Annotated in this window: 57 protein-coding genes, 3 tRNA genes and 1 riboswitch (2 of these 61 only partly in view); of the genes, 37 read left to right on the forward strand and 23 right to left on the reverse strand. The window is 39.0% G+C overall.

Annotation, left to right across the window (positions count from 1 at the left end):
- From B3C94_RS19410 to purH, 6 genes are all read left to right on the forward strand, one after another.
- Nucleotides 1-604: the 3' portion of a hypothetical protein gene (locus tag B3C94_RS19410; RefSeq protein WP_293906776.1), read on the forward strand. Its footprint begins 587 nt before the window's first position; only the last 604 of its 1,191 coding nucleotides appear in the window; its start codon lies beyond the left edge, outside the window; it ends in the stop codon at nt 602-604.
- Nucleotides 605-674: 70 nt separating this feature from the next.
- Nucleotides 675-2,267, forward strand: a complete 1,593-nt coding sequence (locus B3C94_RS19415; RefSeq protein WP_293906778.1) for a hypothetical protein — start codon at nt 675-677, stop codon at nt 2,265-2,267.
- A gap of 150 nt (nt 2,268-2,417) precedes the next feature.
- Nucleotides 2,418-3,173 (forward strand): hypothetical protein, encoded by a 756-nt coding sequence (locus tag B3C94_RS19420; RefSeq protein WP_293906780.1) that lies wholly within the window; start codon nt 2,418-2,420, stop codon nt 3,171-3,173.
- Nucleotides 3,174-3,184: 11 nt separating this feature from the next.
- The gene (locus B3C94_RS19425) at nt 3,185-4,108 is read left to right on the forward strand and encodes a LysM peptidoglycan-binding domain-containing protein (RefSeq protein ID WP_293906782.1); all 924 of its coding nucleotides are present in this window, start codon (nt 3,185-3,187) and stop codon (nt 4,106-4,108) included.
- Between the two features lie 32 nt (nt 4,109-4,140).
- Nucleotides 4,141-4,779: a uridine kinase family protein gene (locus tag B3C94_RS19430; RefSeq protein ID WP_293906784.1), complete on the forward strand. Its 639-nt coding sequence runs from the start codon at nt 4,141-4,143 to the stop codon at nt 4,777-4,779.
- Nucleotides 4,780-4,901: 122 nt separating this feature from the next.
- On the forward strand, nt 4,902-6,428 hold the full coding sequence (gene purH / locus B3C94_RS19435; RefSeq protein ID WP_293906786.1) for a bifunctional phosphoribosylaminoimidazolecarboxamide formyltransferase/IMP cyclohydrolase: 1,527 nt from the start codon (nt 4,902-4,904) through the stop codon (nt 6,426-6,428).
- Nucleotides 6,429-6,486: 58 nt separating this feature from the next.
- On the opposite strand, the gene B3C94_RS19440 is transcribed toward purH, so the two are convergent.
- Entirely contained in the window at nt 6,487-6,852 is a 366-nt protein-coding gene (locus tag B3C94_RS19440) for a YkvA family protein (RefSeq protein WP_293906788.1), read from the reverse strand.
- 313 nt (nt 6,853-7,165) lie between these two features.
- On the opposite strand from B3C94_RS19440, the gene B3C94_RS19445 reads away from it, so the two are divergent.
- Nucleotides 7,166-7,876, forward strand: coding sequence for a DUF4397 domain-containing protein (locus B3C94_RS19445; protein ID WP_293906790.1), 711 nt, complete (start codon nt 7,166-7,168; stop codon nt 7,874-7,876).
- Nucleotides 7,877-7,962: 86 nt separating this feature from the next.
- Here B3C94_RS19445 and B3C94_RS19450 read toward each other — a convergent pair whose 3' ends face one another.
- Nucleotides 7,963-8,268 (reverse strand): FtsB family cell division protein, encoded by a 306-nt coding sequence (locus B3C94_RS19450; protein WP_286801294.1) that lies wholly within the window; start codon nt 8,266-8,268, stop codon nt 7,963-7,965.
- A gap of 232 nt (nt 8,269-8,500) precedes the next feature.
- Here B3C94_RS19450 and lpxB point away from each other — a divergent pair, with 232 nt between their 5' ends.
- Nucleotides 8,501-9,616, forward strand: a complete 1,116-nt coding sequence (gene lpxB, locus B3C94_RS19455; RefSeq protein ID WP_293906793.1) for a lipid-A-disaccharide synthase — start codon at nt 8,501-8,503, stop codon at nt 9,614-9,616.
- Between the two features lie 54 nt (nt 9,617-9,670).
- A complete protein-coding gene (locus B3C94_RS19460) occupies nt 9,671-10,306 on the forward strand; it encodes a hypothetical protein (RefSeq protein ID WP_293906795.1) in 636 nt (211 codons plus the stop codon).
- Between the two features lie 71 nt (nt 10,307-10,377).
- Here B3C94_RS19460 and B3C94_RS19465 read toward each other — a convergent pair whose 3' ends face one another.
- The 3 genes from B3C94_RS19465 to B3C94_RS19475 are packed head-to-tail and all read right to left on the reverse strand — an operon-like array spanning nt 10,378 to nt 13,471.
- Nucleotides 10,378-11,457, reverse strand: a complete 1,080-nt coding sequence (locus B3C94_RS19465) for a DUF3810 domain-containing protein (RefSeq protein ID WP_293906797.1) — start codon at nt 11,455-11,457, stop codon at nt 10,378-10,380.
- Between the two features lie 19 nt (nt 11,458-11,476).
- The gene (locus tag B3C94_RS19470; protein WP_293906799.1) at nt 11,477-12,535 is read right to left on the reverse strand and encodes a nucleoid-associated protein; all 1,059 of its coding nucleotides are present in this window, start codon (nt 12,533-12,535) and stop codon (nt 11,477-11,479) included.
- 9 nt (nt 12,536-12,544) lie between these two features.
- Nucleotides 12,545-13,471, reverse strand: coding sequence for a histone deacetylase family protein (locus B3C94_RS19475; RefSeq protein WP_286767144.1), 927 nt, complete (start codon nt 13,469-13,471; stop codon nt 12,545-12,547).
- Between the two features lie 137 nt (nt 13,472-13,608).
- Here B3C94_RS19475 and B3C94_RS19480 point away from each other — a divergent pair, with 137 nt between their 5' ends.
- From B3C94_RS19480 to B3C94_RS19490, 3 genes are read left to right on the forward strand one after another with little or no spacing between them, the layout of a single operon-like run.
- Nucleotides 13,609-14,250 (forward strand): YceH family protein, encoded by a 642-nt coding sequence (locus B3C94_RS19480; protein ID WP_293906803.1) that lies wholly within the window; start codon nt 13,609-13,611, stop codon nt 14,248-14,250.
- A 6-nt stretch (nt 14,251-14,256) separates the two neighbouring features.
- Nucleotides 14,257-15,447: an MFS transporter gene (locus B3C94_RS19485; protein WP_293906805.1), complete on the forward strand. Its 1,191-nt coding sequence runs from the start codon at nt 14,257-14,259 to the stop codon at nt 15,445-15,447.
- A gap of 1 nt (nt 15,448) precedes the next feature.
- On the forward strand, nt 15,449-16,336 hold the full coding sequence (locus B3C94_RS19490; RefSeq protein WP_293906807.1) for a DUF72 domain-containing protein: 888 nt from the start codon (nt 15,449-15,451) through the stop codon (nt 16,334-16,336).
- 121 nt (nt 16,337-16,457) lie between these two features.
- Here the strand turns inward: B3C94_RS19490 and eno are convergent, their stop codons facing one another.
- From eno to B3C94_RS19535, 9 genes are all read right to left on the reverse strand, one after another.
- Entirely contained in the window at nt 16,458-17,753 is a 1,296-nt protein-coding gene (gene eno / locus B3C94_RS19495) for a phosphopyruvate hydratase (protein WP_046675452.1), read from the reverse strand.
- A gap of 211 nt (nt 17,754-17,964) precedes the next feature.
- Nucleotides 17,965-19,065 carry a glutamine-hydrolyzing carbamoyl-phosphate synthase small subunit gene (gene carA, locus B3C94_RS19500; RefSeq protein WP_293906810.1) on the reverse strand — a complete coding sequence of 367 codons (1,101 nt, stop codon included), beginning with the start codon at nt 19,063-19,065 and terminating at the stop codon, nt 17,965-17,967.
- A 226-nt stretch (nt 19,066-19,291) separates the two neighbouring features.
- On the reverse strand, nt 19,292-19,603 hold the full coding sequence (locus B3C94_RS19505) for a DUF2752 domain-containing protein (protein WP_293906812.1): 312 nt from the start codon (nt 19,601-19,603) through the stop codon (nt 19,292-19,294).
- Nucleotides 19,603-19,959: an NINE protein gene (locus B3C94_RS19510; RefSeq protein WP_293906814.1), complete on the reverse strand. Its 357-nt coding sequence runs from the start codon at nt 19,957-19,959 to the stop codon at nt 19,603-19,605. The genes B3C94_RS19505 and B3C94_RS19510 overlap by 1 nt, the downstream gene beginning before the upstream one ends.
- Before the next feature lie 177 nt (nt 19,960-20,136).
- Nucleotides 20,137-21,135, reverse strand: coding sequence for a GTPase ObgE (gene obgE / locus B3C94_RS19515; protein ID WP_293906816.1), 999 nt, complete (start codon nt 21,133-21,135; stop codon nt 20,137-20,139).
- A gap of 35 nt (nt 21,136-21,170) precedes the next feature.
- The gene (locus tag B3C94_RS19520; RefSeq protein ID WP_293906818.1) at nt 21,171-21,740 is read right to left on the reverse strand and encodes an adenylate kinase; all 570 of its coding nucleotides are present in this window, start codon (nt 21,738-21,740) and stop codon (nt 21,171-21,173) included.
- 74 nt (nt 21,741-21,814) lie between these two features.
- Nucleotides 21,815-21,888, reverse strand: a tRNA-Arg gene (locus B3C94_RS19525).
- Between the two features lie 172 nt (nt 21,889-22,060).
- Nucleotides 22,061-22,134 (reverse strand) — tRNA-Arg (locus B3C94_RS19530).
- Nucleotides 22,135-22,161: 27 nt separating this feature from the next.
- Nucleotides 22,162-22,235, reverse strand: a tRNA-Arg gene (locus B3C94_RS19535).
- A 187-nt stretch (nt 22,236-22,422) separates the two neighbouring features.
- Between B3C94_RS19535 and B3C94_RS19540 the strand changes: the two genes are divergently transcribed.
- Nucleotides 22,423-23,250: an alpha/beta fold hydrolase gene (locus B3C94_RS19540; RefSeq protein ID WP_293906820.1), complete on the forward strand. Its 828-nt coding sequence runs from the start codon at nt 22,423-22,425 to the stop codon at nt 23,248-23,250.
- 123 nt (nt 23,251-23,373) lie between these two features.
- Here B3C94_RS19540 and B3C94_RS19545 read toward each other — a convergent pair whose 3' ends face one another.
- Nucleotides 23,374-23,709: a DUF3276 family protein gene (locus B3C94_RS19545; protein ID WP_209574768.1), complete on the reverse strand. Its 336-nt coding sequence runs from the start codon at nt 23,707-23,709 to the stop codon at nt 23,374-23,376.
- Between the two features lie 266 nt (nt 23,710-23,975).
- Between B3C94_RS19545 and B3C94_RS19550 the strand changes: the two genes are divergently transcribed.
- The 5 genes from B3C94_RS19550 to B3C94_RS19570 all read left to right on the forward strand — a co-directional run bounded on the left by B3C94_RS19550 (nt 23,976) and on the right by B3C94_RS19570 (nt 29,231).
- The gene (locus B3C94_RS19550; RefSeq protein ID WP_293906822.1) at nt 23,976-24,857 is read left to right on the forward strand and encodes a LiaF transmembrane domain-containing protein; all 882 of its coding nucleotides are present in this window, start codon (nt 23,976-23,978) and stop codon (nt 24,855-24,857) included.
- 3 nt (nt 24,858-24,860) lie between these two features.
- Nucleotides 24,861-25,907 carry a sensor histidine kinase gene (locus B3C94_RS19555; protein ID WP_293906824.1) on the forward strand — a complete coding sequence of 349 codons (1,047 nt, stop codon included), beginning with the start codon at nt 24,861-24,863 and terminating at the stop codon, nt 25,905-25,907.
- Nucleotides 25,900-26,640: a LytR/AlgR family response regulator transcription factor gene (locus B3C94_RS19560; protein WP_293906826.1), complete on the forward strand. Its 741-nt coding sequence runs from the start codon at nt 25,900-25,902 to the stop codon at nt 26,638-26,640. The genes B3C94_RS19555 and B3C94_RS19560 overlap by 8 nt, the downstream gene beginning before the upstream one ends.
- Before the next feature lie 31 nt (nt 26,641-26,671).
- Entirely contained in the window at nt 26,672-28,102 is a 1,431-nt protein-coding gene (locus B3C94_RS19565) for a serine hydrolase domain-containing protein (protein WP_293906828.1), read from the forward strand.
- A 154-nt stretch (nt 28,103-28,256) separates the two neighbouring features.
- A complete protein-coding gene (locus tag B3C94_RS19570) occupies nt 28,257-29,231 on the forward strand; it encodes a 2-hydroxyacid dehydrogenase (RefSeq protein ID WP_293906830.1) in 975 nt (324 codons plus the stop codon).
- A 145-nt stretch (nt 29,232-29,376) separates the two neighbouring features.
- Here the strand turns inward: B3C94_RS19570 and B3C94_RS19575 are convergent, their stop codons facing one another.
- Nucleotides 29,377-30,240, reverse strand: coding sequence for a mechanosensitive ion channel family protein (locus B3C94_RS19575; RefSeq protein ID WP_293906831.1), 864 nt, complete (start codon nt 30,238-30,240; stop codon nt 29,377-29,379).
- 145 nt (nt 30,241-30,385) lie between these two features.
- Between B3C94_RS19575 and B3C94_RS19580 the strand changes: the two genes are divergently transcribed.
- The 6 genes from B3C94_RS19580 to B3C94_RS19605 all read left to right on the forward strand — a co-directional run bounded on the left by B3C94_RS19580 (nt 30,386) and on the right by B3C94_RS19605 (nt 36,085).
- Complete coding sequence (locus B3C94_RS19580) at nt 30,386-31,252, forward strand: helix-turn-helix domain-containing protein (RefSeq protein WP_293906833.1); 867 nt, start codon at nt 30,386-30,388, stop codon at nt 31,250-31,252.
- Between the two features lie 2 nt (nt 31,253-31,254).
- Nucleotides 31,255-31,680 carry a DUF983 domain-containing protein gene (locus B3C94_RS19585; protein WP_293906835.1) on the forward strand — a complete coding sequence of 142 codons (426 nt, stop codon included), beginning with the start codon at nt 31,255-31,257 and terminating at the stop codon, nt 31,678-31,680.
- A 26-nt stretch (nt 31,681-31,706) separates the two neighbouring features.
- Nucleotides 31,707-32,885, forward strand: a complete 1,179-nt coding sequence (locus B3C94_RS19590; RefSeq protein ID WP_293906837.1) for a cysteine desulfurase family protein — start codon at nt 31,707-31,709, stop codon at nt 32,883-32,885.
- An 81-nt stretch (nt 32,886-32,966) separates the two neighbouring features.
- Complete coding sequence (locus tag B3C94_RS19595) at nt 32,967-33,293, forward strand: HesB/IscA family protein (RefSeq protein ID WP_046675441.1); 327 nt, start codon at nt 32,967-32,969, stop codon at nt 33,291-33,293.
- 293 nt (nt 33,294-33,586) lie between these two features.
- Nucleotides 33,587-34,594: an aspartate--ammonia ligase gene (asnA, locus tag B3C94_RS19600; protein ID WP_293906840.1), complete on the forward strand. Its 1,008-nt coding sequence runs from the start codon at nt 33,587-33,589 to the stop codon at nt 34,592-34,594.
- A 237-nt stretch (nt 34,595-34,831) separates the two neighbouring features.
- Nucleotides 34,832-36,085, forward strand: coding sequence for a DEAD/DEAH box helicase (locus B3C94_RS19605; protein WP_293906842.1), 1,254 nt, complete (start codon nt 34,832-34,834; stop codon nt 36,083-36,085).
- A 491-nt stretch (nt 36,086-36,576) separates the two neighbouring features.
- On the opposite strand, the gene B3C94_RS19610 is transcribed toward B3C94_RS19605, so the two are convergent.
- The 4 genes from B3C94_RS19610 to B3C94_RS19625 form a co-directional block, all read right to left on the reverse strand.
- Nucleotides 36,577-37,305, reverse strand: a complete 729-nt coding sequence (locus B3C94_RS19610; RefSeq protein ID WP_293906844.1) for a menaquinone biosynthetic enzyme MqnA/MqnD family protein — start codon at nt 37,303-37,305, stop codon at nt 36,577-36,579.
- Nucleotides 37,298-37,924 (reverse strand): histidine phosphatase family protein, encoded by a 627-nt coding sequence (locus tag B3C94_RS19615; RefSeq protein WP_293906846.1) that lies wholly within the window; start codon nt 37,922-37,924, stop codon nt 37,298-37,300. Before B3C94_RS19615 ends, B3C94_RS19610 begins: the two co-directional genes overlap by 8 nt.
- A gap of 13 nt (nt 37,925-37,937) precedes the next feature.
- Nucleotides 37,938-39,137: an aminofutalosine synthase MqnE gene (gene mqnE / locus B3C94_RS19620; protein ID WP_293906848.1), complete on the reverse strand. Its 1,200-nt coding sequence runs from the start codon at nt 39,135-39,137 to the stop codon at nt 37,938-37,940.
- Nucleotides 39,138-39,240: 103 nt separating this feature from the next.
- The gene (locus B3C94_RS19625) at nt 39,241-41,064 is read right to left on the reverse strand and encodes an ABC transporter ATP-binding protein (protein ID WP_293906851.1); all 1,824 of its coding nucleotides are present in this window, start codon (nt 41,062-41,064) and stop codon (nt 39,241-39,243) included.
- 266 nt (nt 41,065-41,330) lie between these two features.
- Between B3C94_RS19625 and B3C94_RS19630 the strand changes: the two genes are divergently transcribed.
- Entirely contained in the window at nt 41,331-42,491 is a 1,161-nt protein-coding gene (locus B3C94_RS19630; RefSeq protein ID WP_293906853.1) for a pyridoxal phosphate-dependent aminotransferase, read from the forward strand.
- A gap of 23 nt (nt 42,492-42,514) precedes the next feature.
- Nucleotides 42,515-43,354 carry a prephenate dehydrogenase gene (locus B3C94_RS19635; RefSeq protein WP_293906855.1) on the forward strand — a complete coding sequence of 280 codons (840 nt, stop codon included), beginning with the start codon at nt 42,515-42,517 and terminating at the stop codon, nt 43,352-43,354.
- Between the two features lie 56 nt (nt 43,355-43,410).
- On the opposite strand, the gene B3C94_RS19640 is transcribed toward B3C94_RS19635, so the two are convergent.
- The 3 genes from B3C94_RS19640 to B3C94_RS19650 all read right to left on the reverse strand — a co-directional run bounded on the left by B3C94_RS19640 (nt 43,411) and on the right by B3C94_RS19650 (nt 47,779).
- The gene (locus tag B3C94_RS19640; RefSeq protein WP_293906857.1) at nt 43,411-44,631 is read right to left on the reverse strand and encodes a tetratricopeptide repeat protein; all 1,221 of its coding nucleotides are present in this window, start codon (nt 44,629-44,631) and stop codon (nt 43,411-43,413) included.
- A 49-nt stretch (nt 44,632-44,680) separates the two neighbouring features.
- On the reverse strand, nt 44,681-45,064 hold the full coding sequence (locus tag B3C94_RS19645; RefSeq protein ID WP_088162243.1) for a hypothetical protein: 384 nt from the start codon (nt 45,062-45,064) through the stop codon (nt 44,681-44,683).
- Between the two features lie 102 nt (nt 45,065-45,166).
- On the reverse strand, nt 45,167-47,779 hold the full coding sequence (locus B3C94_RS19650) for a TonB-dependent receptor (RefSeq protein WP_293906862.1): 2,613 nt from the start codon (nt 47,777-47,779) through the stop codon (nt 45,167-45,169).
- A 429-nt stretch (nt 47,780-48,208) separates the two neighbouring features.
- Between B3C94_RS19650 and B3C94_RS19655 the strand changes: the two genes are divergently transcribed.
- The 11 genes from B3C94_RS19655 to B3C94_RS19705 all read left to right on the forward strand — a co-directional run.
- The gene (locus B3C94_RS19655; protein WP_075993423.1) at nt 48,209-48,838 is read left to right on the forward strand and encodes a Crp/Fnr family transcriptional regulator; all 630 of its coding nucleotides are present in this window, start codon (nt 48,209-48,211) and stop codon (nt 48,836-48,838) included.
- A gap of 60 nt (nt 48,839-48,898) precedes the next feature.
- On the forward strand, nt 48,899-49,744 hold the full coding sequence (locus B3C94_RS19660; protein ID WP_293906865.1) for an NAD(P)-dependent oxidoreductase: 846 nt from the start codon (nt 48,899-48,901) through the stop codon (nt 49,742-49,744).
- A 118-nt stretch (nt 49,745-49,862) separates the two neighbouring features.
- Nucleotides 49,863-50,606 carry a dienelactone hydrolase family protein gene (locus B3C94_RS19665; protein WP_293906867.1) on the forward strand — a complete coding sequence of 248 codons (744 nt, stop codon included), beginning with the start codon at nt 49,863-49,865 and terminating at the stop codon, nt 50,604-50,606.
- A 33-nt stretch (nt 50,607-50,639) separates the two neighbouring features.
- Nucleotides 50,640-51,890 (forward strand): hypothetical protein, encoded by a 1,251-nt coding sequence (locus tag B3C94_RS19670; protein WP_293906869.1) that lies wholly within the window; start codon nt 50,640-50,642, stop codon nt 51,888-51,890.
- A 125-nt stretch (nt 51,891-52,015) separates the two neighbouring features.
- The gene (locus B3C94_RS19675) at nt 52,016-52,858 is read left to right on the forward strand and encodes a VanW family protein (RefSeq protein WP_293906871.1); all 843 of its coding nucleotides are present in this window, start codon (nt 52,016-52,018) and stop codon (nt 52,856-52,858) included.
- A gap of 63 nt (nt 52,859-52,921) precedes the next feature.
- Nucleotides 52,922-53,014, forward strand: a riboswitch (TPP riboswitch).
- An 82-nt stretch (nt 53,015-53,096) separates the two neighbouring features.
- Entirely contained in the window at nt 53,097-53,900 is an 804-nt protein-coding gene (gene thiM, locus B3C94_RS19680) for a hydroxyethylthiazole kinase (protein ID WP_120332591.1), read from the forward strand.
- Complete coding sequence (gene thiE / locus B3C94_RS19685) at nt 53,890-54,522, forward strand: thiamine phosphate synthase (RefSeq protein WP_293906874.1); 633 nt, start codon at nt 53,890-53,892, stop codon at nt 54,520-54,522. The genes thiM and thiE overlap by 11 nt, the downstream gene beginning before the upstream one ends.
- Nucleotides 54,519-55,358, forward strand: a complete 840-nt coding sequence (thiD, locus tag B3C94_RS19690) for a bifunctional hydroxymethylpyrimidine kinase/phosphomethylpyrimidine kinase (RefSeq protein WP_293906876.1) — start codon at nt 54,519-54,521, stop codon at nt 55,356-55,358. Before thiE ends, thiD begins: the two co-directional genes overlap by 4 nt.
- Nucleotides 55,345-56,001 carry a thiaminase II gene (gene tenA, locus B3C94_RS19695; protein WP_293906878.1) on the forward strand — a complete coding sequence of 219 codons (657 nt, stop codon included), beginning with the start codon at nt 55,345-55,347 and terminating at the stop codon, nt 55,999-56,001. Before thiD ends, tenA begins: the two co-directional genes overlap by 14 nt.
- Before the next feature lie 252 nt (nt 56,002-56,253).
- On the forward strand, nt 56,254-56,997 hold the full coding sequence (locus tag B3C94_RS19700; RefSeq protein WP_293906880.1) for a GIN domain-containing protein: 744 nt from the start codon (nt 56,254-56,256) through the stop codon (nt 56,995-56,997).
- A 238-nt stretch (nt 56,998-57,235) separates the two neighbouring features.
- Nucleotides 57,236-57,671 carry the 5' portion of a DUF1572 family protein gene (locus tag B3C94_RS19705; RefSeq protein ID WP_293906882.1) on the forward strand. The gene runs 89 nt beyond the window's last position, so the window shows 436 of its 525 coding nt (coding positions 1-436); its start codon is at nt 57,236-57,238; its stop codon lies beyond the right edge, outside the window.

Raw genomic sequence — 57,671 nt, forward strand, 5'->3', positions numbered from 1 at the left:
TTACGCTTCAAGTAGATCTGTATACAGAGATAACTATAATACGCGCAGTTCATCATCAAGAACCCGGACTTCAGGCGGGTATAACCGTAACGGCGTTGCCCGAAATTCCGGCGGATATGATCGCACTGGCGTAGCGCGTGATTCGAGAGGAAGAATCACATCTGTAGCTGGCAGATCGAGAAATACGGATGGTTCAGTTTCATCGCGTAGTTCTTCATACGATAGAACAGGAGGAAGAACAAGAACTTCCGATGGCATATCAAACAGGGGTTATTCAGACGGTACGCGTTCAAGAACATCCGAGCGAGTAAACGGTTCCTACCCGAATAGCACACGTAGTACGGGTGGCTACTATAATAATGGCACGCGGTCACGCACAAGCTCTGGCGAGGTATCTCGTCCGATGAGCCGTTCGATGGAAACACGTTCTAGCAACCCAAGCTCGACGTCAAGACCAACCTATACGCCTCCAACAAGAAGCTATGATAGTGGTTCATCCCGCTCTTCTAGTGGTGGTTTCTCTGGCGGTGGTAGCTCGAGATCTTCGGGTGGAGGTTTCTCCGGAGGCGGTAGCTCAAGATCAAGTGGAGGACGTACTCGATAGTTAAAAGCATTTGAACAGTAGCATACAATATTTTGTATGCTACTGATTATTATTGACGACATTTCAGCATATGACAATCAAAAAATTACTTTTTGGAACTGCATTCGTTTTAGGTGCAGCAGGGACTACTCAAGCGCAATATACGAAAGATGTACTTTTATTTTCCCAAGGGGACAATGGTGGAACAGCTCGTTTTAAAGCCATGGGAAACGCTTCTACCGCATTAGGTGGAGATATTAGTTCGATTACGAGTAACCCCGCCGGCTTGGGCTACTTCAATCAGTCTGACGTATCGGTAACAGCCAGATACCTTAACAATAAAAATAAAACCGACTATTTTGGCCAAAATTCAAATAGCAGTAAGAATAATTTCAACTTGGATAATGCTGGAATTGTTTTTCACTTGCCAACTTACCGCAACGGAGGCAACTTAGATAAAGGCTGGTTAAATTTCAATGTCGGTATTGCTTATAATCGCAATTATGTCTATAATAATCTGCTAGAATATCGAGGAGTAAATAACACAAGTTCGATCTCTGACGCTTACTCCGACCGCCTTTCAGACGTTGGAGGAATACAGGGCTGGGGCCAGGAAGTCTATAATAACTCTTTATTATTCGACGTAGATCCTAAAAATGCTGGAGCGTATATCCCGATTACTGTTGGTGGGACTTTCGACGGCAAGAATGGCTTTAATCAAGTAAATTCCATCTTAGAAAAAGGCAGTAAATCCGAATCCGTATTGTCGTTTGGAGCTAATTATAGTAACAAATTATATCTAGGAGCTTCTTTGGGTTTCACTGCATTTAGTTACGACAATTCCAGCTGGTTTACAGAATATGGTCAAACAATGACGGCAGACCAATTAAAAGCGATCAACAAAGATTCAGAATTTTTAAAACCAACCAATGCTCAAAAGTATGCCATGTTGGATAAAGATTATGAATTATATGATGATTATGCGCAAGCTACGGATGGTACTGGTGTAGATTTTAAACTTGGGGTCATCTACAAGTTTACGCCAACTTTTAGCATGGGATTCACGGCTAAGTCACCAACATTTATGAGCATCAGAGATGAATCATATAGTAATTCCGAATTCCGCTACTTCAGACCGAATGAAGACAAGTCATTTAAGGAATACAGAACCAGTGATGACGCAGGACACAGTTACTTGGAATACAATATGAATACACCCTATAAATTGTCTGTAGGTGCTAGTCAAGTTTTTTCAAAGGGATTAATAACCGCCGATGTTGAGTGGGTAGATTATGCCGCCATGCGTTTTAAAGATGTTGGCAATTACAGTAAAACTTTGGAAAAGAACATGAATCAAAATATCAAAGATACTTACCAAGGTGCATTTAATGCGCGAATTGGTGGTGAAGTATTATTTGATAATGTATTCAGCGGAAGGGCTGGTTTTAATTACAGCGGCAACCCTTATAAAAATGCAGACTATACAAATTATACAGCATCTTTGGGTATTGGTGCTAAACTTGGACGCGGTATGTATATTGACTTGACAGGAGCTTATAATGCGGTCAATTACAAAGAAAGTCCATATTTGATTAACGAGAACTACTGGGGCAATGCTAGTCCGGCAGCAGACATTAAAAATCAACGGACTAATGTTTTACTAACAATAGGTTCAAAATTTTAGAATATATTTTAGTTTGAAAAAAGTCCAGCTCTGTCTGGATTTTTTTTTGAACTCAAGCAGCATTGAACAGGATAAAATTAGTTTACCAGTAATTATACTTGTATATAAAAGCAACTTTATCTAAGTTTGTCCCCTCGGATGGAAAATTACATGGCGAATCACACAATTTCAAAAGCATTCAATTTCATTTTTACATACCCGATTTGGCGGATTGAGATCGATGCGAAGAATAAATTGATTGCTGTGGAGACAAGAAATCCAGATGATACCCTTCCCTATTTTAATGTGATTACTTTTGAAGGAACTTACGTTTTAAGGAACTTCAAAGCAATTGCCAAAGAATGGGTATTAGGCGGGATCCAATGTGAAAAATTAATACTAAAGAAGATTGCACATAATTCGCCAATTGATGCAGGCATACAAGTAATCGACTGTTACGATCCTCAGCAGCAAGAAACCTGGTTCAACTACACTTTTATCAATATGGTTGACCAAGGACTACTCATTAGACCCAAAATAATAGCAGAAGGCTTCCAATTATTTTTGAATCTCCAATCAATGTCGATTGAAAGCAAAAGTGAAACTCTCTTTAAACCTTCAGCCAGCGCGCTCGTCTATCCTATTATCTACAATGGTGAAATACCCCTCTTTTTGAAGGACTTTCCAATTGATGGCGAAATCTGGATAAATCGGGTGAATGACCACTTTATTTGGGTTTTCTATGAAAAAGACAAAGATAATTGTTATCAAATCAGGTTAGTGCAATCCACAAAAGAAAGAATGACAGCAACTACTCTTGCGGTTTCCAAACTGAAACTAAAGTTCTTCAACATCTATTTTCTTATTCACGAACAAATATTCCTTTTGACAGATAATAAACGGGAGTTTGTTTCGTATTTAGTATAATTGCAAAATATATGAAAGTTTTATTCGAATTAAAGACATATAAAAAGATAGCTATTCTATCCATCGCGATATTAGCTATTCAACAAGTTGAAGCAAAAAGTTCAGCTTCTTTACGGACCAATTTTATCCCTGATTCAGTTGGAACTGAAGCCGTCAATGGGGAAGAATATGTTCTCTTCAAAATTGAAAAAGGAGATAATTATTACCAGTTAAGTAAAAAATATAAAACAACGGTAGGCCAGTTGACCCAAATAAACGGCAATGGAACATTAAATCTTGGTCAAATTGTTAAGATTCCGACAGGTCGAAAAGCGAAATCTGCCATTACCAATGACCACGTCAATAAAGCAATGCCGAATTCTCGTAATCCACAACAGCAGGAGGGTTTCACTGAATATATTGTTGGTGAGAAAGAGACGCTTTATGCCATATCGAAAAGATTTAGTATTTCTGTTGAAGATATCAAAAAAGCGAACAATTTAAAAAATAACATTATTAGTGGCGGAATGAAGCTTATGATTCCAAATCAGCCCCTTCCTCCAGAAAGACCAAAATTGGTTGAACCTAAAGGAATCGAGATTGTAACGCCAGATTCTACCGACGATGATGATAAAGAAGAAAATCAAATTTCAACAAATCGCTACGGAATACGCGAAAAATCCGAACGAGGAATCGGTGTGTGGATAGATGGACTTTCATCTCAGGGTACTAGCAACCTTGCACTCCATAAGAGTGCTCCTGTAGGCACTATTCTAAAAATTACCAACCCAATGACAAAAAGTGTTACTTATGCAAAAGTGGTCGGTAAATTCAATGATAATGCTGAAAACCAAAATGCAATTGTGGTGTTATCAAAATCTGCTGCAGCAAGTATTGGAGCGCTTGACAAACGCTTTCAAGTTGAAATTGCGTATGGATTACCTCTAGAAAATTAACAGAATAAAATAGCTTTTATAGCATAGTAAGAATGAATAACAAACCGTATGTCATAGGAATTGCCGGAAGTAGTGGCTCTGGAAAGACTTTTTTTTTAAATAGTTTTTTAAAACATTTTAAGCCCAACGAGGTAACCTTAATTTCCCAAGATGATTATTACATCCCTGCCAATACCAAAACTCAGGAGGAAAATAGGCTCTATAACTTCGATATTCCGACATCAATCGACAGAGATGCTTTTTATAAAGATATCAAGGCCCTCTTTAACGGTGAGACAATATATAAAGAAGAGTATACATTTAACAACCCTTCATTAACACCCAAAATACTAGAGATTAAACCGGCACCCATTTTAATTATTGAGGGCCTATTCATTTTCTATTATACGGAAATTAATAATTTAATCAATCATAAGATATTTTTAAGCGCTGATCAGGATATCGCATTAAGAAGACGTCTACACCGCGATCTAGTTGAACGGGGCTACTTTGAAGATGATGTCATGTACAAATGGATAAACCATGTACTACCATCCTACAACGAATTCCTACTTCCCTATCAAGATACTTGTGATCAGGTCATATTTAACAATACCGATGAACCAGAACCAATCTGGGATATCACCAACCAAATTTCTGAAGAGCTCAAATTAAAGCTCAATTTGGTATAAAATTAAAACAATTTAAAAAGGAGAATCTCATAAACAGATTCTCCTTTCTATTTAAAGTACTTGATTTATTGGTATCAAGATTTTAAATACCTATCTTTGCGCCACGAAACAAATCCATCATAATGAACCATCCTGTAAAGATTAAAAATGCATTGGTTTCAGTCTATTATAAAGACGGCCTCGCTCCTTTAGTTGAATTATTAAACAAATACGGTGTTACTTTCTATTCCACTGGTGGAACAGAAACATTTATCAAAGATTTAGGTATAGATGTTGTTCCAGTTGAAGACCTCACCAGCTACCCTTCTATTTTAGGAGGTCGTGTAAAAACCTTGCATCCAAAGGTATTTGGAGGAATTCTGGCGCGCCGCCCACTAGAATCTGATCAACAGCAGCTAGCCCAGTATGAAATACCCGAGATCGATTTGGTTATTGTGGATTTGTACCCATTTGAAGAAACTGTTGCTTCCGGTGCAGCCGAGCAAGATATAATCGAAAAAATAGATATCGGTGGAATTTCATTGATACGCGCAGCCGCTAAAAACTTTAACGATGTCGTTATTATCTCTTCCAAAAATGATTACAAAGCGTTGGAAGAAATATTAGCAAACCAGGAAGGTAACACTTCATTGGAGCAACGAAAAGAATTTGCTAAACGTGCATTCAATACGTCTTCACACTACGATACAGCAATCTTTAACTATTTCAATCAAGAAAATCCACTTCAGGTATTTAAACAATCTGAGCAAAAAGCACAAGCGTTACGTTATGGTGAAAATCCGCATCAAAAAGGAGTTTTCTTCGGCGATTTGGACAAAATGTTTGACAAATTAAACGGTAAAGAACTATCATACAACAACTTGGTTGATGTTGATGCTGCCGTTGCTTTGATTGATGAGTTCACAGAACCTACATTCGCGATTTTAAAGCACACAAATGCTTGTGGAGTTGCCTCTCGAACAACAATCAAACAAGCTTGGTTAGATGCTTTAGCATGTGATCCTGTTTCAGCTTTCGGTGGAGTTTTGATTACGAACGGTCAAGTTGATGCTGCAACAGCTGAAGAAATTAATAAATTATTCTTCGAGGTATTAATTGCCCCTTCTTATTCAGAAGAAGCGATCGCTATCCTTACGGCAAAGAAAAATAGAATTATTTTGGTTCGTAAAGACGTTACATTACCGGGACAACAGTTCAAAACTTTATTGAACGGCGTTATACTTCAAGACAAAGACAATACGATTGAAGGCCCTGAGCAAATGGTTACTGTAACGACAGTAGAGCCTACTGCGGAGCAGCTGCGGGATCTTTATTTTGCAAATAAAATTGTAAAACACACCAAGTCAAATACAATTGTATTTGCTAAAAATGGCACTTTATTAGCATCAGGAGTTGGCCAGACTTCCCGTGTCGACGCATTAAAACAAGCTATTGAAAAAGCGGTCTCTTTTGGTTTCGACCTAAAAGGCGGTGCAATGGCATCAGATGCCTTCTTCCCATTCCCTGATTGTGTGGAGATCGCTTCGGAAGCTGGAATAGCAACCGTGTTACAACCTGGTGGTTCAATTAAAGATCAGCTATCAATAGACATGGCTAACGAAAAAGGAATTTCCATGGTGACGACAGGTGTTAGACACTTTAAACATTAAGCAGATTCCAACAATTTATAAAAAAAGCTACCTTTAAAAAGTAGCTTTTTCTATTTATCTAGTTTTCACAGACATATTTGGAGCGCTTATACTGTTCCATCTCAGTACTGAGTTTGCGAATTGCATATCCAACAATAGCCACATCATCAATCCATCCACCTACCAGAATAAAATCAGGAATTGCATCGATCGGAGAAACAACATATACAATCGTTCCGATAATAATCGATAGGTTCCATTTATCCATTTTATACTTTCCTGTAATTGTATCCTTGCACATCGCAATCAATACATTGAAATCATCCATGTAGCCCCCTAGATTCCTAGCTTTTGCCTCTGCTTGCACAAACTCGGACTCCGTAATCTTACGGTGTCTGAACTGCTCAAACATACCTTTCGCAATTCTTTTGATTCTATTGTTCATATTTCAAAATTAGTATTACTAATTTAACAATCCAAATCCCTAGATTCAAGCAGCGCTATACTAAAATTTACGTCGCCCGCTAAAGGGGCATTTCTAAGCGGTCAATTGATCAATATGTACAGCCATTCAGGTAGCACCTATTTGCATTTATAATTGAATTATTAGAATTTGACCGGAAGAAACAACAAAGACCAAACATAATTTTTATTATTTTTACAGATCGCTGTAGCAAAGTGTATCTTATCTCCGTATAATAGACAACACAAGCGCAATGTGTTTCACACAAAAAAATAGATTTTAATATTACACGGTTATGAAAAACTATAGATTTTTTAATTTTATTGCTATTGCATTAGCTGCTTTCTTTCTAACAAGCTGCCTAAAAGATAATGATGATCAACCAATTCCTGGTGCATTATTTACGATGGTTAACGGCTATAGCGATGCTAATGCAGTTATTTATTACGCAGACGGAGGAGCACTTCAAAACCCCAATTATCCATTGGGATTCAAAAGTTATGCACAAGTAGGCTTATTTACGGGAGCACGTAAAATAGCAATTTCTGCCGAATATAACAGCGTCTTAACAGATACAACGGTTACAATCAAAGATAGCACCATATATACATCCTTTTTATTTGGAACTAAAACCAAACCCATACAAGTAATCACTACGGATAGAATTAATAAGGATATTAAAAATACGGAGACCGGTTTACGCTTCTTTAATTTTGCTGAAGGTACAGATATGGTTAGCTTAAAAATAGGCGATCAGACTTCTCCTTCAGAATGGACAAATAGAGCAAAGGAAACTCAGAATTCGGCAAGTGCTCACGAGGGATTTATCGCTCAAAAGAGTGGTACATTCACTGTCACAGCTCGTGATAAAGCAGGCAAGACCATTGCAACACGTAGCGATATTAAATTGGCAGAAGGTTATTATTATTCGTTGATACTCATCGGGAAAGCAAATGATGAGAAGAAGCCGTTATACATTGGTTTAGTCGCTCAAGCTGCAAATTAAAATACCCATATCTATATACTTTTTATAACAGCGGCCGTCATGTAAACATGATGGCCGCTGTTTTATTTTTAGTCTATACCGTAATATTAAGGATTTTCTTTAGGTGCCACTTTAGAAATAACATAAATATCCTCATTATCCTTTTTCATCTTATACTTCTCACGCGCAATACGCTGTACTTCCTGCGGATTTGATCGAATATCATTAATTGTTTTGATGATCGCCGCATTTTCCTTCAGATAGAAAGATCGCTCACTCTCTAAATTTGCTTTTTGCTTTTGATAGCTATACTGCGTGGCAAAGTCATTTCGATCAAAAAATAACATCCACACGAGAAAAGCCAAAGCGGCTAACAAATACTTATTTCTTATTAAAGACCACAATCGTTGCATAAGACAAAAATACTATTTAGCTTTTATACTTAGGATATTTTCTTCAAAAGTTGAACTTCTTTAATTAAAGATATGGAATAATATGTTCAAAGTCATCATATACATAGAATAATCTTATCTTTAACAGTTCAAAAACGATCATTTCAATGAAATATCCGTTCGTGAGACTAAACGGAGTTTTAACGATAAAAAGGATATTCCATATGATCATTAAAGAATAAATCATTGACATATGAAATACTATCTTATTGCAGGTGAAACTTCAGGGGACCTACACGGTGCCAATCTTATTAAAGCGTTAAAAATTGAAGACCCTCATGCGACTTTCCAAATCGTTGGAGGAAATCTTATGCAAGCAGAGACTGGGAAAAAAGCGCTGATACACACTTCAGAAATGGCTTTTATGGGCTTTATCGAAGTTTTGAAAAACCTGCATAAGATATCAAAGAATCTCAAACTTGTCAAAAATGATCTGCTAAAAGAAAAACCGGACGCTGTTATTCTGATAGATTTCCCTGGTTTTAATCTGAAAATTGCTGATTTTGCAAAAAAGCATGGAATCAAAACATGCTATTATATTTCCCCTAAAGTGTGGGCTTGGAACCAGGGACGTGTAAAGAAAATCAAACGTATCGTCGACCATATGTTTTGTATTCTTCCTTTTGAGGTCGACTTTTACAAAAAGTGGCGCATGCCGGTTGATTACGTGGGCAACCCACTATTAGATGCAATTTCAAACTATAATTTCAATCCAAAATTTAGAGAGCAGCACGGCTTTTCAGAAAAACCGCTTATCGCACTTTTACCAGGGAGCCGGGAGATGGAAATTGCAAGCCTCCTTCCAATCATGGCAGAACTCCCCTTTTTCTTTCCCGTCCATCAATTTGTAATTGCAGGCGCCCCAAATTTTGAAGAAACCTATTACAAGCAGTTCTTTAAAGGTATTGATATTCCAGTAATCTTTGATCAAACCTACGATATTCTCAATAACGCAGATGCAGCTGTCGTTACAAGTGGAACGGCCACACTTGAAACAGGCATACTCAAAGTACCTCAGGTTGTTGTCTATAAAGCCAATCCAATATCGGTATGGATAGCAAAAATAGTCATCAAGGTCAAATTTATCTCATTAGTGAATCTAATTAATAATTTCCTCTCAGTGAGGGAATTGATTCAGGAGGATTGTACTGCATACGATATTTCCTATGAAGTAGGAGAACTGATTAATAATAAAGAGCATAGAGCAAGTGTGATGGAAAACTATGATATTCTGGCAGAAAAGCTAGGTTCTCCTGGTGCTTCGGAAAAAACGGCCAAATTGATCGTAAAATATCTCGCTAAAATTTAAACTCTTTTGCCTTTAATTTGTCAAACACTAGTAGTCACAATTAATTAAAGCTTTATGAAATCTAAAATTATTCTAGGCTTTTTTCTTTGCTTTGCAATGGCCTTAACAGGAAAAGCACAAGAAACACAACATATTTCTAAACTGGAAATTGGCAAAAAGGCAAAAAAAAATATCGATAGCAGGGACTCTACGGTTGTTATGCATATTGATACCTTGATCATGAAAGATAATTCTGCCCTATCTTTCTACGGCAAGAAAAATGTAAAACTAACCATTGGTTATGCTGAAATTGGAAATAAAGCAACGATTTATGGGACCGATGGAAAGAATAATGGTGCCAACTTTGACATCAATGCTAATTTCCAAAAATTGGGTTCCCTTTATATCATTGCAAAAGGAGATGACGCTTTCAATGGGACCAAAACCTTTCCGAATGGAAATGGGGGAAAAGTCAAAGTCAATTTAATTGACGGAAGTATAAAACCGCAAACAACAAATAAGAAAGCTACTAATTATATTTATGGTGATGTAGCAGCAGGCGGTCGAGCCGTCAATGCAAACACAGACTTGAGAAACATCTATGATCGGATTAAAACCGCTCCCACCGGATTGAGAGGCTTGCCTCAGGGACAGATTTATTCTGGAAGCCCTGGAACTGAAGGAACATTTGAACTTATTTCAACGCAATAAGAATATTGTTAAATCATAAAAAGCCGTATTATTCTTCTATAGTACGGCTTTTTTATCATTTCTATATTTTATTACCTACATCCTCTTCTTTTAAGTTCGTAGGCCAATACTAATCGAGTCATCCGATCATATCGCGCGATGCCTTCCTGTTGATTGTTGTGTTTCAGGTACTGATTATAAAATATTCCCATCACATCGTCAACCCAACCCGTATACTGACTCCAGAAATACCTTTCTTTTTCCATATCGTTCAATACTTTCACACTTAATCTTCTCTTATAATCTTTTCCTAAATCAGGATACATGTTCTGAAGTTCACGTAGCATATAAAGCGTCGTCTGTAGATAAGCTGAGTATCGATAAAAAGCTTGGGGATGTTGCTCTAAGCGCACAAAAGCAATAAAATTTGCCTCATCTTCAAAACCAATCCCTTGCTGGTGTGCAAGTTCGTGTACCGTTGTAAAGGGGATAAAGGTTACAGGCATTACAGTATTAACCTGTGATTCGTGTGTAAATGGATTAAAATAGCCTGAAACCCCAAAAAGAGAAACTATTCTACTATTTAGCGGAGATTTTGCTCCGATGTGCCCGCTTGACAGGAAATCTCCGAAAGTCGTATCCTGTCCTACCCATTTATTCAAGTCCTCTTGAATTGAATCTTTATGCTCTTCCCACTGCGATGGATCCACAGTTTCCCGTAAACTATTTGTACTATCCAGAAATCTATTCAATACGACAAGATAGTCGGCCAGCTTTAAGCTATCAACTTGCAATTGTACATTTGTACTAATTGGTTTACGGTAATAATTCAAACCCCATGAGAGGTAAAAGAAAAAATAGAGCCCTAATATCAGATTGATGATAAACAAAAGCGAGCGAAAGGAATTTTTCCATCTTCCTTTCAATAAATTTCCGATCAACTTGACAGCCAAATAGAATAAAAATATAACAACTGCCGCATAAAATAGATCACCTATACTAAAAGGAATATAACCAAAAACAATTCTTGGCACATATCCATAAAGGCGATAAAAACCGCGCGCGTAAAATGCCTCAATCCACTGGCTATTTTTCTCGATCAAAGAAATAAGAAAAATCCCAATTAGAAGTAATACAGCAGTGAAAACAGCTATTTTATCGCGCTTTTCCATTCAATAAAATATAAAACGGTTAACTTTCGTTCTCAAAATAAAGCTTATAGTAGTTCATACCCTTATCCTCATCATAACCTTTCTCAAGATATTCACGTTTACCATGAACATAGATATGAAAATTCTTATCCAGCTTTAAAACAGACTTGTAAGAAGATTCCATTTTTTTTACCGCTTTATCTGCTATTTCAAAACTTGCCTGAAATGGAGAGTCAAATTCATCTTCAAAACCAGCTTTAAAGTCCTGAAATAAAGCAATCGCCTGCGGGTTGCCCAATACTTCCTCCTCAAACTCTTCCTGGACAAAAGTTTCCTTTTCCTTAAAGTAATTCATGGATTTGTTCATCAGATCAATCTTGTCCGCTTTCTCCAATTCAAATGTTTCGTCTAATTTTTCCTGAACAAAGTTTTTATACACTTTTAGATAATTACCTGTCTGGTTGAAATTGTCATTCCGGACGCGTAGTTGTAAAAATTCATCCTTCCAATACACCGCCTCCTGTTGACGATTTGTCTGATCGAGAACCAGCACCTTATAACCTTCTTCTTCTTCTACATTGATAATAATACAGCCTTTGTCCAGTTTATTGATATTGATCGCCTCCTGCTCATATTCCAGCATAAAAGCTCCTTGTTCCGGATACACTTTCAGATAGGTCTCCTTATTTTCGGATTTGAATATACCAATGGCATCATGTTCCTCTCCTTCTATCTGAACATTCTTTAAGGCAACAATATACACCTCGCCCCCCTTTATTTTTGGATGGCTAGATACTTCATAAAGGTGTTTTGAAATCTGTTGTGAGAAATCGTGAAATGGAAGCTGCTCTCTAAAATATTGTCTTACAAAATAAAAAACTTCATTGAGCTCCAACTCTTCATTAGGATGATATAGGCGGTATACCTCATTCACCTTCGCAAAAGGACTCATAAAATACTGCATCAACAATCCAGGTAACACTTCATCTCCTTCAAGAGAAACAGGTGCATCTGACAAAATATAAAATTCATCTTGTGCCTTATTGCCCACACGATGAACAGACAATGCTTCGAACGTCGCATCTTGGTGAAAAAACATATTCTTATCTTATAAATTATATAAATCTATTGCTATTTTAAAAGTCTGACAATGTGCATTGACAATATCTTTAATTTCGGGAGAATACCCTCCCCCCATACTCACCTGAACCGGAATATTGTATCCATGGCACATCTGAAAGACCAATTCATCCCGTCGGCTGCAGGTCTCGGGACTTAAACCTAATTTCCCCAGTTTATCTGTTTTCAATATATCCACACCGGCCTGGTAAAAAACAAAATCTGGTTCAATCCGCCTAAACAAATCGGATAAACTATCTTCCAATAATACCAGATATTCCTGATCCCGAATGTTATCTGCTAAGCCAATATCCAGATAAGAACGCTGTTTTACAAATGGATAATTTTTCTCGCCATGCATAGAAAAAGTAAATACCTGTTTATGCCCCTCAAAAATATGGGCAGTACCATTTCCTTGATGCACATCAAGGTCTATGATGAGGATGCGGCTAGCGTATCTGTGCTTCAGCAAATAGCCCGCTGCAGTAGCTTGATCATTCATCAAACAGAAGCCTTCGCCAAAATCATAACCTGCATGATGCGTCCCCCCGGCGATGCTAAAAGCAACACCATACTCAAGGGCATATTTAGCACTTTGAATTGCTCCTTCCAAAATATAACGTTCCCGATCAACAAGACTTTGGCTCAACGGAAAACCTATTCTTCGGATCATTTTAGTATCTAGGGTCAAATCAAATAGCTGTTTGACATAGACTGGATCATGCACCAGGCAACATGATTCAAAGCTCGCAAGTTCAGGACTGAAAAAATTAGACTCGTCCGCCATCCCCTCATGTTTTAACTGTAAAGGAATCAACTCGTATTTCAGCATCGGAAAACGATGCCCCTCTTTGACAGGGTGAACAAATTCTGAACGAAAAGCTATCTTAAGCACCTTAAATCTAATATTACTCATGCGAAGATAAGAAAAAGATCTTTTGGAGTTATAGGAGAAAAAGGGCATCTTTGAGAAGGAACAATCCGGCAAGCCAATGTTATGTTGCCATAACAGCATACTTGCATTCGATCATAAATTTATATTCTTGAAAATAAATGGAAACAACTAATTTGCCCCAATTGTCTGCCATGGAACAACGTGTGCTAGGCTCACTAATCGAAAAATCAAAAGTAACCCCAGAATATTATCCGATGACGATCAACAGCTTACAAGCTGCTTGCAACCAAAAAACTTCCCGCAAACCGGTTGTACAATATAACGAAGAAGATATTGTCTCTACTTTAGACTTATTGAAGAAAAAGGGATTAATATCGACAGTTGTTGGTGGTGGATCTCGTGTGACCAAGTATAAACACAATTTTGCTATCCAATTTCCACTCATCCCGTCTGAATTAGCCATTATCTGTTTATTGCTTCTCAGAGGACCAATGACTGCGGGCGAAATCAATTCGAATTCGGGTCGGCTTTATGAATTTGAGTCATTGAGGGAAATAAATGAACAATTGGAAAAATTGGCACAAGAAGGCTATCTTAAGTCCTTACCTAAACAAATGGGCCATAAAGAAGTCCGCTACATCCATTTATTAGGAGAAATCAATCTGGAGGCCTATGAAAATAGTGGTCCAGTGAGCAGCTCCTCGAACGACCAGATCTTACTCGATCGAATTGGACAATTGGAACAGGAAGTTACAACTTTGAAACAGCAATTTCAGGATCTCTGGGATGAATTACATTAATTGCTCATGTCGCAAACAATAGATTCCAAAAACGAAATACCCAAAGCAACCCTATGGCTGATGACCATCGCCACAGGCTTAGTTGTCGCCAATAATTATTACAATCAACCACTATTGGGCTTGATTGCCAAAGACCTACATATTGACGAGGCTATGGTCAGTAATTCGGCCATGTTAACGCAGATCGGATATGCCTTTGGCCTGTTACTAATCGTTCCTTTAGGGGATATGTTTAAAAGAAAGAAAATGATCTTGATCGATTTCTTTTTCATTATTTTTTCTTTGGTAGGCATGGCCATGTCCACTTCTATCCTATCCATATTGCTATTCAGCTTTCTGATAGGTTTCACATCTGTTATTCCACAGGTTTTTGTGCCCATGGCAGCCGAACTTGCAAGCAAAGAAAAGCAGGCTTCAGCGATAGGTATGGTTATGTCGGGTCTGCTGATCGGTATATTACTCTCTAGAGTTGTAAGCGGGTTTATTGGCTCCTACTTCGGATGGCGCGAAATGTATTGGATAGCGTCAGCAATTATGGTCATTACAGCCATCACCATCGCATTCAAGCTACCAGAGGTACTGCCTAATTTCAAAGGTTCTTATCGCGAATTGATGCGATCAGTCTGGAACTTTGCCAGGAAACAACCTGTATTACAGTTGGCAGCATTTCGTGGTGCCATGGGATTTGGGGCTTTCTCTGCTTTTTTTACGACACTTGTATTCCACCTGGAAGGCCCTCCTTTCTTCGATGGGCCAGCAACCGCCGGAGCATTTGGACTTGTGGGGGCCTGCGGTGCGCTTGCAGCCGCTTTTGTAAACAGATTGACCATATATATCGGTAAAGCCAGAATTATCTTATACGCTATTCTATTGATGCTGCTTAGCTGGCTATTATTCGCCCTCTTCGGCAATTACTATTGGGGCCTGATCCTTGGTGTTATTCTCATCGATCTTGGCCTACAGTCGATGCATATCCTGAATCAAAGCGATTTCTATGCGCTAAACCTCGGGGCCAACAACCGACTAAATACCGTATATATGGTCAGCTATTTTATTGGTGGATCAACAGGCACTTTTTTTGCTGCACAAGCATGGCAACACTTCCAATGGCCCGGTGTTATTTTCGTAGGCACATGTTATACGCTGTTGGCCTTGTTGGCTCATCTATTATTTGATTATAAATTAAGAAAAAACTGATATGAAATTCGGCCAAGTAGAACATCCCGAGGAAATCGATTTTACCCTTCCTCCTACTACACCAGAAACCTTAACCTTATTACAGCACTTCAAAATAGACAAACCTTTTGAGGTATATGTAGGCTGTGCAAAATGGAATAAACAAGATTTAAAAGGCTTTTATCCCAGAGGTACAAAAGACGAACTTGCTTATTACTCCACACAGTTTAACAGCGTTGAACTCAATGCTACATTCTACAATTCACCTGGCATAGACCAGGTAGAGACCTGGAAAAAGAAAACACCTGCTAACTTCAAGTTCTTCCCTAAAATACCACAATCCATCAGCCATTTCAGCAGACTACTGAATACCGGTGATAAAGTAAAATTATTTACGGACTCCATTGTTCATTTCGATGAAAAACTGGGAATGGCTTTTCTTCAGATGCACGACAATTATAATCCAAAGGACATGGCCCGTTTAAAACTATTTCTTCATGACTGGCCAAAAGAGGTCCCGCTAGCGTTGGAAGTCCGAAATAAAGATTGGTTTTCCAAACTCGAAGTAACAAAAGAACTCTATGCACTGTTGGAGGAAACCAATGTGACCAATGTACTGGTCGATACTGCAGGCCGGAGAGATATGCTCCATATGCGCTTGACCACGCCGATTGCTTTCGTACGGTATGTAGGTGCAAATCATGCATCAGACTATGATCGACTGGATCAATGGATCGATGTGCTGAAACTATGGCGGGAAAACGGGTTGCAAAAATTGTATTTCTTTATCCACCAGAACATTGAGATAGAATCACCATTACTGGCGACGCATTTTATCAAAAAACTGAATACAACATTCGACTTGGATCTAACCTATCCCAACAAAAACACAGGAAATACTTTATTCTAAGACAGGATATCAGATCTGGTGCTAGAGGCAACGATAGAAAAGATCATTGAGGATATTTTGCACAAAAAAAAGCCGAAGTAGAAGATACTTCGGCTTTTTATATTAAAAATCAAACTTTAGCTTATTTTTTAGCGTATTTAAAGTTTTTACCGATGAAACGGGCATTACCACCCAATTCCTCTTCGATACGCAACAATTGATTGTATTTAGCCATACGGTCAGAACGTGAAGCAGAACCAGTTTTGATCTGTCCACAGTTCAATGCTACAGCTAAGTCAGCGATAGTCGCATCTTCAGTCTCGCCCGAACGGTGTGACATCACAGAAGTATAACCAGAATTTTGAGCTAAAGTAACCGCATTGATTGTTTCAGTCAATGAACCGATTTGATTTACTTTCACTAAAATTGAATTTGCTGTATGGGTATCAATTCCTTGTTGAAGACGTTTTGTATTTGTAACAAAAAGATCATCACCTACTAATTGAACATGGTCACCGATTTTGTCAGTCAATGTTTTCCATCCAGCCCAATCATCTTCAGCCATACCATCTTCGATAGAAATAATAGGATATTTAGCTGTTAATTCAGCCAAATAGCTTGCTTGTTCTTCACTAGAACGTACAGCACCTTTATCACCTTCAAATTTCGTATAATCGTATTTACCGTCTTTGTAGAACTCAGAAGAAGCACAATCCAACGCTAAACAAACATCTTGGCCTGGTTTGTAACCAGCGATTTCAATCGCTTTCAAAACTGTTTCGATAGCATCTTCAGTACCTTCAAAAGTTGGCGCGAAACCACCTTCATCACCTACTGCAGTTGAAAGACCTCTGTCATGTAAAATCTTTTTCAAGGTATGGAAAACCTCAGTACCCCAACGCAAAGCCTCAGAGAATGAAGGCGCACCCACAGGCATGATCATAAATTCTTGGAATGCGATAGGTGCATCAGAGTGTGAACCACCATTGATGATATTCATCATAGGAATAGGTAACGTGTTCGCATTTACACCACCGATATAACGGTATAATGGTTGACGTGACTCTTGTGCAGCAGCTTTAGCAACAGCTAAAGAAACACCTAAAATAGCATTTGCACCTAAATTTCCTTTATTCTCGCTACCGTCTAAATCAATCATGATTTTATCGATGGCATTTTGCTCGAAAACATCTACACCTTCTAGTGCTTTTGCAATTTTAGTGTTTACATTCTCAACAGCTTTCAAAACACCTTTTCCTAGATATTTTGACTTGTCGCCATCACGCAATTCTACTGCTTCGTGAATACCAGTTGAAGCACCTGAAGGAACAGCTGCACGACCAACAAAACCATTTTGTGTAGTAACATCTACCTCAATTGTAGGGTTACCGCGCGAATCCAAAATTTGACGCGCATGAACATCGATAATTAAACTCATCTCTTTATTAGACTATAATTTATTTTCATTACTTAGTGTAAATAAGACACACTCTTATCTACAGACATTTTTCACAATCAAATATAATAAAAAATGTATTTATTCCCCTATTTATTATGAATAAAATATGCCCCATCGGCATAACTGTTCAAATAAATACAATAAAAAACCCTTCAAGATCTGAAGGGTTTTTTATATAATATTGTACAATTTAGTTTTTGATCATCGCTACAAAATCATCAAACAAATAGCGCGAGTCATGAGGGCCCGGTGATGATTCTGGGTGATATTGCACCGAAAATGCTTTCTGTCCTTTGATACAGATACCTTCAATAGACTGATCGTTCAAATTAACGTGTGTAATTTCGACGTTCTCAGAATTTTGGATATCTTCAGCCACAACTCCGAAACCGTGGTTCTGCGAAGTAATTTCACAACGATTAGCAATAATGTTTTTCACTGGGTGATTGATACCGCGGTGTCCATTATGCAATTTGCTTGTGCGGATACCATTTGCCAATGCCAAGATCTGGTGACCTAAACAAATACCAAACATAGGTTTATTTGCATTCAAAATAGCTTTTACCGTGTCGATTGCATAATCCATCGGCGCAGGATCGCCAGGGCCATTGGAAATGAAATAACCATCGGGATTCCATTTTTCCATTTCCTCGAATGTTGTTTTCGCAGGAAAAACCTTTGTATATACATCGCGAGCCTCAAAATTGCGCAAGATATTTTTCTTGATTCCTAAGTCCAAAACTGCAACACGCAACGAAGCATTTTCATTGCCGAAGAAATAAGGTTCAGCTGTTGTCACTTTTGAAGACAACTCAAGTCCATCCATTGAAGGGACTTCAGCTAATTGACGTTTTAATTCCTCAACATCCAATGTTTCTGAAGAAATAATCGCATTCATCGCACCTTTATCGCGGATATGTCGCACCAATGAACGGGTATCTACATCAGAAATACCAACTAAATTACCCTCTTCAAAGTAGTTTTGTATAGATTCATCAGCCATTTTACGGCTGTAGTTAATGTTGTAGTTCTTACAAACTAGTCCCGCAATCTGAATTTGATTTGATTCGGTATCGTCCTCATCAATACCATAGTTACCAATATGGGCATTGGTCGTTACCATGATTTGTCCAAAATAAGATGGATCTGTAAAAATCTCTTGATAACCAGTTGTTCCTGTATTGAAACAGATTTCCCCAGTAGTCGTACCAATTTTACCAGCGGCTTTACCGTGATAAACTGTACCATCTTCTAAAACTAAAATTGCAGGCAATTTGCTGTAGTTGGTCATTATCGATGTAATATTATAAAATGTGTATCCTTACTTTTATGAATTTTAAAGCGTTCTTCATTGGATATAAAAAAAGCCCTCAAATGGGCTAAATATCAATTAACAATGCATCATAACGATTGACAAACCGTTTCCTAAGGCACCCACCAATAAAGACTCTACTTTAATTTTCACGGGAGACAAAGTTACGACATATCACTTAAAAGTGAAAACATTTTTTGTTTTTTTATTGTTCAACTAATTTCTTCCTCCAAAACGCTGCAAAGTCTCTCAAAATCAAAACGATCAATAAGGGAACAAGCATATAAATCAGTGGATTCGTTAGCCAGGCTTCCCGCCACTCCAAGCGCAGCAAGGCAATCAACGCGGTCGTAAGACCGCATCCCGGACAATCATACCCACTCACAGCCTTCCAAAGGCAAGGAACAAGAATATGGATATCCATGAAAAGATATAAGCTTATAGCAATTCCGAAATACCCCAATACCAACGAATAGATCCAATGATACTTAAGGTATTTCAGTAAGATATAAATCATTAATTATTGTTTATCGGACTTTTAATGTAATTACCATCTGCATCCTTATATTTACCAACAATAATCATAATCAAATCGATCAGATACCAAATTCCGCATCCTCCCAAAGTCAGCAACTGAATCACTGCGGTACCTATTTGGCCCAAGTAGAAACGATGTGCGCCAAATGGCCCAAGAAAAAAGCAAAACAACAGCGCCGGCAGCCATCTGTCATCCTGAAACGTGTTATTTTGTTGCTGAAAGGGTTGGTTAGCGTAAAATATAGGCTGCCTTACTCCGCAATAAGGACAAACCTCGGCCTTGATATTGATCAACTTGCCACATTCTACGCAATACTTTTCGTCTTCTGTTTTCATTTAGATTTAATTTGGTGATGGAACTAAAAAACAGTCGTCCATCCAGGATAAAATAATAGCATGAAATTAACAAAAAAACTTATAAAATGTTCTTTTTTTAGCAACATATAGAATTTAATAGAAACAGAAAAGGCGCTTCACGGTGTGGAGCGCCTTTTCTGTTTATGTATTCAACTTTTAAGAGTTGATTGCTTTCCAGATCATATCTTTCAATGGCAAGATATTTTTGCCTGTCACCGAAGAAATGAAGATATAAGGCACATCTTCCGGTAGCTCCTGCTCCATTTCCTTCTCCAGCTCCTCATCGAGCATATCAGACTTCGTAATAGCAAGCAATTTGGGCTTATCTGCCAACTCAGGATTATATGCAGTCAATTCATTTAATAAAATGGCATATTCTTCGCGAATTGTCCGGTCCGTATCAGCTGGCACCATAAACAGCAAAACAGAATTTCGTTCAATATGCCGCAAGAAACGATACCCCAATCCTTTTCCTTCTGAAGCCCCTTCGATAATACCCGGAATGTCTGCCATAACAAAGGAACGGTTATCCCGGTAGCTCACCATCCCCAAATTAGGGACAAGCGTTGTAAAGGGGTAATTTGCGATTTCGGGCTTCGCAGCAGAGACCACAGACAGCAATGTTGATTTTCCGGCGTTAGGGAATCCTACCAGCCCAACATCAGCAAGAACTTTCAATTCCAGAATAATCCACTGCTCTTTGCCAGGAAGGCCGGGTTGCGAAAACCGCGGTGTTTGCTGCGTAGGCGATTTAAAATGCCAGTTACCCAAACCACCTTTTCCACCAGGAACCAATACCCTTGTTTCACCATCTTCTGTAATATCAAACAAGACCTCTCCCGTCTCCGCATCCTTTGCAATTGTTCCCAGAGGGACCTCCAATACTTCATCACGACCTGTAGCGCCAGTGCGCAATGAACTGCCCCCCGACTCTCCGTTTGAAGCGATAATATGCTTACGGTATTTCAAATGAAGTAAGGTCCAGAGATTAGTCGTTCCTTTCAGTATAATATGCCCACCACGACCGCCGTCACCACCATCGGGACCACCGGTAGCTGTGTGCTTGTCACGATGCAAATGAGCTGAACCTGCCCCACCATGTCCAGAACGACAACACACTTTCACATAATCAACAAAATTCGAGCCTTGCGCCATTACAATTTATTACAGTCTAAAAGTATTTATTTCAATTAATAATTATCGATGATATCGGTTAAGCTCTTAAAGATAGTCTCGATCTCACCGATGCCATTTACTTTAGAAAGCTTACCCTGCGCCTCATAATAAGGCAATACATGAATCGTCTTCGTGAAATATTCATCGATACGCTTCACTAATTTATCCGCATCATCATCCGCACGGCCAGAAATCTCTCTCCGTTTGGCAATACGTTCTTTCAATTCATCCTCATTCACATCCAGTGCGATTACGACCGAGATTGAGGTGTTGATACCTTCTAAAAAAGCATCCAAAGCCTCAGCTTGAGCAACAGTACGAGGAAATCCGTCAAAAATAAATCCTTTTGCATCCGGATTTTTCTTTACTTCCTCTTCCAGCATTGCTATCGTAATCGAATCTGGCACTAAATTTCCCTCAGCAATAATCTGGCTCACTTGTTGACCAAGTGGCGTTTGACCTTTAATATGTGCTCTAAAAATATCACCAGTTGAAACATGAACCAATTGATATTTTTCAATAAGCTTTGCAGATTGGGTTCCCTTACCTGCACCCGGAGGGCCAAATATTACAAGGTTTAGCATAGTTTTATTTAAGAAATTAAAACGAGTTAAAAAATAAAAGCCTAATCACAGATGATGACTAGGCTTTTCAGTTGTGCGCTCCAAGGGAGTCGAACCCCTAACCTTCTGATCCGTAGTCAGATGCTCTATCCAATTGAGCTAGGAGCGCAATAAACCATTACGTTTAGAACTCTGTCCCATGTGTTTTGGTGACGCAAATATAGTCAGAATTCGTTTTTTTACAAATTTTTTTTCAAAAAGAAGTTCCCTCCTTCCACCGACTGCCTTGCAATAATGCTTCTAAAATCAAAAAGCCAATCAAATTGACTGGCTTTTCTTTGTGCACTCCAAGGGAGTCGAACCCCTAACCTTCTGATCCGTAGTCAGACGCTCTATCCAATTGAGCTAGGAATGCCTTTTTAACATACAGAACCTGTATTTGTGCGCACCAAGGGAGTCGAACCCCTAACCTTCTGATTCGTAGTCAGATGCTCTATCCAATTGAGCTAGGAGCGCTAGGCAACCAAAACAAATCCGATATCCTTTTCCGTTTTGGTGATGCAAATATCGGTATATTTATCGATTTAACAAACATTTTTTCTCTTTTTTAAACTTTATACAACAACATTTCTTTTATCTCGTTGATAATATTATATTTAAAATATAAACTTTTTTTTTCAGACACGGACAAATGTTAGCATTCATGAGCAAAAGAGAATTAAAACTCAGTAAAATTCGCATCGGAGACATTAGTATCTCCTATTATATCCGCCCCAGCAAATTATACCCTTCTCCAAAAACGATCATCTTTATCCATGGATTTCCATTTAATAAAAATACCTGGAAACAGCAGCTCCTGCAACTCGACGAAGATTATACCGGAATTGCCATAGATGTCCGGGGACATGGCTTAAGTACCAATGGCCATGGATTTTTCTCTGTGGATGTTTTTGCCAAAGATCTCGTTGAATTTATTCGTAAACTTGATCTCAACCATGTCATCCTTTGCGGAATCTCCATGGGAGGCTACATTGCACTACGCACCTATGAACTCATCGGGCAGCAGCTCAAAGGACTTATTCTTTGTGACACCAATTCACTTGCCGACGATAACAAAGGCAAACAGAAACGTTTTGATTCCATTCAGGCATTACTGAAATACGGCAGAAGACCATTTGCTATTGGTTTTATCACGAACGTATTTCACGATAAAACAATTCGCGAAAATCCCGAGGCAGTTGAACTTATCAAAAGCTGCATCCGCAGAAATGAGGTCGCCAGCATCTGCGCTACCCAACTCGGTCTCGCGTCGAGAACGGATACAACCCATTCGCTAAAAACAATTATTATTCCAACATTAGTGATAAAAGGTAAACACGATAAACTGATGAGCGAAGAACAGACAAATATACTCATCGACAATATACCAGATGTACGCTATATGGAGTTTGAAGAGTCCGGACACCTGCCAAATCTCGAGGAACCCGAAAAATTCAATGCCGTGCTGAATGATTTTCTGCGAAGTATATAAAGACCTATTCAAAGTTTACTGTAACTGGGGTCTCGGAAGCTGAGGCCATCACTAAAGACAATAAAAAAAGCCACTCATGTGGCTTTTATTTCTTTTTTTCATTAAGATTTCGCTCTGTTTATGCTAGAACGAAAAATCGTCTTTTGAACGAGCACCTGCTTCTTCGGCATATGCATCATCAAAATTAGGCTCATAACGTTTCTCGATTACTTCCTGATTTGACTTGATATAATTAACCACATCTGTCAAACCCTCAGCGAACTTTTCAAAATCTTCTTTATATAAGAAAATCTTATGCTTAATAAACTGGCCATCCTCAAAGCGCTTCTTGCTTTCTGTGATAGTAATGTAGTAATCGTTCGATCGAGTTGCTTTTACATCAAAAAAATAAGTACGCTTACCTGCTCTCACCTTTTTTGAAAAAACTTCTTCACGTTCTTTGTTTTCAAAATCTCCCATTGGTTGTTATTTAAGTTTAAAGTAATCTTAATCTTTGATAAATATATAATAATTCATTTTAATACACCAAATAATATTAAAAAAAAAGACAATTAAGCATAAAAATGGTAGTTCCATTCTTTTTATACGCAGGATAAAAATTAAACAACAAGATTTTTTACCGACGAAATCATTACATTTACCGAAAATATAAGTTGTATTACCTAAAGCAAATATGTATAATAAATTTGTGCCTCTATCTTTGAGTCATAAATAGTAAAAACATTATGGAAAAAGAACCCATCATACCAAACAGCAATAATAGCCGCAATATTGTAGGAGCGATTGTAATTATCGTAGGTATATTCTTATTATTGAATAATCTAAATTTAGGAAGCTGGTTTCCGGATTGGTTATTTAGCTGGCCAACCATACTAATTATCATCGGATTGGTCATTGGAGTGAATTCCCAATTCCAGAAAAAATCGGCAATTATCCTATTGATTATAGGTGGAGCGAGTCTTATCTCAAGAATGATGCGTACAGATTTTGGGTCTGTAACTGTACCGATCATCATTATTTCTCTTGGGATTTACTTTATCATGAGCAAAAGGAAACCTCCAATGGTTCCTCCAGCTTACCCCAATCCGCCGCAAGGCCCTTATGACTGGGACAAGCGAGTCAATATTCCTGCAGAAGGCTCGATAGACAGTAGCCCCGCTGCCCAGGAATCAAAACCATTTAACGAACAATACGGTTCAAGCCAACAAGCCTCGCCTAATCAGCAGGCTTTTGGCGACAAAGAGAAAGATTCCTTTCACCATTCATTTGAGGACAACCTCAATTTGAACACTATCTTTGCGGGCCAAAAGAAAGTAATCTATTCTAAACATTTTAGAGGTGGCAATTTGACCAACGTATTTGGGAGCATTGAACTCGATCTGACGAAAGCAGACATTCAACAGCCGATTGTTATCGACACCTTCCAGTTATTCGGCAGTGCGCGTATTATTATACCTCCACATTGGACGGTATTTAGCAATGTTGCCTCGATCTTGGGTTCTGTCGATGACCGCAGATTCCAAACGATCTATAACCCCGATACAGATAAAAAAATCTATATAACAGGCACCTGTATTTTAGGTAATTTAACCATAAAAAATGCTTAATAGATGAAAAACAAGCTGTTCCTCAGTGTTAAAAGTCGATTAATAGGCATTATCTGCATATCCGTATTTATCGGATATCTTGCGTTACAATATCTATTGATGCTTCGTTCTGGTTTTGACCAGCAGCTCGCATTTAAAGATTCTTTTATAAATAGTCTTGTGATGATGTTCTGCTGTTATGGCATGTCATCAGCACTCAATTTCTACACCCCGCAACCGCGGGAAATCTGGAAAGTACTCATCATCGGCTTGATCATGGGCGGAATAAGCATTGCATTAAGCCGGTTCTTGATGAGTTACTTTATTCAATCTACCTTTACCCCACTTTTGGATTTGACATTACCTTATCGCGGCATTGTTAATTTCCTTATCTTGACATCAGTTGCCATTATCAATATTGTCTGGAATATCCAAGAAGACAATATCAACAATATCAAACGGAAACAGGAATCCGAAAACCTGCTTAGGGAGGCCGAACTTTATAATCTAAGACAACAGTTACAGCCCCATTTTCTATTCAATAGCCTGAACTCAATTATAGCGCTTATTGGTGCTAATCCCGACGAAGCCCGAAATATGACATTCCAGCTTTCTGATTTTTTGAGAGGGACATTAAGAAAAGAAAATAATCAGATCATCACGCTCGAAGAAGAACTTGACCACCTCCAGCTTTATCTCGATATCGAGAAAGTACGTTTTGGCCACAGACTACATACCTCCATTTCTTCTTCAGAAGAAATTTTTAACAACAGATTACCAGCAATGATCATCCAACCTCTTGTAGAGAACGCCATTAAGCACGGACTTTACAATGTAACGGATCAGGTCGAAATAAAAATAAAATGCCAGTCGAATGACGGTCAATTACTGATTCAAATCACCAACCCTTTCGACACCGAAGAACAATCTAAACCGAAAAAAGGTACTGGGTTTGGGCTTTCGAGCATTCAACGTCGCTTATACCTGCTCTATGGAAGAAATGACCTGCTGGAAACTCAAATTCAAGACAATATATTTATCAGTTCCCTAAAAATACCTCAATATGATTAAAGTCGTTATTATCGATGATGAACCCCTAGCACGCTCCATTATTGCGGGTTACCTAAAAAATGAAGCCGATATATCCATCATGGCTGAATGTGGCGATGGCTTTGAAGGTGTAAAGGCCATCCATACACACGAGCCCGATTTGATTTTCCTTGACGTACAAATGCCCAAATTGACGGGATTTGAAATGCTTGAACTTGTAGACGACCCGCCCGCAGTCATTTTTACAACAGCTTTTGATGAATATGCTTTAAAAGCTTTCGAAAAGAATGCACTGGATTACCTCTTAAAACCCGTTTCGCCGACGCGGTTCAAAAAAGCCCTGGAGAAATTCAGAACAAGCTACTCTGCGCCCGAGAAAAAGGTACAGCCCAACTATGAAGTGCTGACAGCACAAGACGAAACAAAGATCGACCGTATTGTTGTAAAAACAGGTACTCAAATCAAGATTATTCCGATTGATACAGTCAAATATCTGGAGTCTTACGATGACTATGTTAAAATTCATACCAAAGATGGCATGTATCTAAAGAATAAAACTATGGCATTTTTTGAGAAATCGCTGGATCCAAATCAGTTTGTTCGCATTCACCGCTCTTTTATCATTAAAGTGGATCAGCTGGCCAAATTAGAGCCCTATGAGAAGGACTCTTATATTGCAGCGCTTGTATCAGGTGAAAAGCTCAATATCAGTAAATCAGGCTATGCGCGATTAAAACAATTGATTGGAATTTAAACATTCCGTAGATTTGTGCCCATCAATAGTTATGAAAAATTTTATTACAATAGTATTGCTGGGCATCACATCTTACTCCTTTGCCCAAACGAACCCTGAGGAACAGATCAACAGAGGAGTTTACAATAGACTGGAGTTTTTCATCAACTCCCAGATGACAGACTCAGCCTATAACTTGGCAAGTGATGCCTTCAAACAGCAAATTAGTCTACCCAGATTTGCACAAGTACTACAGGAACTCTATCCATTAGGAAGAGTCAAAAGTTCCACAATAAAAGAATTTGAAAAAGGAACGGCAACTTATCAGATGGACTTTGACAGTGAATCCTATGAAGTCCTTTTCGCAACAGATTCTACCTTAAAATTCAACACATTAAAACTTACCCCTTTGGCAATAAAGCCCCAGGTGGAAAAAACTATTGTGGTACCTGTCACGCAAAAATCAGCCGATAACGATGACCTTTTTGTAGACTCTGTTGCCAATGCTTATTTAAAACAGCAAAACACACAATCACTTGCCATAGGCATCCTAAAAAATGGACAAACTAAAACATATTTTTATGGGGAGACAGTCAAAGGCAACCAGACCCCGCCTACAAATACCTCAATTTATGAAATCGGTTCGCTGAGCAAAATCTTTACCGCCATACTTTTGTCAAACCTAGTGGAAGAGGGAACGATCACCTTAGATCAGCCCATATCGCTCTTTCTCCCCGATACACTCAAAAAGAATGAAGAGCTTTCAAAAATAACGTTTCAGATGTTGGCCAATCATACCTCTGGCCTACCTAGACTTCCGGACAATTTAGACAAAGTCAAAGGATTTAATGAAAATGACCCCTACAAAACATACGACAAAAAGGCACTTTATAATTACTTATCAAGTTTTAAAAACAAAAAGAACCCTGGGGAAGAATATGAATATAGCAACCTTGGCTATGCTGTACTGGGCGATATTATATGCGGCATTTATAAGAAAAGCTACGAGCAGCTTGTCAAAGATATTATCTGCAAGCCACTTGATATGAACAATACTTTTCAGGTATTAGATCCTAAGAGAAAAGATACCTTTAAAGTATACAACAAAGATGGTCAAGAAGTAATTCCTTGGTCATTTGACGCTTTTGGTTCCGCTGGTGGATTAAAATCGACTCTCGAGGATCTGCTTAAATTTGCGAATGCACAATTCAAGATGCCGCAGACTCCCTTGGAAAATGCAATGGCAAACACCCGATTATTTACTTTTTTTCTACCTCCAGATACAGACCTGGGACTTGCATGGCACATGAATCTGATTGATGACCTAACGGTCTATTGGCACAATGGCGGAACCGCCGGAAGCAGTTCCTATCTAGCCTTATCCCCAGATAAAAAAAGTGGGGTAATCGTCCTGTCCAACTCAGCCATCTCTGCAGATGACAAGGGTAAAGCGATTTTGGACTATTTGCTCCGTAAAAAATAAAGATCAAAAAATATAGAATAATGAGCCATATTGAAACAACAATATGGCTTTTTTTGTTGTAATAGCAATGATTGATAATTAACTTTGACTATAAGGTAATACAAATTGATTCACAAGGATCAATCACAAACAAGCTAAAAAAGCAGCTATTTACATGAAGATATTTATCACAAAAAGAATTCCGCAAAAAGGGATAGATCTATTAAAATCAGCCGGTCACGATATAACCATACACGACTCCCCAAATCCCCTATCGGAAATGGAACTTATCAAAGCCAGCCAGCAAGCCGACTATGTCCTTAATGGCGGGATGCAGAAATTTGATGCTAATTTTTTCCAAAACTGCCCAAATCTTAAAGCCCTATCCCTCATGAGTGTCGGCTATGACAACGTGGATATCTCTGCCGCTACAAAGCATGGGATACCTGTAAGCAATACGCCAGGCATACTTTCGGGAGCAACAGCTGATGTCGCATTCCTTTTAATGCTTTCGGTATCAAGAAAGGCATTTTTTAACCACAAGAGAATTTTGCAGGGCGAATGGAAAGGGTTTGACCCTACTGCAAACTTAGGCATCGAGCTCAACAACAAAACACTGGGTATTTATGGACTGGGGCGGATCGGCTTTGAATTCGCAAGAAAAGCCAAAGCAGCGTATAACATGGAAATTATCTATTACAACCGAAGCCGTAATGAAGAAGCGGAACAAATTCTTGGCGCACGATATGTTAATTTCGACGATCTGCTCACGCGGAGCGATGTCCTTTCACTACATGCAGCTCTGACACCGGAGACTAAAAACCGTTTTGACAAGAATACATTCGCACGCATGAAAAACTCCGCTATATTGATTAATACCGCTAGAGGCGGATTGGTCAATGAAATAGATCTAACAGAAGCCTTAAAGACCGGTCAACTATGGGGAGCTGGACTTGATGTGACAAATCCCGAACCGATGGATCCGAAAAATCCGCTGTTAAATATGGAAAATGTTTGTATACTGCCACACATTGGCTCTGCTACAGAAGAAACGCGGGATAATATGGCTGTTATGGCTGCCAGTAACTTGCTTATAGCAATTGACGGAAAAAAAATGCCTCAGATTATCAATAACGAAGTTTATCCATGAAAAGACGATTCTTCCAATTTTTAAACAGCATCAATAAAGCTATCCTGCCAAAGTATAGCAAAAAGGATCCTTTAAAATTAAAAAAGTACCAGCAGGCTATTATTGCCTACCGGTACTTTGTACTCATAAAGTCTCTTGATACGGACTAGATCTGCCCCTTAGACAGCCCTTGGTCATTTGAGTTTGAGACAATACTAATCTGCGTAGGATTGGATGATAAACTAATGTCGTTTCTTTCCAATTCCAGCATAATCTTTTCCTGCATGGAATTCCGCGCTGGCCAATAGTGCTCTCTCTTGGTCCAGGCACGAACGGTCAACACCATCGAATTATCACCCAGTTCCTTTACAAATACCGTCGGTTCAGGGCTCATCAAAATATTTTCGTTTGAACGAAGTACACGGAGAATAATATCTTTAGCATCTTTTACATTTTTATCGTACGAAATCGTGATCGTATATTCAAACATACGTTGTACAATTTTTGTATAATTTTTAATGACAGAATTGGCTAGTGGACCATTAGGGCTAAAAATACGCACACCATCGTCACCTATAAGTGTTGAATACAAAATATCGATTCGCTCCACCGTTCCCGCTGTACCGTTAGCGCTTGATATATAATCCCCTACTTCAAATGGTCTAAACATCAAAATCAGTACTCCACCGGCAAAATTGCTCAAGCTTCCTTGCAACGCCATGCCAACAGCTAGCCCGAATGCAGATAAAGCGGCAATAAAAGAAGTGGTCTGTATGCCAATCTGACTCGCGACAGTAAGAAGCAGCATAACCCACATGACGATCTTAACAATACTGGAGATAAACGCCCGAATAGAGGGATCTACATTCTTTTTTTCGAAACGTTTATGTAATAAGCGATCCACAAAATTGATCACATATTTCCCAAGAATCAATAGGATAATCCCCCCTATAATCCCCGGAATAGACTCAATGACAATATCTGTCAATCGACCAAATCTACTCCCCAAACTATTTAAATTACTTTCCATTTTATGAAATAAATTTTAAACCTCTAGGTACAAGGATTGTTCCAACATATCAGATACCGTATGAAAATATAAAAATCATTGAAAAACACCACAAAAGACCAAATAAACACCACTATTAAAAGAATATTTAACGTAATTTTGTTATATGAATAGAAAAAATACCATTCCTATTATTGATAGTTGTAGTATTGATCTCAATAACAAAACAACGATTCATATAGATGATCTAAAAGAATATATCATCAAGCATCAGGATATGGTGTTTCCTCACAAACATAATTTTTTCCATTTTGTACTATTCATCAAGGGCTCGGGAGAACACATTATCGATTTCAATCATTACAACATTGAACCTTATCAAATCTACTTTATGGTTCCGGGACAAGTCCATACCTGGAACTTTATAGGTGATGAAGAGGGCTATGTTGTCAATTTTTCCATTGATTATTTTCAGTCCTTTCTTTTGCGGACCGATTATTTGGAGCGCTTTAGCTTCTTGCAAGGTAAAATTGAACACTTAATTTTTGTGATTGCTGAGCAATTTCGAAATCAGTCGATCACTATTCTTGAACAGATTTTAGCGGCTAAGACAGCGGGGCTATCAGAAGATTACATCCGTACGCTTCTGCTCCAGTTTATATTATATATATCCATTTCAACCGAAAAAGATCATCAAGAGCACGGTACGCCATATAATCACAAAATATTCAATAGTTTTCAGCAATTGGTTGAACAGCAATTCAAGTCTACCAAATTGCCCAGTGTTTATGCAGATCAGTTATTTATTACGCCTAATCACCTGAATGCGATCTGCAAATCCTACATCGGACAATCAGCCGGTGAAATTATACGAAACCGGATTGTACTCGAAGCGAAGCGACTATTGGTTAATCGAAATTTAAATATCAATGAGATTGCAGATGAGCTGCAATTCAATGACAACTCATACTTTACTAAATTTTTCAAAAAATCCGCTGGGCTCACACCAGAAGAGTTCAGAAAACAACTATAACTATGGAAGAGGTTAAATACGAATTATCTGAATTTAAAGCCGCATGGCAGGCAAAATGTCCAAGATGCAGAATCGGCCATGTATACAAAGGCCCTGCTTATGGTCTTAAAGTACAAAAAATGAATAGCCATTGCGAATACTGTGGACTTCGTTATGAACGTGAGCCAGGTTATTTTTATGGTGCCATGTATGTTACCTATGCGTTTTCCATTGCAGAGATGGTTGCTGCTTGTATGGCAACCTATATCCTGACAGGGAACGATTCTTCTTTCATACTTTATGCGACAGTTGCCATTATGAGCGTTGTTTTAATGTCTCCGTTCAACTATCGTTATTCCCGCATAATTCTGATGTATTGGTTAACACCGGGCCTGAGATATGATCCAAATGTCAAAAAAAAGGAAGTTGATGTGAAAGCTTCAGCATAAACACCATTATCCTTATCTTTATCCGAATGAAGGAGATCATTTATTTGGACAATAACGCAACAACCCGAGTTTTGGATGAAGTGTGGAATGACATGACTCCCTACTTCATCCAGAATTATGCGAATGCATCGAGCGTCTATCATCATATGGGACGTGAAGCCAATGCGGCTATCCAATCAGCCAGAACACAAATCGCAGATGCCCTGAACTGCTCATCAAAAGAAATTTTTTTCAATTCCGGAGCCACAGAAAGTATTAATACTGTAATCTGCGGCATATTTGACAGGTATCACTCGAAAGGCAATCATATCATCACCGTTTCAACAGAACATAAGGCTGTGCTCAGTTGCTGTGAACAATTGACAAAAAAAGGAGCGCAAATCACATACCTCCCTGTCGATACGAAAGGAGCCATCGATATCGATGACTTAAAAAACGCCATTACTGCGCAGACTATACTCGTCTGCATCATGGCTGCAAACAACGAGACCGGTATATGTGCATCTATAGCACAGATTGCTGCTATCTGTTCAGAAAAAGACATCTTATTCTTCTGTGATGCAACACAGGCTGTCGGGAAAATCGACATTGATCTGAAAAAGATCCCCATAGACCTACTATGCCTGAGCGCCCATAAACTCCATGGGCCAAAGGGAGTCGGCGCACTCTACATCCGTCGAAAATCAAAACCGATTCAAATCGCCTCCCTGATTGTAGGCGGAGGACAGGAAAATGGATTCAGAGGCGGTACATATAACGTTCCTGCAATTGTTGGCTTTGGAAAAGCCATTTCCCTGATTAACCCAGCGGCTTACACGACCGTCCGGCAGAATCGTGATTTATTGGAGGAAATTTTAGGTAGTATTCCTGAAATCATCATTCATGGGAAGAACTGTACACGATTGCCCAATACCAGCTACATCAGCTTTAAACATGTGCTTGCAAGTGAAATAATGACTGCCTGCCCTACCTTGGCACTTTCGTCAGGTGCGGCCTGTGTAACAGGCTCCAGGGAGGCCTCACATGTCCTGCTCGCGATGGGCGTACCCAAAGAACATGCACTCGCTGCAATCCGTTTCAGCCTCAGTATCCTGACTACACAAGAAGAGATCATTCAAGCTGCGCAACTCATCAAAGAGGCTGTAAAAAGAATACGCGATCAATCGCCAATATGGCAGCTCTTCCAAGCCGGCCTGATCGACTAATTTATGACATTCTAAAAACTTTATAAGAGACAAAATATAACAAGATTGTATGTATCTTTGTTCTATACAAAGGATAATACTATGATTACAGTTACTGACAAAGCAAAAACTCGTATCGAGGAAATCATGAAGGATGAGCAATATGACAGCAATTACTTTGTGCGTGTTGCTGTAGAAAGTGGCGGTTGTTCGGGATTGAGTTATAAGCTAAATTTCGATAATGAAGAAAAAAAAGGTGATCAATTTTTCGAAGATAAAGGTGTAAAAGTCTGTTTGGATATCAAATCATTTTTGTACCTAGCGGGTACCGAACTTGATTATTCAGATGGTTTGAACGGAAAAGGATTTGAATTTCACAATCCGAATGCAAGCCGTACCTGTGCTTGCGGCGAAAGTTTCTCCGTCTAGTCATCCGCTTCGATCCACCATAAGCAAAAGAGCCTTGAAATATTTCAAGGCTCTTTTGGTAAGTAACCAAACACTTTTGGTTGCACCAACAAATTATTAGTTTTATAATAAAATATTGACCTATCTTCATTTTCTTAGAATTTTTTTATTTTTTCAACTTTTTAATGGATAAATATTAAAAATCACAACCAAACAGATTAACCAATGATATTTTCATACTTTTGTATCAAATAACTGAATAAAAAATAAAAACTAGGCGTATCAATCTGCGCATGGTATTTCATTTAACTCATATGGAGGGAAGAAAACTTTTAAATACCGAAGTTGCTATCAGCTTCGTTAAAGATACATTTGTCCAAGAACTAAAGAAATCTTTAAATCTAATTCCGATCTCGTCGCCTTTGGTGGTTTTGGACGGTACTGGATTAAATGATGACTTAAATGGAATTGAGCGTCCAGTATCATTTCCGATTAAATCATTGAATGAAAAAAGAGCTGTCGTGGTACATTCATTGGCCAAATGGAAAAGAGTCCGTTTAAAAGAGCTTGAAATGCTGCCAGGTGAAGGCATCGTCACAGACATGAAGGCCCTCCGCCCTGATGAAGATTATACCCCGATTCATTCCATCTACGTAGACCAATGGGATTGGGAAAAGGCCATCGGAAAGGATCAGCGTAATTTGGCCCTGCTAAAGGAAACCGTATTAAAAATTTACGATGCGCTACGATTTACAGAACGACAGGTTGAAAGCAAGTATCCACAGATAAAAGCGATTCTACCCGAAACCATTACATTCATATCGGCTGAAGAACTACTTCAAAAATATCCTAATCTAAATGCTAAAGAGCGTGAAAATGCGATCACAAAAGAATATGGAGCCGTATTTCTATATGGTATTGGAGGGGCACTCAGCAATGGTGTTGCACACGATGGGCGTGCCGCAGACTACGATGATTGGAGTACAGCAAATGAGACTGGCCACAAAGGACTCAATGGTGATATCTTGGTATGGAACCCAATTTTAAATTCAGCTTTTGAACTTTCATCCATGGGGATCCGTGTCGACAAAACGGCTTTGGCACATCAAATGGAAATTAGAAATTGCACAGAAAAGTCCAAACTGACTTTCCATAGCATGCTGCTTAATGACCAGTTGCCAGAATCTATGGGCGGTGGAATCGGACAATCACGTGTATGTATGTTTATGCTTAAAAAACAACATATTGGAGAGGTGCAAGTCAGTATCTGGGAAGAAGATAAAAAAGAGACATTAAGACAAGAAGGTATTGATATTTTATAAAACAATACTTATAGAGAATTAACGACGCGGTAACAATACGGCGTTGTTCAGTATATCGATATAAATCAAGGCAAGGTAATCATCTTTTATAGACTGATTACCTTGTTTTTTTGAACATAAAATGCCTAAAAAATTTTCATTCGAGTTTGTTCCTTTCAAAATAGCGGTATTTTGTATTTTTGCTAAATGCAGCTAGAAGCTATTTTAAATAAATTAGGTATCTCATCCTTAAATGAGATGCAAGAAAAAGTAGTGGAATCGTACCAAAAAGACCATGATTTCATCTTACTTTCACCCACAGGATCTGGTAAAACCCTGGCCTTTTCATTGCTCATTCTAGAGCAATTGAAGGAAATCGTTCGGGAGGTTCAAGTATTGATCTTAGTACCAACTCGCGAACTTGCCTTACAAATAGAACAAGTGCTCCGTAAGGTGGCCACAGGCCACAAAGTCACCTGTGCCTATGGCGGTCATAGTACCCGTATCGAAAAAAATGAATTCAAAGATGCTCCAGGAATTATTATAGGAACTCCAGGACGTATAAAACAACATATCGAAGAAGGAAATTTTGATCCGTCCCATATCCACACCCTCGTGTTAGACGAATTTGATAAATCGTTGGAACTGGGATTTCAGCAACAAATGGATTTCATTATTCGACATATACCAACCCTCAGATCGCGGATATTGACTTCTGCAACGATGATGGATGCAATCCCACCGTTTACACAGATAGAGGAGCCTATTCTTGTTGATTTCCTGAATGATTCACAGAATATACCCCACATTACAATTAAAAAAGTAGTTGCCCCTGTTCAAAAGAAATTGGAGGCATTACTAAAACTCATCTGCAAGATCGGGACGAAAAAAATGATTATCTTCTGTAATCATCGTGATGCAGTCGATCACATCAGCGAACTACTGGACAATCGCAATATTATCCACGACACCTTTCATGGCGGACTAGAACAACAGGATCGCGAACTGGCACTTCTCAAATTCCGAAACCATTCTAACAATGTACTGATCACAACAGACCTGGCTGCAAGGGGATTAGATATTCCAGAGGTTGATGCCATTATACATTACCAGTTGCCACACAAAGAAGACGGTTTTATTCACCGCAATGGACGTACTGCCCGTATGCAAGCGAAGGGTGATGTTTATGTTATCCTCAAACCGGAGGAAGTATATCCTTATATCCCTACAGAAATACCTGAAGAGGAATTTCCTGAATTCTATGACCTCCCTGAAAATTCACCTTTTGCAACACTTTATGTTAGTGCTGGACGAAAAGATAAAGTCAATAAAATTGACATCGTAGGTTTTCTCCTGCATTTGGAAGGTATTGAAAAAGAAGACATTGGCATAATAGAAGTGAAAGATAAGGTCGCTTATGTTGCCGTTAAAAGAAAGCTTGCTTCCGTTATTATCAATAAGGCTAGTGGGCAAAAAATCAAAGGCCGCAAAGTAAAAATAGGGCGTACCTAATTGCTATTCCATCACTTCGATGAATAGTTTAAAACTTACTGCGCACAGTTGAAGCCAAAATTTATCATAAAAATGCCCAGTTTAACCAGGTCCCTTATTAACCAAAAATTAAGGCCGATTACTACAATAACGGAAATATTACAGGGGGGGGTAACAGGGGTATAACAGGGAGGTAGCTGGGGTAACCCCTTGTTAATACCGTGTAAAAGTGGCGTTAACCCACTCCTAATATATAATATGGTGTCAATTTGGCCATAAATTAAATGCCAGCAATGCACAACATAGGAAAGAAACAATTATGGTAATCTGATCAAGTGATCCGATCGGATATGGTTAACGGGAAACAGGAGGCTATCTGCTAATTTGGAATGCAATCTTATTGCCAAGTAAGCCTTCATCATGATGTATAGAAAGGCTTACCTGGCAAATCTGATTTAAGAATGTCTATGTTAGAATAGAAGACTGATCTGGGGTCAGTCATGGAATATAGATTAATCCAATTCTTTTAAGTAGCGAAGATACAATTGTACAGCTTCACGCTTTTTATCTGTTAAATGGAAATTCAGATGCTGCGTCAGATATTTGGTATAATCAAAACCTTCGAACTCTGGGAGGCCGACAATAACATCGGTTGCATGTTCGACACCGTACGCTAAAGCTTCATTAAATTGCTCCACAAAAGAGTCCGGTAGCTTTTTATTACTTACCCAAAGCGCAAAAGCGAAGGGCAATCCTGTAAAATTAAACCACTCTTTTCCCAAATCATAGACATAAGGAACTGCGTTCTTTTTGCCAAAGGTGCGATCTCCAATTAAAACGTAAGCATCTGGCTCAACGGATTCGTCAGTGACCAATTCCACTTCTTTTTTCCAATAGTTCTTAATCAGGACGCGGGCTAGTCCATTTGAAGTGCGCGACTGTTTATCGAGACGTAATGTTTTCACCTCTTCAATAGGTTTATTGGCAAAAATAAAAACAGAATCGACGGCACCTTCTGTACCAATGCAAAAATCTGTATTGATGTAATATTCGGGAAGACTCAATAAGGCAGCTGTAGGAATAATACCAATATCAGCTTGATCATCGATTACTTTTTGCGCACATGCACTCGGATAATCAACGCTCAAGTCGATTTGTTCCATTACTTTCGATTTACGTATTCCATTCAAAAATGGATAAGTATTTGTATACGATACGGCAGAAACTCTAATTTTATTCATTTATCAATGCTTCTAAGTGTGTTGTATTATAATGGTCAATAATCTCAAATTGACCGTTATCATACGACAATTTATATAAAGCAGTATTTGTATGTGGGAAATCATCCATATAACGGGCATCTAGCCCGGTCATAAGACAAAGCATAATCCGTAACGCACGTCCGTGCATACAGACCAGTATATTCTTTTCGTCCGTTTGGGCAAGCATATGATCCAATGCAGCTTGCTGACGCGTCATTAACGCATTAGGAGACTCCCCATTTTCAATACTGACATCCAACTCTCCATTACGCCACGCTGCTACCAATTGTTCAAAACCAGACAGCAATTCGGGTGTTTGTTCTTTTCCTTCATAAACGCCCCAGCTTATTTCATCCAATCCAGCAAGCTGCTCCCAAGGCAAATCCAGATCAATGAATCTTTGTACAGTTTGATGGGTACGCAATAAAGTTGAAGTATATATTTTATCAAAAGGCACTGTATTGTACCGTTCAAAGAAAGCCTGTGCTTGTGCTACTCCCATTTTATTGAGCGGTGAATTAACACCTCTTCCCTGCACAATACCTTTAAGATTTAAATCAGTCTGTCCGTGTCGTATAAAATAAAATGTCTTTTTCAAAGTATGAGTCTAATTATGAATTAACAACGGGTAATGCGTAATAGCTTTTCTTTTGGTTACCTTGATCAAATACGAAATCCTTATAATCCGTAACCACATTATACAGCGTATCTCTTTCAATAGGATGGCGTCCAACATTCTTTATAAGCTCGACAACCTCTTGCGTGGTCATTCCTGGCTTTTGCTCTTCTGCTCCTGCCATGCTGTATATTTTTGTAGTGTCATCCAACGTTCCATCGATATCATCTACCCCAAAGGCTAAGGATAACTGCGCCGTATCTCTCGAGATCATTGCCCAATAGGCCTTGATATGATCAAAATTATCCATGTAAATTCGAGCAATAGCATAGTTCCGTAAGTCTTCAATAACGGATACTTCAGGGATATGAGACATTTGGTTCTCTTTGTTTCTAAATTTTAAAGGGATGAAGGTCTGAAAGCCACCAGTTTTATCCTGAAGCTGTCTTAAGCGTTCCATATGATCTACACGATGCCAAAACTGCTCAATATGACCGTAAAGCATCGTTGCATTTGTATGCATGCCCAACTTATGCGCCTGCTCGTGAATATCCAACCATTGTTCGGCCGTACATTTATCATGCGCGATCTGCTCTCTTACTTCCGGATGAAAGATTTCCGCACCACCACCCGGCATAGAGTCCAAACCGCAGGATTGCAAATATTTCAATCCATCGTAATGGCTCAATTTTGCTTTCTTGAAAATATAGTAATATTCTACGGGTGTCAGTCCTTTGATATGTAGCGCTGGCCGGTGTGCCTTACATTTACGAAAAAAATCGGCATAAAATTCAAGGTTTTGTTTGGGAACAACGCCGCCCGTAATATGAACTTCGGTAACGGCCTCATTGTCATACTTTTTCACAATGTCCATCATGCCATCGACTTCCATCTCCCAACCTTCAGCCCGTTCTTTTATTAATCTCGAATAAGAACAGAACTTACAGTCATAGACACAAACATTAGTTGGCTCGATGTGAAAATTGCGATTGAAAAAAGTATGATCACCATGACGTTTCTCACGAATATAGTTAGCAAGCACACCAAGATAGCCTAACTCACCTTTTTCATATAAAAGAACTCCTTCATCAAAAGTGATACGCTCCTCTCGCAACACTTTCTCCGCTATATCTCTCAATTCGACAGCTAGATTTTTGTCGTTAATCAAGAAATTCAATTTATCTATTGCGTTCATTAAATGTATCTCCTATCTTAAATCAAATGTACCGAAAAGGCAACAAAAGTTATAATAAAAAATGTGACAACAACTAATTTGACAAAGCTCTTAAAAAAGGAACTTAGTCTGTGAACTGTTGCATCTCTATTAGTTTTCGGTATAAACCGTCGCGCTGGATAAGCTCACTATGGCTGCCCTCCTCGACAATTTTTCCCGCTTCAATAACGACAATTTTATCCGCATTCTGAATGGTACTTAAACGATGCGCAATAACAACCGTTGTCCTATTGTCCATTAATTTGTAAAGTGAGTCCTGCACCAATTTCTCAGACTCGGTATCTAAAGCAGAAGTCGCCTCATCAAGAAGCATAATTGGCGGATTCTTTAAAACAGCCCGTGCGATACAGATCCGCTGGCGTTGTCCACCAGATAATTTACCACCCCGATCACCAATGTTAGTCTGATATTCATGTTCTGTTTTCAAAATAAACTCATGTGCATTGGCAATGCGCGCAGCTGCTTCTACCTCTTCCTGGCTTGCAGAAAGATTGGCAAATGCAATGTTATTGAAGATCGTGTCATTAAACAAGATGGATTCCTGATTGACCACACCGATCATATCACGTAAAGAGTCCTGTTTTAAATCCCGTAAATCAGTACCATCAAAGAGAATTTGTCCGCCTGTGACATCCATAAAACGGGGAATTAAATCAACCAACGTCGATTTCCCTCCACCTGAAGGCCCTACCAAGGCAACGACTTTCCCCTTTTCAATCGTCAAATCAATGTTCTGGAGAATCTCTTTATCTTTGGTATATGAAAAGTTTACCTGGTTAAATACAATATTCTTCTCAAAGCTTTTCACGGCCTTCGCATCCGTACGATCTTTCACTTCAGTCTTTTCATCAATGAGCTCCAATACCCTTTCGCCAGCAGCAAGACCATTGTGGATACCGCTAAAAGAATCTGTTAAAGCTTTTGCGGGGCGCATCACCTGTGAAAAAATAGCGATATAGGCAATAAATTCGGGAGCGGTTAAACTCTTGTCACCGGAAAGCACCAAGTGGCCTCCATACAAAAGAATAATAGCCACCATAATTACCCCCAGCAATTCGGAAACGGGCGAACTTAACTGTTGTCTTCTAGCCATAGAACGGCCGATATTTGCATAATGTTCGTTTTCATTATGAAATCTGTTCTTAATAAAGGATACCGCATTGAAAGCTTTGATAATTTTAATGCCTGACAACGCTTCATCCAGATAGGAAATCATATTACCGTAAGATTCCTGAGCAGCATGAGCCTGACTTTTGAGGTTTTTAACAATCCTTGCAATAAAGAATCCAGAGATAGGAATCACCAAGAGTGAAAAGAATGTCAATTGCGCAGAGATATTAAAAAGCATCACAATATAAGCTATCAATTGCAATGGTTCCTTAAAAACCACCTGCAAAGTCCCCGTAACAGAGTACTGCACGACCTGTACATCAGACGCAACTTTAGAAACAATATCTCCTTTTCGCTGACCTGTAAAATAACCAACATGTAAATCCATCACACTATCAAATACCGCTCTACGTAATTTGAGCAGCGTATGAATACGGAAATTCTCCATAATACGCTGACAGAAGTAGCGGAACAGATTACTAACAAATACGGAAATCACAATCACAATACAGACGTATTTCAATGCGCCATAAGCTCCAAACTGGTTATTGGCAACACCCGCGTAGTAGTTAAACCAGGCGAGAATATCCGTATAAGTTTCCGGCTTGACTGCCTCGCTGGTAGTTTGACCAGCATTAAAAAGTGTATGGAGTAACGGAGCAAGTAATGCTAAATTCAATGTGCTAAAAATAACCGTGATAAGCGTGAAAATTACATATGGGATTGCAAATTTCTCAATGGGTTTAGCAAACGATAAGAGCCTAAAATATGTTTTCATTTATTTTGAACTTAGACAAATTACCTTTATACGAAAAGTCATTTGTCGGTCTCTCCTCTACCTTTCAGATTTTTGACGAGGAAATTGAACAAAAATAACAAATTAATCAAGAAAAGCGCATATCCTAGCAAGGGACTATAAAATTTGTTGCATCTCAAGAACAAAGCATTCAGCTTGTTCAGCTTGAAAAATCGATAAAAAAATCTCCTTTTAATAGATAATTCCCTAATTTAGCCTTATTCAAATACCAAATTTATTAAAATAAAATGCAAATAGACGTTGCCAAAAGATTGCAGCACACTGAAGAATATTATTTCTCCAAAAAATTAAGAGAAATTGATGAATTGAACAAACAGGGTGCGCGTGTAATCAACCTAGGAATTGGAAGTCCGGATTTGCCTCCACACCCGGAGGTGATCGAGACATTAAATACGAATGCCCAACTTCCAAATGTGCATGGCTATCAAAATTATAAAGGTGCTCCTGCCCTAAGACAAGCCGTTGCTGATTGGTACCAACGTTATTATAATGCGACTTTTGATCCCAATACCGAAATATTGCCCTTAATTGGATCAAAAGAGGGTATTGTGCACATTTGTATGACCTACCTTCAAGAAGGTGATCAGGCACTTATTCCCAACCCGGGTTATCCGGCTTATGCCGCTGCTGTAAGGCTAAGTGGCGCCGAAGCAATAACCTATAATCTTACCCAGGAGAAAAACTGGCTTATTGATTTAGATGCGCTCAAAAAGCAAGACTTGTCAAAGGTTAAATTGATGTGGATAAACTATCCGCACATGCCTACAGGTGCATCCGCACCTGATGCATTCTATCAAGAGCTGATTCAGTTTGCCAAAGAACACAACATACTGATTTGTCACGACAATCCGTATAGCTTTATCTTGACAGATACACCAAGAAGTATTATGAGTATTACAGGAGCGAAAGATGTAGCTATTGAATTGAATTCGCTGAGCAAGTCTTCTAATATGGCTGGATGGCGAATTGGTGTACTCGTAGGCGCCGAAGAACGTATAAACCAAGTGCTTCGTTTCAAAAGCAATATGGATTCGGGCATGTTTTTACCTGTCCAGTTAGCTGCTGCAAAAGCCTTGCAACTGGATGCCACCTGGTATACTGATCTAAACAAGATTTATGCGGAAAGACGCCAACAGGTTTATGAGATTATGGATTTGTTAGCTTGTTCCTATCAAAAAGACCAAGTAGGGCTTTTCGTATGGGCCCGCATTCCGGAAAAATACAAGAATGGCTATGCACTGAGTGATGCAGTTTTGGAAAAATCGCGGGTATTTATTACACCGGGCGGAATTTTCGGAGATAAGGGTGATCAGTATATACGTATCAGTCTTTGTGCGACGGTAGAGGTGCTCAAAGAATCAATCCAGCGAATAAAAGATAGTTTCTAAGAACTTAATATAATTGTTTATATATGAACATAGCCATTGTCGGCGTAGGCTTAATAGGTGGTTCGGCTGCCATTCGCCTAAAAGAAACAAAATTTTGCGACAAAATAATCGGTGTAGATAAGAGTCAAAAAAACTTGGATAAAGCGATGCAGATCGGCTTCATCGACGAAACGGCCAGCTTGGAAGACGCCATTAAGACGTGTAAAGTATTGGTGCTTACAATTCCTGTAGATGCCATTTTACAAGTTGTTCCCCAAATACTGGATCAAGTTACTGATCAGGTTGTTATTGACATGGGATCAACAAAAACAAATATTCTCAATAAAATCAAGGATCATCCTAACAGGGGGCGCTATGTCGCTGCCCATCCAATGGCGGGAACAGAGTATTCGGGGCCTGAGGCTGCAATAGCAGGCTTATTCAAAGGCAAGATGATGGTATATGTCGAAGCATTTAAAACTGATGAGGATGCTTTCGAGATCGCCGATGCCATAACCGACCAATTGGAGATGCGCAGCTGTTTTATGAATGCAGACGAACATGATGTACATACGGCTTATGTATCACACATCTCTCACCTGACCTCTTTCGCCCTCGCCTTAACGGTATTGGAAAAAGAAAAATCTCAGGGACGTATCTTTGAGCTGGCGGGCTCGGGATTTGAATCTACGGTACGCCTGGCTAAAAGTTCGCCCGATATGTGGACACCGATTTTCAAACAAAATCGCGAAAATGTACTCGAAGTACTAGAAGAACATATCAAGCAGCTTCAATCCCTGCACGATTCTATTGCCACCGAGGATTATGACAAATTGCACAAACTTATTACCCGTTCCAATAAGATAAAAAGGATCATTAAGTAAAGCGTGCTTTAGTTAAAATAGATGAATAAAGAAGTCCACCTTTTGGTGGACTTTTTTTATTCATCTTCCAACTCATTAAATTTATCCAGGTCGGCTTTTGCCCCGATAGGATCACCCAATTTTTCACGAATTGCTGCGCGATATGAATACAAATCAGAATAATATGGATTCAAATCGATCGCTTTCGAGTAATCTGCCAGTGCGCCTGGTAAATCCTCCAACTTTTCATTCAAATCGGCTCGTAATGAATACACATAAAAATCTTCCGGATTGAGCGTAACAAGCCGGTCAAAATCCAATAATGCTTCCTCAAAATTTCCCAATCGCTCAAACAAAGATGCCCTTTCTTCGTATACGATCGATGAATCACGATCTATTTCCTCCGCTTTGGCATAGTCTTCCAGCGCACTTTGGTAATTGCGATAGGATTCAAACACTTTAGCGCGAAATATATAGGCTGCAGAACGATTCTCATCAAGAGCAATAGCCTGATTGAAATCAGACAATGCCAACTCAAAACAGGTCAATTTCAGATACAAACTTCCTCTAAAAACAAACAGATTGCTATCCTTGTTGTCGGACTCCGCAATAGCAGAAGAATAAAGACCGATTGCTTTTAAGTAGCTATAGCAATGAACATATTCAAGTCCTAATGAATTTATTTCGTCAGTATTCAGCTGCTTTGGCTTCGATTCCAGCTCTTGAATAACCAAATTATCGGCCTCAAAGTAAGTGAGTTCAGCTTGATTCTCCGCCCATTCCAATACACTATGATAATTAAAATCCAGTCTCTTGGCAATCTGATAATCATAGAAAGCACCTTCGTCTTCATCGATGAGTCGATAAACTAAACAACGGCTCGCATAAAAAAATGGCTCCTCTTTATACTGTTCGATTGCGCTTGTAAACGTTGCAATAGCTTGGTCATATGCCGCTATTTTAAAATAATAAAGCCCCAAATAGCTATAAGCAAGTGCATGATTAGTCAAAGCAATCGCCTGCTCAAGTAAAGCGACAGGATTACCATCACCACTGATTCCGACATTAAACCCTTCCAATGTAGATCTAATCGCGCTCTGCTGGATGGTATCTAGCCAATCAGCGGAAAAAGATAAACTCGCTTCCGGAAAAAATGATGAAATAGGTAAAAAAGAAAACTTAGCAAGAAGTACGGGTACTGGCAGTGTAAAATCTGATTCCACAAAAGTATTGTTTTGTAGAATAACAGCTAGATTTGAAAACATATGCTTCATACCCAAAACTAAGCTAAATTTCATTACAAAAGAAATCTAACGGGAGATCGGATATTATAATCGGGTGTTCTTATCAACTAATTTCACCTGTCAGGTATAAATATTTATAGCGGACAATATCCCTCGAATTTGTAAATTTGATTAATTTTTCCTTTTTGAAAACATAATTGGAAACCTTCTCTTCCATCAAACGCAGGAATTCAACAAATTCAGCAAAAAAGTCTTGACGTTCTCCTGGTGTAAACTGGCTGTTTTTTACAATCCAAAAGAATTGCTCTTCATTTACATGGAAAGATACCTCATTTTTCTTTTCTTTTCGAAAAATAAAGATTGGGTCATTTTCTTGGTTAATAAATAAAGCAAAGCCTGTATTTCCACCATCCAAATTAACAACAAAAGCAGAAAAATGGACAGTACCGATCTGTAAATTTTCCAGACAAATTAATTTATGCAACATCAGGTTGACAATTAGATCACCTAAAATTATTAAGTTTTTATTAAAAAACAAAAAAAGGCCCACAAAATAATTGTGGGCCTTTTGTATTCGACGTAAATCTTATTAGAATGTAAATTTCACAGATGCATTCCAAGTTCTACCCTGTCCGATCAAAACAAAATTGGAAGTATCAATACCATTCCAAGTATTGTTCACATCTGTCACCAAGTTACTCGAAGTAGCTTCCGAAATATAGAACTTATTCAACACATTGTTCATGTTGACACGGAAACTCATACTGTTCTTGTCACTTACTTTGACATTGTAAGAAAGACCGGCATCCAAAAGATTAAAAGACGGTAATTTCATATAGCGTCCATAAGTTTGGCCATCTATTACTTCTCTACGATAATTCGATGCATACAAACGCTCATAGTATCTGTAGTTTGCGTCAACAGACAAGCCCTTAAACACTTTATATTTAGCACCAAATCCATAAGAAGTTTGCGCTGCGTTACCAACATGTTCACCAGTTAAATTAACCTGAGAACGTCCCAATTCGACGCGGTTATCGTTACGTACAACCGAATTTACTGCGCCATCGTATTTCCAGTCACCTATCGATAAAAACCCTGTTAGGCTTAATTTTTCGATTGGACGGGCCTCAAAATCAACTTCTACCCCTCTATGCACCTGTTTTACACCGTAATTTGTTGTATATAAATAGGCTCCTTCGACCAAAATACCAGGATCATTTGTTGGATTGTATTTTTTCACATCATCTGCCGTCGCTAAACTCGAACTACCCGTAACACGGTTTTCCCAGGTTGTGCGGTAAACATTCACATTCACATCCAAGAATCGAGAAGCAAATTTATAACCAGCCTCTAAACCAAGGATTTTTTCATTTTCAGCATTTTCATTAATATCATTTGCAAAATTCATGAAAATATTGTTTTGATAAGGTTGACGGGAATAGTACCCCGCATTACCAAAAACACTATGATGCCCCAATGTATAACTTACACCACCCTTCGTATTGTAGCCAAAATTGTTCACGTCTTTAGAATCCTCATTACCTGGCGTGTATTGAAAATAATCAGAACGTTTGTTTTGTTGTTCGGAAACCGATCCTTGGAAAAACGCTGTAAAGCCATTTTTCGCATATTCCAATTGACCGAACAGACCTCCGTAACGGATGTATTGATTGTAATCCCAAGCTAAACGATCTTCACGCGAATCCGGTTTACTTGAGAAAGCTTTCCAAGGGTTCGTTGAGTATGTATTCGTAACCAATGGCTTATTAGGGAAATTAACATTACCGCCTAATACGACACCATTTGTATTTCCAAGTGGATCAGTCAATTTACGATAGTGTGTACCTTTATAGTCCCTTACATCAAAACCGACATTGAAATTCAAGGATTCTGAAAGTTTACGATTATAGTTAGAAACTATACCAAACCATTGGTGATTGTTCACATCAGCAGCTAAATATTTTCCTGTATTGTATTTATCGCTTCGCAAGGATTGACCACCCCCAGCGGCTAACGATGCGTAAACGACAGTTGACAAAGATGATTTATCATCGATCGTCCAATCCCAGTTCAAATTGGCTACTGGCTTATGATAAAAGTTCTTTTGTGCATTCATCATCACGCCGTTTGCATCCTTATAATTGTCGTTATAACGTCTGCCATTAGCGAGATAGTTAGACAATTTTGAGGTATACCCCTGGTTGTGCCACTGTGGTGCACCCGTTACCATAAAGTTCAGGTTGTGCTTTTCATTCGCTTTATATCCAACAGACAAGAAATAACTTTGTCCAGCACCTTCTGTATGGTCCATATAACCGTTACCTGACCACTGTGTAAACATAGCCGAAACAGCAAAACCGTTTTTCATAAGACCGGTATTGTAACCTACCGTTGCCTTCATAAACATATCGTTACCAACAGTGGTGCGGACAAAACCGCCCTCTTTCATTGCAGTGGATTGTGTCACGTAATTTACGGTTCCGCCGACAGATGAAATCGCTAACTTAGATGATCCCAAACCACGTTGAATCTGCACTAAAGAGGCGATATCTGTAAGTCCCGACCAATTTGACCAATATACACTTCCATTGTCCATACCATTGATAGGCTGACCGTTCAACAAAAATGCTGTATTGGACTGGTCAAAACCACGCGTTGTCATAGAAGACTCACCAAAACCTTTTGCCTGACCAGTGATATAAACCGAAGGGGTATTAGCTAATGCTGAAGTAATATCCTGTGCTCCTACCCTTTCCTCTAAATCCTGCTTACGGATCGTCGAAACGGCAATCGGCGTCTTTCTTCCTGCCGCAATATCGATAACCCCATGACCGACAACAACAACCTCATCCAAATTTGTTGAAGATCCAGCCGTAAAAATTGGATTGATATTCAACGATTCCCCCGATTTCAGCATGATGTTTTCGAAAACAACAGGCGTTTCGCCAATGTAAGTTACCTCTACTTTGTAGGGGCCTCCTTCTTGAAGATTTGAAATTTGAAATTTTCCTTGGGCATCGGCTGAGCCACTTACTACTTGTCCACTTGGGATGTGGGTAATTTTAATGGTTGCTCCTTTAACCGTTTGTCCAGTAGCTTCTTTGACAACTCCTGAAACCGAACCAGTATTTGCTGTTTGACCTTGAACGGCACTATAACTAGCAAAAACAAGGGCAAAAAAAAGTAAAGACTTTTTCATGTTAGATGTGATTGTTTTGTTTTTGTGCCGCAAAATTAGGAATTGATTGTCTTTTTAACTAATTTTAACAATACCAATATCATGCAGTATCTCTATATAGAAAGAATAAATTTTAATCTTCCACAGAAAAACAGCAAATTTCAGCAAAAAGAGCCAATAAAAATACAGCATTGATAAAATAAATACAATACATTCATCCTATTCTTGAAAAAACATCAAAAATAATCAGAATAATATTTTGTCTGTTTTGAATAAATCAAAATTTATCAATTTTACAATTTTTATGTATTGGACACAAGATTTTATAGCCTATCCTCATGAGCTGCTAAAAATTGTTTCTTTCAATCCGCCATTTCCACCGACTTCCTTTTCTTCCCACAACAGCTGAAATAAGCTTATAAATAATTAACTTTAACTAATTTAAAAAATATGTTATCCATAGAACAAGCTTATACAGGCATTCTTGAACCGGAACTAATCGCTGAAATAGCGGAAAACGCGCATATAAAAACGTTCCGTGAAGGTGATCTCATCATTGATACCAATCAATATATCAAGGCTATGCCTCTCCTCTTGGATGGGGCAATAAAAATTGTCCGGGAGGATGAAGATAAAGGCGAATTGTTGCTCTACTATCTGGAAAAAGGTCAAACCTGTACAATGTCGATAGCCTGTTGTCTCGGGAATAAAAAAAGTGAAATTCGTGCGCTCGCAGAAAAAACAACGACTGTAGCCATGATTCCAAATGAGCTTGTCAACCTTTGGATGGGAAAATACCCTTCCTGGCGAAATTTCATCATATCAAGCTATTCAAGCCGTATGGACGAAATGTTACAAGCTGTTGATAGTCTAGCTTTTTCCAACATGGAAGAACGCATCATCAACTATTTGAAAGCCAAAGTGAAGCTGAATGACGACCGAATACTCACCCTTACGCATCAGGATATCGCTTCCGATTTAAATACATCCCGAGTCGTTGTCTCCCGAATTTTAAAAAAACTGGAACAGGAAGATAAAATAGTGCTACTTCGTAACGAAATTAGGGTATTAGTGGAATGAGCAAAACATTTGTATCTTTAGCTATACGTAAATTTCAAGAGCAATTAATGTAATTTTTAGATGAAGATAGAAAAATTAGGATTTATAGGATTAGGAAACATGGGATACCCCATGGCTAAAAATCTAGAAAAAGCAGGATTCCCCCTTTCTGTTTACAATAGAAACAAGGCTAAAGCAGCAGGCTTTGAAGAGCAATCAATTATCAGAGAAGATATAGGTGAATTAGTCGATCATAGCGACATTATATTCTCCATGCTCACAAATGATGAAGCAGTCAGCGAAGTATATGAAAAAATCCTACAAAGGGAGATCAAAGGCAAATTATTTGTCGATATGAGTACAATATCTCGTGAACGCTGTATTTCAATAGCCACTAAGCTAAAAGAAAAAGGCGCTGCTTTTATAGATGCTCCCGTTGCCGGCAGTACCAAACCAGCGACTGAGGGTACGCTTATTATTATGGTCGGTGGTGACCCCGAAGACCTTCATCGCGTCCGACTATACCTCGAGCAGATGGGAAAATCGATCAAACATCTCGGCGAAAATGGCCAGGGAATTGCCGCTAAACTTGCGATCAACTATTTCCTTTCGACGATCTACCAAGGTCTCGCGGAGACGATCTTATTTTCAGATAAACTGGGAATTCAACGAAGCGATATGCTCGAAATCATCAACGATAGTGCCAGCGGCAGTGGGGCAACAAAAGTGAAAACACCATTATTGGTGGAAGAGAACTACAGTCCTGCATTCGCGCTAGACCTTATGCTGAAAGATATTCGACTGGCTCAACAAGCCGGTGCTGACTATCCCCTCCTCAAGACCTTACTCGAAACCTACGGGAAAGCACACGATCGAGGTCTCGGACAGCTCGATGTTATTGGTATCATTGAATCCATCAAGTCGTAGCTTCAGGTTGGCGACAGTGAAAAAAATGTACATTGAAAATTATATTTAGTTGAGATGGACTCCAAATTAGGTTCATTTCTGATCACACAAAATAATGAGTGGAACAAATTCTTTACAGATGAAAACAGTTATGACACTATTGATGCTTACTATGGTCACCATGACTACGCAGGCCCAACAATTAAAACAGGTTTCTTACCAGGATGGTGAACAAAAACTCAATGGACTGGTAACCGCCAATAGGGCAAAAAAAGGCCCTGCTGTCTTAATTCTTCCGGCATGGAAGGGAATTGACAACGAAGCGAAACAAGCTGCATTGCTTCTTGAAAAAGAAGGTTACATCGCGTTCATTGCCGACATCTACGGTGAAGGAAATATTCCCTCAGACAACACCGCAGCTTCGAAAATTGCCGGCCACTACAAGACAGACTATAAAGCTTATCAGCATCGCATAATGCTCGCATTGGAACAACTGAAAAAAGAGGGCGCGGATCCGGCGAGAATTGCTATCATCGGCTATTGTTTTGGAGGTTCAGGAGCCTTAGAAGCGGCGAGAGCCGGCTTCCCCGTCAATGCAGTGATCAGTATCCATGGAGGCCTCTCCAAAGCTGCCGACAGACCCAATGGTTCGATCAAAACAAAAGTACTCGTTGAGCACCCAGCAGCCGATAAAAGTGTATCAAAAGAAGATTACGATGGGTTGGTCAAGGAATTAAATGAAGGAAAAGCAGACTGGCAAATAATTACGTACGCAAATTCTGGACATACGTTTACGAATCCCGAGTCAGCAGAATATAACCCCGTAATGGCTAAACGTGCCTGGGAGCACACTTTATTATTTTTGAAAGAAGTATTAAATTAAATAGCAAAGTCTACAACAGCAATATCGACCCAAATGAATTATAACGCAAAACTGCACATTTATCCGATTATCATTCAATTGTTGATATTGCTGTTATATAGTCCCAGCGCAGCATCGCAAACAGTAAAATCGCTAACAATAGCTAGCCCAACGCATGCAGTTCTATTTGTAACCAATGAGTCCGATAAATCAACTGATTTTATCATGCGTCTCCACGAAAAAAAGGCAACTGAGATTTTCAAATTAGTACCTTATAGCACAACAAAGTTACTGGTGACGAAAACGGATGCAAAAAGACTCACATTTATCGTTAAAAATCACCAATGGACTATCGACGTATTGTCATTAAAGCAACGTCATGCCATGATCTTGTTTGATGGATTAGCCAAACCCAAGATCATATACGATAGTAATACCTATCTGGCAGAAGCCAAACCGATATTAAACACCAGCACACAAATTGCGTCAACGAAAGCTTCTGCACAATATAATGCCTCACATTTCTTTGACTCAATCGCACAAGTTCAATTTATTCCATCCCGGCAATATGCAGCGGCCATTATCGCAAATTCCGCTCTTCCTCTTTATTACAGTCAGCGTAAGAATAAATGTAACGGCACTTATGTAATGCAGCAGTTCTCGGACGAAAATGAGGTGCAATCCGGTGCAATTATGACGACTGTATATGAAGAAGGCAAAGAGATCACATCGAACAATCTTTCCGGGGGAAATAATTATTACAACAAAAGATGCTATAATCAATTAGGACTTATCGACTCCATACAGTACCTTCGAAATAGTAAGTGGAGCAGCAGTACAATTTACCGATATCTGGCAGATGCAATTATTTCCTACGATCCTACATTCGAATCGGCGATTATTTATCACTTGAACAGTAAACTCCAGGTTATAAAAACTGAATCCATTCATTTTGTCTATCAACGGAGAGACTGGACCATTTACAGTTATGATCAACAGAATCGGATTACTGAAGAGATTTCGGGCAGAAATGATCAAAGAGAAAGTCGCGTCCGCTATCAGTATGATAGTCCAGAAACAAGTGACTACTCGCTGCGCCAAACCTTCGATCAAAGCGATCATTTGACAGCCGAAATCAAGCGATCATACCGAGCCAACGAAACGATTGATGAGTTTTATTATGATGGTGTATTACAACAAAAATCTATTGTAAAAGATCTCGGAAACTGTACCTACGAAAGCTTGATATATAACAAGGAGGGAAAGTTAACAGCAAAATACATACAGGCAAAGAAAACCAACTAAACGAACTGAAAAACTGCACTAAGCTCAGACAATAAGATTCTTGATTTTGATAAAAAAATATTCGACGAAATACGGCAAAAAACACATTTCTGCACTAATTTTGATAGCGATACATAAACGTCAAATTGAGAAAAAGAAAACTGATCAGTCAACGTCATCCCATACTCTATTTTATTGCAGTATGGGCGAGAAGAGTACAACGAAAAGCCGTTTGGCTCTTTGACAACAAAAAATACAGCACAGCTAAATCAGCTGAAAAACTGCCCTTTCGTATTAAAAAACATCAGTCGGTATTATTAAAAAAACTGGGCGAAAATAATATGCAATTGCAAATTAACAAAGTTACCAACCTGAAAATTGCAGCAGCACAGATCAATAGCATTCTGATCAGACCACAGGAAACCTTTTCATTTTGTAAACTCGTTGGATTACCTACTGTAAAAAAAGGATATCTACCCGGCATGGAGTTATCTTTTGGTGAAGCAAGGGCAGGTATTGGCGGTGGAATCTGTCAAATATCCAATCTCATCCATTGGCTTGTTATCCATAGTCCACTCACCGTCAATGAACGTTATCACCACTCTTTTGACCCTTTTCCTGACGATGGCCGTGTTTTGCCATTCGGCAGTGGTGCTACGGTGTTTTATAACTATCGTGATTATCAGTTCACCAACAACACGATTTACACCTTCCAAATAAATATCTGGTTCACAGACAAATGTTTAGAGGGCGAATTAAGAATTGATCAAGAACTGGATTTTGCGTACCATGTATTTGAAAAAGAACATCAATTTCTTAAAATAGACAATCAGTTCTTTCGTAAAAATGAGATTTGGCGCGAGAAGTTTTTAAAGTTTCAAGGTGGAAAGATTTTAGAAACCGAACTTTTGACCAAAAATTTTGCCCGGGTTACCTATACCCCTGTTGAATATATTGAAATTAGTGCCGATCAAAATCCGACCGATTAATTCAACAAGCTAAGTGATCGAAAAATGACGGATATGAAAAGTCCTCTTTTTTGTTTAAGTTTGGTCTGGCTTTGGGGGTATTCTGTATAGAATTGAGATAGTCCCTTTGAACCTGATTCGGTTTATACCGGCGTAGGGAAAAGCAAAAATCCACTGTACAGCATACTCCTTTACTGCACAGGCTATCGCTCTTCTTCCCTCCAAGGCCACACAGTATATCTTAGCATATGTAAAAAGAATGGAAGATTCAATTATCAATTTATTAGAGCAGCTGAGGGTTGAAAAACCCCTTATACACAACATCACAAACCTAGTCGTGATGAACAATACTGCCAACGCACTTTTAGCCCTAGGAGCATCCCCTGTGATGGTACACAGTCCATTAGAAGTACGCGAGGTTGTCGATATTGCACAAGCTCTTGTCATTAATATCGGCACCTTGAGTGAAGATACTGCCGAAGCTATGCTGGTTGCTACCGAACATGCCAATACCATTGGAAGGCCATGGGTACTTGATCCTGTTGGTGCTGGGATATCAGCATTCCGCAATGATTTATTATCCAATCTACTGGATCTCAAACCAACGGTTATTCGTGGAAATGCATCAGAAATCATGACGCTGTACAATTTCAACCAACCGAACACAAAAGGAGTCGACAGCACGACAGCTAGTAAAGATGCCCTCCGATTTGGCCAATTATTGCAAGAGCAAACCGGCTCCATTATCTGTATTTCTGGAGAAGTAGACTATATCCTTTCACAGCAATACCGGGTTGAAGTTTTTAATGGCAACCCTTTAATGACACAGGTAACTGGACTTGGCTGTAGTGCTACTGCGCTTATTGGTGCATTTCTAGGTGTTACAGACCAATATTTTGAAGCAGCTGTTGCCGGTGTATCCATTTTGAGCTTAGCAGGAGAACTCGCTGCCCAAACAGCAGCTGGCCCGGGCACCCTGCAATTGAATCTCTACGATGAACTCTATCAGCTCAATGCAGAACGTCTAAAATCAAAGCTCAAGATCAAACGCTATGCGCATTAATCCGCTTTTTCCCTACCCTTTATATTTGGTGATTTCTGAGCGGGACTGTTATCCTCAAAATTGGCTCCATGTTGCCGAAGAAGCCATTATTGGTGGAGTCGATCTTATACAATTGCGCGAAAAAGCTGACGATCCGGCCACATTTTTGGATAAAGCCATCCGTTTAAAAAAACTGACCGATCATTATGGTATTCCGCTCGTGATCAATGATGCCGTAGCAATCGCTGCCCAAATCGAGGCATGGGGAATACATGTGGGTCAAAATGATTTGCAACCGCTCGCTATTCGCGAAAAATATGGTGATAAAATAACTATAGGCTGGTCCATAGAAGACATGCAACAACTGGAAAGTCAACAAATGTACGCCGTCGACCACCTTGGTGTAAGCCCCATTTTTTCTACGAAAACAAAAGTAGATACGGTTACTGAATGGGGAATTACGGGTTTAAAAGAACTTCGGAGTAGGACGGAAAAACCATTGATCGCTATCGGAAGGATGAATTTACAAACAGCAGAAGAGACCTGGAACGCAGGTGCAGACTCCATTGCAGTCGTTTCGGCCATATGCCAAAGTCAAGATCCCAGAGCTGCCAGTGCACAACTAAAAGAACTATTCAAATGACAAAAGATAAAAAATACCGCGTCCCTACCGTACTCAGCATTGCGGGGTTCGATGGTAGCGGTGGTGCAGGTATACAAGCAGATACCAAAACCATATCTGCATTAGGATGTTATGCCATGAATGTCTTAACTGCCCTACCCATACAGAATACACAAGGCGTAAGAAATATTTATGAAATTCCTACAGCAGCCGTCCAGGACCAATTAGATGCTATTTTTGACGACATCTATCCCGATGCAATCAAAATAGGGATGGTACACAATATTGAACTTGTGGAGCTTATTAGCGCCTATTTAAAAGAATATAAAGGGCCAATCGTATTTGATCCAGTCATGGTCTCGACCAGCGGGCACAAGCTCATTCACGATGATACAATTCAGGCCTGCATGGAACTTCTTTTTCCTTTGGCAACGTTAATTACTCCCAATTTAGATGAAGTAAGTGTCTTAGTAGACGAAGTTATTGACAATGTCGAGAAGATGAAAAAAGCGGGAAATGCCTTGTTGGCCAAGGGGTGTCAATCCGTACTGATTAAAGGCGGGCATCTCCAGAGTCAAGAATTAACATCCCTGTTGTTCCGGCACAAGAATCCAGCAATTGAATTCAAATCACAAAAAATTAACAGCAAAAATACACATGGTTCAGGTTGTTCGCTTTCTTCAGCAATTGCGAGCCATTTGGCACAAGGCATTGGTCTCGATAGCGCAGTAGACTTCGCATTAGCCTATATACACGCAGCAATAGCTGGTAGCAAAGATCTCGTCATTGGCAAAGGAAATGGGCCATTAAATCACTTCCACAATCCGATTAAACTTATTCAATATGAACTGGACTGATCATGCCTGGGAATCCATAACAGCTATTTATTCTGATATACTTACTATGCCGTTTATTGTTCAGCTTAGTGATGGCAGTCTTCCTCTGGATAAATTTCAATTTTACATGCAGCAGGATGCTTTCTATTTAGAAGAATTTGGCCGTGTGCTCGCCTTTATAGGTGCAAAAAGTGCGGATAACCAACAAGCATTGGACTACTTCGAATTTGGTCGCAATGCGCTTCTTGTTGAACGGGCATTACACGAAAATTACTTTCGGGAATTTGGTTTAAGTCCTGCCGACAAGAGCAACAAAATCGAACCAACCTGCCATCATTATGTCCATTTTCTTAAAAGCGTAGCCGCTTTCGAGAGCGTTGAGATCGCTATGGCGGCAACACTCCCCTGTTTTTGGATTTATAAAGAGGTCGGCGACCATATTGTAGCCACGGCAAATACACAGGGGAATCCCTATTCCAAATGGATAGAAACCTATAGCGGTGACGACTTTGCACAGGGCGTTATCAAAGCGAAAAACTACGTTGACAAAATTGCAGCAGAAACTACTGCAACAAAACGGGAGAAGATGCGACAAGTATTTATAACAGCTTCCCAATTAGAGTATCAGTTCTGGTTAGCAGCTTACGAACGAAGGGTATGGTAAACAAACGCAAACTGTCCGATACCGAACAGTTGATGTTCAAAAATGAGCATTAACGAAAATAGCACTCAGGAACAAAACTAGTGTTAATCAGTATTTTAAACGGATTAAAAGTTTTGGCATTACTATTATACTCTAGGTGGCAGTTAACAATAGAGCGTGTGCACAAGTGCATAAGCACATAAGAAACGATAAAAAGGGAAATTAAAATGAAACTTTCAGTAACAATAAATTTAAACTAATAACAAAAAAATAATGAAAAGAATCTTAACCATTGCCTTTATTTCATTTTTATATGTAGCTCAGGCACAAGAACGCGAAACACGCAAGATCACTGCTCCAGATGGTATTTCATCGGCAACTTCATTACGTGTAGATTATATCCACTCTAATCGCAACGAGGTTGTTGTTGAAGCAGATAATCCTGAGCATTTATCCCTTATCGAAACGACTGTAAAAAACGGCACACTCTATGTACAGTATAAAAGAAACAGTTCTGTCAGAAATGCGAGAAACAATCGCGTAATTGTTTACTCAAGCAAGATACCAACACGTTTTTCGGCATCATCCAGCAGTTCGATCTATACGGATGAAACGATTAAGGCAAACAAAATTTCTGTAGACGTATCCTCTTCCGCAAAAATATCCCTTAAAAAATTAATTGCGGATGATATAAATCTTTCAACGAGCTCTTCAAGTAAGTTAACGACAGAAGTCAGCAGTAAAAACTTGCAAGTAGCGGCAAGCAGTTCGTCTAAGCAGGAAATTGCGGGTAGCGCTTCAAATTTAGATCTGAACACCAACTCCTCAGCATCGGTTGATATGAGCCGTTTCACGACAACAAATGCGCAAATACAAGCCAATTCGTCTGCCAATGTAACGCTTAGCGTGAAGGAAAACTTACAGGGAAATGTCTCTACGTCGGCAAGAATTGCGTTAAAAAATCAGCCAAAAAATGTCCAGGTTGACAAATCAACAAGTGGCAGAGTAGTATTATAATTTTTAGTGTGGTCTTTAAAAAGACTGTTTATTTATGTTTAATGTTTAGTTAGCTTAAAGGTGATACATACCCCAGTATCACCTTTGCTTTTTTAACCGATTATCTTTCCCTATCCTACTCAACTTCAACGGCCTCCTGTCATCAAAAGCAATTCTTTACATGGAGTCCAGATTCTAGTAATCGGGGATTCCTGGCATTTTCGTATCTTGAAAGTGTAAAATCATAAACTTCAAAAGGATGGATAACTTTCTAGCGAGCTGCTTAAAAAAATTTCAATATTATAAATCACTGGGTGATAAAACATTTGATCAATTAAGTACTGAACAACTATTTTGGCAGCCAAATGATTCGAGCAACAGCATTGCACTGCTTGTGAAACATTTAAGTGGAAATATGCTTTCACGTTGGACCGATTTTCTCAGCACGGACGGAGAAAAAGATAATAGAAACCGGGATCTGGAATTTGAGAATACCTGGACAAACCGCGAGGAGCTTCTTGATCATTGGGATGCCGGATGGAATTGTCTGTTTCAAGCCATTGAGTCTCTCGTAGAAGGAGATCTAGAAAAAGTTATCTTTATACGCAATGAAGAGCATACTGTCATGGAGGCTATTTTGCGGCAGATTGCACATTACCCCTATCATATCGGGCAGATTGTTTATATCGGAAAAA

Source organism: Sphingobacterium sp. UBA5670 (genome assembly GCF_002420705.1).
Classification (GTDB): Bacteria; Bacteroidota; Bacteroidia; order Sphingobacteriales; family Sphingobacteriaceae; genus Sphingobacterium.

Coding starts and splice junctions, on each gene's coding strand:
- B3C94_RS19510 (WP_293906814.1), bottom strand. CDS start 19,959: ATGAAAACAGAAGACGAAAAGTATTGCGTAGAATGTGGCAAGTTGATC.
- B3C94_RS19670 (WP_293906869.1), top strand. CDS start 50,640: ATGAATTATAACGCAAAACTGCACATTTATCCGATTATCATTCAATTG.
- B3C94_RS19540 (WP_293906820.1), top strand. CDS start 22,423: ATGAGCAAAAGAGAATTAAAACTCAGTAAAATTCGCATCGGAGACATT.
- B3C94_RS19640 (WP_293906857.1), bottom strand. CDS start 44,631: ATGAAATTTAGCTTAGTTTTGGGTATGAAGCATATGTTTTCAAATCTA.
- asnA (WP_293906840.1), top strand. CDS start 33,587: ATGGAGGGAAGAAAACTTTTAAATACCGAAGTTGCTATCAGCTTCGTT.
- B3C94_RS19480 (WP_293906803.1), top strand. CDS start 13,609: ATGGAAACAACTAATTTGCCCCAATTGTCTGCCATGGAACAACGTGTG.
- B3C94_RS19610 (WP_293906844.1), bottom strand. CDS start 37,305: ATGAATAAAATTAGAGTTTCTGCCGTATCGTATACAAATACTTATCCA.
- B3C94_RS19520 (WP_293906818.1), bottom strand. CDS start 21,740: ATGCTAAACCTTGTAATATTTGGCCCTCCGGGTGCAGGTAAGGGAACC.
- B3C94_RS19485 (WP_293906805.1), top strand. CDS start 14,257: ATGTCGCAAACAATAGATTCCAAAAACGAAATACCCAAAGCAACCCTA.
- mqnE (WP_293906848.1), bottom strand. CDS start 39,137: ATGAACGCAATAGATAAATTGAATTTCTTGATTAACGACAAAAATCTA.
- eno (WP_046675452.1), bottom strand. CDS start 17,753: ATGAGTTTAATTATCGATGTTCATGCGCGTCAAATTTTGGATTCGCGC.
- purH (WP_293906786.1), top strand. CDS start 4,902: ATGAACCATCCTGTAAAGATTAAAAATGCATTGGTTTCAGTCTATTAT.
- tenA (WP_293906878.1), top strand. CDS start 55,345: ATGAACTGGACTGATCATGCCTGGGAATCCATAACAGCTATTTATTCT.
- B3C94_RS19700 (WP_293906880.1), top strand. CDS start 56,254: ATGAAAAGAATCTTAACCATTGCCTTTATTTCATTTTTATATGTAGCT.
- lpxB (WP_293906793.1), top strand. CDS start 8,501: ATGAAATACTATCTTATTGCAGGTGAAACTTCAGGGGACCTACACGGT.
- B3C94_RS19650 (WP_293906862.1), bottom strand. CDS start 47,779: ATGAAAAAGTCTTTACTTTTTTTTGCCCTTGTTTTTGCTAGTTATAGT.
- B3C94_RS19505 (WP_293906812.1), bottom strand. CDS start 19,603: ATGATTTATATCTTACTGAAATACCTTAAGTATCATTGGATCTATTCG.
- B3C94_RS19430 (WP_293906784.1), top strand. CDS start 4,141: ATGAATAACAAACCGTATGTCATAGGAATTGCCGGAAGTAGTGGCTCT.
- B3C94_RS19565 (WP_293906828.1), top strand. CDS start 26,672: ATGAAAAATTTTATTACAATAGTATTGCTGGGCATCACATCTTACTCC.
- B3C94_RS19660 (WP_293906865.1), top strand. CDS start 48,899: ATGAAGATAGAAAAATTAGGATTTATAGGATTAGGAAACATGGGATAC.
- B3C94_RS19630 (WP_293906853.1), top strand. CDS start 41,331: ATGCAAATAGACGTTGCCAAAAGATTGCAGCACACTGAAGAATATTAT.
- B3C94_RS19580 (WP_293906833.1), top strand. CDS start 30,386: ATGAATAGAAAAAATACCATTCCTATTATTGATAGTTGTAGTATTGAT.
- B3C94_RS19445 (WP_293906790.1), top strand. CDS start 7,166: ATGAAAAACTATAGATTTTTTAATTTTATTGCTATTGCATTAGCTGCT.
- B3C94_RS19555 (WP_293906824.1), top strand. CDS start 24,861: ATGAAAAACAAGCTGTTCCTCAGTGTTAAAAGTCGATTAATAGGCATT.
- B3C94_RS19570 (WP_293906830.1), top strand. CDS start 28,257: ATGAAGATATTTATCACAAAAAGAATTCCGCAAAAAGGGATAGATCTA.
- B3C94_RS19440 (WP_293906788.1), bottom strand. CDS start 6,852: ATGAACAATAGAATCAAAAGAATTGCGAAAGGTATGTTTGAGCAGTTC.
- B3C94_RS19575 (WP_293906831.1), bottom strand. CDS start 30,240: ATGGAAAGTAATTTAAATAGTTTGGGGAGTAGATTTGGTCGATTGACA.
- B3C94_RS19645 (WP_088162243.1), bottom strand. CDS start 45,064: ATGTTGCATAAATTAATTTGTCTGGAAAATTTACAGATCGGTACTGTC.
- B3C94_RS19470 (WP_293906799.1), bottom strand. CDS start 12,535: ATGTTTTTTCACCAAGATGCGACGTTCGAAGCATTGTCTGTTCATCGT.
- B3C94_RS19585 (WP_293906835.1), top strand. CDS start 31,255: ATGGAAGAGGTTAAATACGAATTATCTGAATTTAAAGCCGCATGGCAG.
- B3C94_RS19625 (WP_293906851.1), bottom strand. CDS start 41,064: ATGAAAACATATTTTAGGCTCTTATCGTTTGCTAAACCCATTGAGAAA.
- B3C94_RS19665 (WP_293906867.1), top strand. CDS start 49,863: ATGAAAACAGTTATGACACTATTGATGCTTACTATGGTCACCATGACT.
- B3C94_RS19425 (WP_293906782.1), top strand. CDS start 3,185: ATGAAAGTTTTATTCGAATTAAAGACATATAAAAAGATAGCTATTCTA.
- B3C94_RS19550 (WP_293906822.1), top strand. CDS start 23,976: ATGGAAAAAGAACCCATCATACCAAACAGCAATAATAGCCGCAATATT.
- B3C94_RS19655 (WP_075993423.1), top strand. CDS start 48,209: ATGTTATCCATAGAACAAGCTTATACAGGCATTCTTGAACCGGAACTA.
- thiD (WP_293906876.1), top strand. CDS start 54,519: ATGACAAAAGATAAAAAATACCGCGTCCCTACCGTACTCAGCATTGCG.
- B3C94_RS19465 (WP_293906797.1), bottom strand. CDS start 11,457: ATGGAAAAGCGCGATAAAATAGCTGTTTTCACTGCTGTATTACTTCTA.
- B3C94_RS19490 (WP_293906807.1), top strand. CDS start 15,449: ATGAAATTCGGCCAAGTAGAACATCCCGAGGAAATCGATTTTACCCTT.
- B3C94_RS19450 (WP_286801294.1), bottom strand. CDS start 8,268: ATGCAACGATTGTGGTCTTTAATAAGAAATAAGTATTTGTTAGCCGCT.
- carA (WP_293906810.1), bottom strand. CDS start 19,065: ATGACCAACTACAGCAAATTGCCTGCAATTTTAGTTTTAGAAGATGGT.
- B3C94_RS19590 (WP_293906837.1), top strand. CDS start 31,707: ATGAAGGAGATCATTTATTTGGACAATAACGCAACAACCCGAGTTTTG.
- B3C94_RS19595 (WP_046675441.1), top strand. CDS start 32,967: ATGATTACAGTTACTGACAAAGCAAAAACTCGTATCGAGGAAATCATG.
- B3C94_RS19420 (WP_293906780.1), top strand. CDS start 2,418: ATGGCGAATCACACAATTTCAAAAGCATTCAATTTCATTTTTACATAC.
- B3C94_RS19605 (WP_293906842.1), top strand. CDS start 34,832: ATGCAAGAAAAAGTAGTGGAATCGTACCAAAAAGACCATGATTTCATC.
- B3C94_RS19460 (WP_293906795.1), top strand. CDS start 9,671: ATGAAATCTAAAATTATTCTAGGCTTTTTTCTTTGCTTTGCAATGGCC.
- B3C94_RS19545 (WP_209574768.1), bottom strand. CDS start 23,709: ATGGGAGATTTTGAAAACAAAGAACGTGAAGAAGTTTTTTCAAAAAAG.
- thiM (WP_120332591.1), top strand. CDS start 53,097: ATGGAAGATTCAATTATCAATTTATTAGAGCAGCTGAGGGTTGAAAAA.
- B3C94_RS19635 (WP_293906855.1), top strand. CDS start 42,515: ATGAACATAGCCATTGTCGGCGTAGGCTTAATAGGTGGTTCGGCTGCC.
- B3C94_RS19475 (WP_286767144.1), bottom strand. CDS start 13,471: ATGAGTAATATTAGATTTAAGGTGCTTAAGATAGCTTTTCGTTCAGAA.
- B3C94_RS19415 (WP_293906778.1), top strand. CDS start 675: ATGACAATCAAAAAATTACTTTTTGGAACTGCATTCGTTTTAGGTGCA.
- B3C94_RS19560 (WP_293906826.1), top strand. CDS start 25,900: ATGATTAAAGTCGTTATTATCGATGATGAACCCCTAGCACGCTCCATT.
- thiE (WP_293906874.1), top strand. CDS start 53,890: ATGCGCATTAATCCGCTTTTTCCCTACCCTTTATATTTGGTGATTTCT.
- obgE (WP_293906816.1), bottom strand. CDS start 21,135: ATGGCGCAAGGCTCGAATTTTGTTGATTATGTGAAAGTGTGTTGTCGT.